At 61.0% G+C, this 56312-nt stretch carries 53 protein-coding genes and 7 pseudogenes (2 of these 60 running past the window's edge); 15 read left to right on the plus strand and 45 right to left on the minus strand.

Annotated elements, in window-relative coordinates; translation table 11 throughout:
- The 5 genes in view from OH764_RS25860 to OH764_RS25880 are tightly spaced (at most 58 nt apart) and all read right to left on the minus strand, a layout consistent with a single transcriptional unit that may run on beyond the window.
- Positions 1-119, minus strand: the 5' end (the start) of a protein-coding gene (locus OH764_RS25860) for an MFS transporter (protein ID WP_498849022.1). Its footprint begins 1207 nt before the window's first position; only the first 119 of its 1326 coding nucleotides appear in the window; the start codon lies at positions 117-119; the stop codon falls past the left edge of the window.
- Between the two features lie 58 nt (positions 120-177).
- Positions 178-1056 carry an alpha/beta fold hydrolase gene (locus tag OH764_RS25865; protein WP_498849023.1) on the minus strand — a complete coding sequence of 293 codons (879 nt, stop codon included), beginning with the start codon at positions 1054-1056 and terminating at the stop codon, positions 178-180.
- Between the two features lie 4 nt (positions 1057-1060).
- Positions 1061-2179 (minus strand): flavin reductase, encoded by a 1119-nt coding sequence (locus OH764_RS25870; RefSeq protein ID WP_498849024.1) that lies wholly within the window; start codon positions 2177-2179, stop codon positions 1061-1063.
- Positions 2180-2181: 2 nt separating this feature from the next.
- Positions 2182-3240, minus strand: a complete 1059-nt coding sequence (locus tag OH764_RS25875; RefSeq protein ID WP_498849025.1) for an LLM class flavin-dependent oxidoreductase — start codon at positions 3238-3240, stop codon at positions 2182-2184.
- A 26-nt stretch (positions 3241-3266) separates the two neighbouring features.
- Positions 3267-3626: a VOC family protein gene (locus tag OH764_RS25880; protein ID WP_498849026.1), complete on the minus strand. Its 360-nt coding sequence runs from the start codon at positions 3624-3626 to the stop codon at positions 3267-3269.
- A 298-nt stretch (positions 3627-3924) separates the two neighbouring features.
- On the opposite strand from OH764_RS25880, the gene OH764_RS25885 reads away from it, so the two are divergent.
- Positions 3925-4743 (plus strand): IclR family transcriptional regulator, encoded by an 819-nt coding sequence (locus tag OH764_RS25885; protein ID WP_498849027.1) that lies wholly within the window; start codon positions 3925-3927, stop codon positions 4741-4743.
- A 19-nt stretch (positions 4744-4762) separates the two neighbouring features.
- Here the strand turns inward: OH764_RS25885 and OH764_RS25890 are convergent, their stop codons facing one another.
- On the minus strand, positions 4763-5476 hold the full coding sequence (locus OH764_RS25890; protein ID WP_498849028.1) for a type 1 glutamine amidotransferase domain-containing protein: 714 nt from the start codon (positions 5474-5476) through the stop codon (positions 4763-4765).
- Positions 5477-5661: 185 nt separating this feature from the next.
- Here OH764_RS25890 and OH764_RS25895 point away from each other — a divergent pair, with 185 nt between their 5' ends.
- Positions 5662-6612, plus strand: coding sequence for a LysR family transcriptional regulator (locus OH764_RS25895; RefSeq protein ID WP_498849029.1), 951 nt, complete (start codon positions 5662-5664; stop codon positions 6610-6612).
- A 154-nt stretch (positions 6613-6766) separates the two neighbouring features.
- Here OH764_RS25895 and OH764_RS25900 read toward each other — a convergent pair whose 3' ends face one another.
- The 5 genes from OH764_RS25900 to OH764_RS25920 all read right to left on the minus strand — a co-directional run bounded on the left by OH764_RS25900 (position 6767) and on the right by OH764_RS25920 (position 12263).
- Positions 6767-7081: an EthD domain-containing protein gene (locus tag OH764_RS25900; protein ID WP_498849030.1), complete on the minus strand. Its 315-nt coding sequence runs from the start codon at positions 7079-7081 to the stop codon at positions 6767-6769.
- A gap of 61 nt (positions 7082-7142) precedes the next feature.
- Entirely contained in the window at positions 7143-7634 is a 492-nt protein-coding gene (locus OH764_RS25905) for a (2Fe-2S)-binding protein (protein ID WP_498849031.1), read from the minus strand.
- Positions 7631-8491, minus strand: coding sequence for an FAD binding domain-containing protein (locus OH764_RS25910; protein WP_498849032.1), 861 nt, complete (start codon positions 8489-8491; stop codon positions 7631-7633). Before OH764_RS25910 ends, OH764_RS25905 begins: the two co-directional genes overlap by 4 nt.
- Positions 8488-10875, minus strand: a complete 2388-nt coding sequence (locus tag OH764_RS25915; protein ID WP_498849033.1) for a xanthine dehydrogenase family protein molybdopterin-binding subunit — start codon at positions 10873-10875, stop codon at positions 8488-8490. Before OH764_RS25915 ends, OH764_RS25910 begins: the two co-directional genes overlap by 4 nt.
- A gap of 50 nt (positions 10876-10925) precedes the next feature.
- Complete coding sequence (locus OH764_RS25920) at positions 10926-12263, minus strand: MFS transporter (protein WP_498849034.1); 1338 nt, start codon at positions 12261-12263, stop codon at positions 10926-10928.
- 364 nt (positions 12264-12627) lie between these two features.
- Between OH764_RS25920 and OH764_RS25925 the strand changes: the two genes are divergently transcribed.
- From OH764_RS25925 to OH764_RS25935, 3 genes are all read left to right on the plus strand, one after another.
- Positions 12628-13392, plus strand: coding sequence for an enoyl-CoA hydratase/isomerase family protein (locus OH764_RS25925; protein WP_498849035.1), 765 nt, complete (start codon positions 12628-12630; stop codon positions 13390-13392).
- Between the two features lie 51 nt (positions 13393-13443).
- Positions 13444-14355 carry an SMP-30/gluconolactonase/LRE family protein gene (locus tag OH764_RS25930; RefSeq protein WP_498849036.1) on the plus strand — a complete coding sequence of 304 codons (912 nt, stop codon included), beginning with the start codon at positions 13444-13446 and terminating at the stop codon, positions 14353-14355.
- Between the two features lie 88 nt (positions 14356-14443).
- On the plus strand, positions 14444-15268 hold the full coding sequence (locus OH764_RS25935; protein ID WP_498849037.1) for a TetR/AcrR family transcriptional regulator: 825 nt from the start codon (positions 14444-14446) through the stop codon (positions 15266-15268).
- Positions 15269-15316: 48 nt separating this feature from the next.
- Here OH764_RS25935 and OH764_RS25940 read toward each other — a convergent pair whose 3' ends face one another.
- The gene (locus OH764_RS25940) at positions 15317-16123 is read right to left on the minus strand and encodes an IS5 family transposase (RefSeq protein ID WP_498849038.1); all 807 of its coding nucleotides are present in this window, start codon (positions 16121-16123) and stop codon (positions 15317-15319) included.
- An 83-nt stretch (positions 16124-16206) separates the two neighbouring features.
- Between OH764_RS25940 and OH764_RS25945 the strand changes: the two genes are divergently transcribed.
- Positions 16207-16650 carry a VOC family protein gene (locus OH764_RS25945; protein ID WP_498849039.1) on the plus strand — a complete coding sequence of 148 codons (444 nt, stop codon included), beginning with the start codon at positions 16207-16209 and terminating at the stop codon, positions 16648-16650.
- Positions 16651-16809: 159 nt separating this feature from the next.
- On the opposite strand, the gene OH764_RS25950 is transcribed toward OH764_RS25945, so the two are convergent.
- Positions 16810-17679 carry a LysR family transcriptional regulator gene (locus OH764_RS25950; RefSeq protein WP_498849040.1) on the minus strand — a complete coding sequence of 290 codons (870 nt, stop codon included), beginning with the start codon at positions 17677-17679 and terminating at the stop codon, positions 16810-16812.
- Between the two features lie 152 nt (positions 17680-17831).
- On the opposite strand from OH764_RS25950, the gene OH764_RS25955 reads away from it, so the two are divergent.
- Both OH764_RS25955 and OH764_RS25960 read left to right on the plus strand, forming a co-directional pair.
- Positions 17832-19250 (plus strand): MFS transporter, encoded by a 1419-nt coding sequence (locus tag OH764_RS25955; protein ID WP_498849041.1) that lies wholly within the window; start codon positions 17832-17834, stop codon positions 19248-19250.
- Between the two features lie 612 nt (positions 19251-19862).
- Entirely contained in the window at positions 19863-20141 is a 279-nt protein-coding gene (locus OH764_RS25960) for a hypothetical protein (protein ID WP_498849042.1), read from the plus strand.
- Between the two features lie 137 nt (positions 20142-20278).
- Here the strand turns inward: OH764_RS25960 and OH764_RS25965 are convergent, their stop codons facing one another.
- Both OH764_RS25965 and OH764_RS25970 read right to left on the minus strand, forming a co-directional pair.
- Positions 20279-20707 carry a DUF934 domain-containing protein gene (locus OH764_RS25965; RefSeq protein ID WP_498849043.1) on the minus strand — a complete coding sequence of 143 codons (429 nt, stop codon included), beginning with the start codon at positions 20705-20707 and terminating at the stop codon, positions 20279-20281.
- Positions 20704-22479 carry a nitrite/sulfite reductase gene (locus OH764_RS25970; protein WP_498849044.1) on the minus strand — a complete coding sequence of 592 codons (1776 nt, stop codon included), beginning with the start codon at positions 22477-22479 and terminating at the stop codon, positions 20704-20706. Before OH764_RS25970 ends, OH764_RS25965 begins: the two co-directional genes overlap by 4 nt.
- Before the next feature lie 258 nt (positions 22480-22737).
- On the opposite strand from OH764_RS25970, the gene OH764_RS25975 reads away from it, so the two are divergent.
- Positions 22738-24153, plus strand: coding sequence for an aminotransferase-like domain-containing protein (locus tag OH764_RS25975; protein ID WP_498851295.1), 1416 nt, complete (start codon positions 22738-22740; stop codon positions 24151-24153).
- Positions 24154-24197: 44 nt separating this feature from the next.
- On the opposite strand, the gene OH764_RS25980 is transcribed toward OH764_RS25975, so the two are convergent.
- The 4 genes from OH764_RS25980 to OH764_RS25995 all read right to left on the minus strand — a co-directional run bounded on the left by OH764_RS25980 (position 24198) and on the right by OH764_RS25995 (position 27945).
- Entirely contained in the window at positions 24198-24401 is a 204-nt protein-coding gene (locus OH764_RS25980) for a DUF2970 domain-containing protein (RefSeq protein WP_498849045.1), read from the minus strand.
- A 161-nt stretch (positions 24402-24562) separates the two neighbouring features.
- Positions 24563-24673 carry a MipA/OmpV family protein gene (locus tag OH764_RS25985; protein WP_498851296.1) on the minus strand — a complete coding sequence of 37 codons (111 nt, stop codon included), beginning with the start codon at positions 24671-24673 and terminating at the stop codon, positions 24563-24565.
- 633 nt (positions 24674-25306) lie between these two features.
- Positions 25307-26689, minus strand: coding sequence for an MFS transporter (locus tag OH764_RS25990; protein ID WP_498849046.1), 1383 nt, complete (start codon positions 26687-26689; stop codon positions 25307-25309).
- Positions 26690-26778: 89 nt separating this feature from the next.
- Positions 26779-27945, minus strand: a complete 1167-nt coding sequence (locus OH764_RS25995) for a M24 family metallopeptidase (protein WP_498849047.1) — start codon at positions 27943-27945, stop codon at positions 26779-26781.
- A gap of 181 nt (positions 27946-28126) precedes the next feature.
- Between OH764_RS25995 and OH764_RS26000 the strand changes: the two genes are divergently transcribed.
- Entirely contained in the window at positions 28127-29116 is a 990-nt protein-coding gene (locus tag OH764_RS26000) for a type 2 periplasmic-binding domain-containing protein (RefSeq protein ID WP_498849048.1), read from the plus strand.
- 16 nt (positions 29117-29132) lie between these two features.
- On the opposite strand, the gene iolB is transcribed toward OH764_RS26000, so the two are convergent.
- Genes iolB through uxuA form a run of 3 tightly spaced genes read right to left on the minus strand, consistent with a single transcriptional unit; the run spans position 29133 to position 32552 of the window.
- Entirely contained in the window at positions 29133-29963 is an 831-nt protein-coding gene (iolB, locus tag OH764_RS26005; RefSeq protein WP_498849049.1) for a 5-deoxy-glucuronate isomerase, read from the minus strand.
- Between the two features lie 26 nt (positions 29964-29989).
- Positions 29990-31513 (minus strand): mannitol dehydrogenase family protein, encoded by a 1524-nt coding sequence (locus OH764_RS26010; RefSeq protein WP_498849050.1) that lies wholly within the window; start codon positions 31511-31513, stop codon positions 29990-29992.
- Positions 31500-32552 carry a mannonate dehydratase gene (uxuA, locus tag OH764_RS26015; protein WP_498851297.1) on the minus strand — a complete coding sequence of 351 codons (1053 nt, stop codon included), beginning with the start codon at positions 32550-32552 and terminating at the stop codon, positions 31500-31502. The genes OH764_RS26010 and uxuA overlap by 14 nt, the downstream gene beginning before the upstream one ends.
- Positions 32553-33057: 505 nt before the next feature.
- Between uxuA and OH764_RS26020 the strand changes: the two are divergent.
- Positions 33058-33222: pseudogene (locus OH764_RS26020) on the plus strand (IS3 family transposase); the annotation flags it as partial.
- A gap of 143 nt (positions 33223-33365) precedes the next feature.
- Here the strand turns inward: OH764_RS26020 and scpA are convergent.
- The 10 genes and pseudogenes from scpA to OH764_RS26070 all read right to left on the minus strand — a co-directional run bounded on the left by scpA (position 33366) and on the right by OH764_RS26070 (position 43240).
- Positions 33366-35462: a methylmalonyl-CoA mutase gene (gene scpA / locus OH764_RS26025; RefSeq protein WP_498849051.1), complete on the minus strand. Its 2097-nt coding sequence runs from the start codon at positions 35460-35462 to the stop codon at positions 33366-33368.
- Positions 35462-36274, minus strand: a pseudogene (locus OH764_RS26030) (Pnap_2097 family protein); the annotation flags it as partial. The pseudogene OH764_RS26030 and the gene scpA, both read right to left, overlap by 1 nt.
- Positions 36275-36276: 2 nt before the next feature.
- The gene (locus tag OH764_RS26035; RefSeq protein WP_498849052.1) at positions 36277-37566 is read right to left on the minus strand and encodes an MSMEG_0569 family flavin-dependent oxidoreductase; all 1290 of its coding nucleotides are present in this window, start codon (positions 37564-37566) and stop codon (positions 36277-36279) included.
- Between the two features lie 20 nt (positions 37567-37586).
- Positions 37587-37871 carry an MSMEG_0570 family nitrogen starvation response protein gene (locus tag OH764_RS26040; RefSeq protein ID WP_498849053.1) on the minus strand — a complete coding sequence of 95 codons (285 nt, stop codon included), beginning with the start codon at positions 37869-37871 and terminating at the stop codon, positions 37587-37589.
- Between the two features lie 23 nt (positions 37872-37894).
- Positions 37895-39076 carry an MSMEG_0565 family glycosyltransferase gene (locus tag OH764_RS26045; RefSeq protein WP_498849054.1) on the minus strand — a complete coding sequence of 394 codons (1182 nt, stop codon included), beginning with the start codon at positions 39074-39076 and terminating at the stop codon, positions 37895-37897.
- Positions 39073-40059: a sll0787 family AIR synthase-like protein gene (locus OH764_RS26050; RefSeq protein ID WP_498849055.1), complete on the minus strand. Its 987-nt coding sequence runs from the start codon at positions 40057-40059 to the stop codon at positions 39073-39075. Before OH764_RS26050 ends, OH764_RS26045 begins: the two co-directional genes overlap by 4 nt.
- Positions 40056-40619, minus strand: coding sequence for a GNAT family N-acetyltransferase (locus tag OH764_RS26055; protein ID WP_498849056.1), 564 nt, complete (start codon positions 40617-40619; stop codon positions 40056-40058). The genes OH764_RS26050 and OH764_RS26055 overlap by 4 nt, the downstream gene beginning before the upstream one ends.
- Before the next feature lie 2 nt (positions 40620-40621).
- Positions 40622-41755, minus strand: coding sequence for an MSMEG_0568 family radical SAM protein (locus OH764_RS26060; protein WP_498849057.1), 1134 nt, complete (start codon positions 41753-41755; stop codon positions 40622-40624).
- Entirely contained in the window at positions 41724-42740 is a 1017-nt protein-coding gene (locus OH764_RS26065; RefSeq protein WP_498849058.1) for a Nit6803 family nitriliase, read from the minus strand. Before OH764_RS26065 ends, OH764_RS26060 begins: the two co-directional genes overlap by 32 nt.
- Before the next feature lie 17 nt (positions 42741-42757).
- A complete protein-coding gene (locus OH764_RS26070; RefSeq protein ID WP_012403844.1) occupies positions 42758-43240 on the minus strand; it encodes an MSMEG_0572/Sll0783 family nitrogen starvation response protein in 483 nt (160 codons plus the stop codon).
- 387 nt (positions 43241-43627) lie between these two features.
- On the opposite strand from OH764_RS26070, the gene OH764_RS26075 reads away from it, so the two are divergent.
- A complete protein-coding gene (locus OH764_RS26075; protein WP_498849059.1) occupies positions 43628-45019 on the plus strand; it encodes an aminotransferase-like domain-containing protein in 1392 nt (463 codons plus the stop codon).
- Positions 45020-45801: 782 nt separating this feature from the next.
- Here the strand turns inward: OH764_RS26075 and OH764_RS26080 are convergent.
- The 8 genes and pseudogenes from OH764_RS26080 to OH764_RS26115 all read right to left on the minus strand — a co-directional run bounded on the left by OH764_RS26080 (position 45802) and on the right by OH764_RS26115 (position 51652).
- Positions 45802-47727 carry a potassium transporter Kup gene (locus tag OH764_RS26080; protein ID WP_498849060.1) on the minus strand — a complete coding sequence of 642 codons (1926 nt, stop codon included), beginning with the start codon at positions 47725-47727 and terminating at the stop codon, positions 45802-45804.
- A 189-nt stretch (positions 47728-47916) separates the two neighbouring features.
- The gene (locus tag OH764_RS26085; RefSeq protein WP_498851345.1) at positions 47917-48099 is read right to left on the minus strand and encodes a hypothetical protein; all 183 of its coding nucleotides are present in this window, start codon (positions 48097-48099) and stop codon (positions 47917-47919) included.
- Positions 48075-48317, minus strand: a complete 243-nt coding sequence (locus OH764_RS26090; RefSeq protein WP_498851298.1) for an EAL domain-containing protein — start codon at positions 48315-48317, stop codon at positions 48075-48077. Before OH764_RS26090 ends, OH764_RS26085 begins: the two co-directional genes overlap by 25 nt.
- Positions 48297-48473: pseudogene (locus tag OH764_RS26095) on the minus strand (inorganic phosphate transporter); the annotation flags it as partial. The gene OH764_RS26090 and the pseudogene OH764_RS26095, both read right to left, overlap by 21 nt.
- A 64-nt stretch (positions 48474-48537) precedes the next feature.
- Positions 48538-49085: pseudogene (locus tag OH764_RS26100) on the minus strand (hopanoid biosynthesis associated radical SAM protein HpnJ); the annotation flags it as partial.
- Positions 49086-49131: 46 nt separating this feature from the next.
- On the minus strand, positions 49132-50127 hold the full coding sequence (locus tag OH764_RS26105) for a ferritin-like domain-containing protein (protein WP_498849061.1): 996 nt from the start codon (positions 50125-50127) through the stop codon (positions 49132-49134).
- A gap of 121 nt (positions 50128-50248) precedes the next feature.
- Positions 50249-50503: pseudogene (locus tag OH764_RS26110) on the minus strand (hypothetical protein); the annotation flags it as partial.
- A 699-nt stretch (positions 50504-51202) separates the two neighbouring features.
- Positions 51203-51652 carry an SET domain-containing protein gene (locus OH764_RS26115; RefSeq protein ID WP_498849062.1) on the minus strand — a complete coding sequence of 150 codons (450 nt, stop codon included), beginning with the start codon at positions 51650-51652 and terminating at the stop codon, positions 51203-51205.
- 115 nt (positions 51653-51767) lie between these two features.
- Between OH764_RS26115 and OH764_RS26120 the strand changes: the two genes are divergently transcribed.
- A complete protein-coding gene (locus OH764_RS26120) occupies positions 51768-51938 on the plus strand; it encodes a hypothetical protein (RefSeq protein ID WP_498849063.1) in 171 nt (56 codons plus the stop codon).
- A gap of 376 nt (positions 51939-52314) precedes the next feature.
- Here OH764_RS26120 and OH764_RS26125 read toward each other — a convergent pair whose 3' ends face one another.
- Together OH764_RS26125 and OH764_RS26130 are read right to left on the minus strand one after the other, a co-directional pair.
- Positions 52315-52527: a hypothetical protein gene (locus tag OH764_RS26125; protein ID WP_498849064.1), complete on the minus strand. Its 213-nt coding sequence runs from the start codon at positions 52525-52527 to the stop codon at positions 52315-52317.
- 255 nt (positions 52528-52782) lie between these two features.
- Entirely contained in the window at positions 52783-53736 is a 954-nt protein-coding gene (locus OH764_RS26130; protein WP_498847679.1) for an IS5 family transposase, read from the minus strand.
- A gap of 76 nt (positions 53737-53812) precedes the next feature.
- On the opposite strand from OH764_RS26130, the pseudogene OH764_RS26135 reads away from it, so the two are divergent.
- A pseudogene (locus OH764_RS26135) lies at positions 53813-54178 on the plus strand (PDDEXK nuclease domain-containing protein); the annotation flags it as partial.
- 254 nt (positions 54179-54432) lie between these two features.
- Positions 54433-55488 carry an LLM class flavin-dependent oxidoreductase gene (locus OH764_RS26140; RefSeq protein ID WP_498849065.1) on the plus strand — a complete coding sequence of 352 codons (1056 nt, stop codon included), beginning with the start codon at positions 54433-54435 and terminating at the stop codon, positions 55486-55488.
- 48 nt (positions 55489-55536) lie between these two features.
- Here the strand turns inward: OH764_RS26140 and OH764_RS26145 are convergent.
- From OH764_RS26145 to OH764_RS26155, 3 genes and pseudogenes are all read right to left on the minus strand, one after another.
- Positions 55537-55737, minus strand: a pseudogene (locus OH764_RS26145) (acyl-CoA dehydrogenase family protein); the annotation flags it as partial.
- Positions 55730-56251, minus strand: a complete 522-nt coding sequence (locus OH764_RS26150; RefSeq protein WP_498851299.1) for a PAS domain S-box protein — start codon at positions 56249-56251, stop codon at positions 55730-55732. The gene OH764_RS26150 and the pseudogene OH764_RS26145, both read right to left, overlap by 8 nt.
- Before the next feature lie 59 nt (positions 56252-56310).
- Positions 56311-56312, minus strand: a 2-nt sliver of a protein-coding gene (locus OH764_RS26155) for a hypothetical protein (RefSeq protein WP_498849066.1). The gene runs 169 nt beyond the window's last position; a 2-nt sliver of its 171-nt coding sequence is all that appears in the window; its start codon lies beyond the right edge, outside the window; the stop codon is cut by the window's right edge — 2 of its three bases fall inside, at positions 56311-56312.

The following is a 56312-nucleotide window of genomic DNA, read 5'->3' on the forward strand; positions in this document are numbered from 1 at the left end:
ATCGGCTGGATCAGTAAAGGCAATGCCGTGCGGTCGATAAAGGCGACCGCATTCACGATGCAAAGCATCGCTGCCATCCACCAGTGAGCGCGGGTCGGCGCGGTCGAATCGGTATGCACATCCGTCTCCATTGACGTTGTCTTGCTGACAATCCTGATGTCGGGTTGCTGGACGTTGTCAGTCGTCCATCGAATTCGTCCCTGCTGCGATGGAGTTGAAGCGCAGGGGCGCTTCGAGCTTGAGCATGTGTGCGCAGTCCTCGAACACATGGAGTCGGCTCCACGGCGCCGCTTCGCGCAACGGCAGCGCATGCAGGTGAACTGGAGCCAGCGTGTCGCGCGCACCGGCAAGCAGATCGATCGGACATTGAATCTGGCCGACTATGGACGGCGTATGCACGGAAAACAGCATCCGTACCGCCTGGCCCCAACCGCCGGGCGTGACTGCATCGCGAAGAACCGCCACCCGCTTTCGCACCTGCGGAGGTGCATCCGCTGGCAGAAGGCGAGCGACAACTGCCTCTCGTGATGCCTCGTCTGGCGTACTGCCCGACTCCAGCATGCGTGTGAGCGTTTCTTCTCTTACCGCGCCCGCCAACCGGCCGCGCGCCGTATTGGGTGCAGACAGGACGAGCCGCTCGAGCCGCTCGGGGTGACGGGCGGCGAACGCCATCGCAATTACGCTGCCCCACGAGCTGCCGACCAGCACGGCCATGCGTGCGCAATGCAACCGGTCGAGCACGCCTAGAAGCAGTTCAGCGTAATCATCGACGTGGGGCTCCCCCATTGCGAGCGGCGTACTCGCACCGAAGCCCGGGGCATTCCACGCAACCACGCGAAACCGCTGGGAGAGGCCCGCGAGTTGGGCGCGGTGGCCTGCTGAGCTCGAGCCGATGCCATGCAGGCACACGATCACCGGAGCGTGAGCCGGCCCGCTTGCGCGCAGTTCGACATAGCCGCGTCCCGTCGAATAACATTCGGAGTCCACCTCGATTCGCATCGCCGGCGGAAGATCGGCCTCGAGCAACGCTAGATCGGCAGAAGACAGGTTCGCCATTGCGTTAAACCTCGACCGGGTGCGCAGGCGCCGCCGATGCCGTCTGCGCGACATAGCCGAGCCGTCGCGACAGATCGGAGGCGGTCGACCGCAGTGCTTTCGCGAACGGACTGTCGAACTCGGATGCGAAACTCGACGCCTCTCCCACCGCCGTTATCGCGAGTACCGCAGAACCGTTCGCGTCGAGAACCGGCGCGCTCAGAGCGTGAATGATCGTGTGAGCCCCGTAGAACGCTCCGGGCGTACGCCGCGCGAGTCCGTGCACGCGCACGCTTTCCAGTTCGGCCGCCCACGCCTGCGGCGTTGCTGGCCAGTCGACGTCGCCTGCGGAGGCCGCGATCAGTTCGGCACCGACGAACCGGTTGGTCGCTTCCGCCGGCAGATAGGCGGCGAGCGCTACGCCCGTCGCCGTAGACATCACGGGAAGCGTGAGCCCGACCGGCAATTGCGGGCTGACCGGTTGCGACGACGGCTCCCACGCGACGATTGTCGGCCCATGATTGCCCCACACCGCGAGTGCGAGCGTCTGGTCGAAGTCTTTCGCGATCCGGGCCATGGCGCGCGAGCCGAGCCGCATTGCGTGCAACTGCGACTGCACTGTCGTCGAGATACCGGGCGGCGGCTTGCCGAAATCATGTGGATCGGCAACGAGGTATTGACCTCCGCCGAATACCAGAGGTTTGCGGCCGGTGCGGCGGAAAGCCTCGATTTCTCCGACAAAAATCACGTGATCGCCGCCCGGCAGTCGCGACACCACCTTGCATTCAAGCCATGCGCAGCAGTCTCGCAGCAGCGCCACTCCGCCCTCGCCGTTGTCCGTCTCCATGTTTGCAAACTTGTCGATGCCCGATGACGCGAAGCGATTCGACAGCTCGACCTGGTCTTCGGCAAGAATGTTGATCGCAAAGCGCGGCGCTTCGAGAAAGACAGGATGGCTCGGCGATTTCGTCGCCTGACTCCACAGCACCAACGGCGGATCGAGCGATACAGAGCTGAACGAATTCGCCGTCACGCCATAGCGTTTGCCCGCAGCATCGGCTGTCGTGACCACCGTGACACCCGTCACAAAGGAGCCGAGCACCTGGCGCAGTTCCTTCGCATCAAACCGGCTCGTATCGCTCATGGTCACACCCGCTGTGTTTCGTCGAGGACAGGATGAAAAGCTGCTCGGTCCAGGTCTTTCAGATGAGGCATCACGTGGCTGGAGAACAGCTCGACCGATTTCACGACGTCGCTGTGCGGCATGTCGCCGAATACGTAGCTGCCGATGAGGTAGTTCAGCCCGCCATCGACGATCTGGCTGGCGAGCTCCTTCGCGACGGTTTCCGGCGAGCCCACCACAGCGTGACGGCTCGCGAGAAGCGATTCGAAGTCGGGCGGCAGCTTCGCGTTGACCGGTTCGGTACCGTGCTTTCGCCACAGCCTGATGAAGTTGCTGAAGAAAGTCGGCCATGCTTTGCGACCAATATCGAGGGCGGCCTCGTCCGTGTCGGCAACGACGATGTAGCGGTTCACGCCGATCAGCGGCAACTCGTCCTGAGCGTCGTGCGTCTTGCTCCACTCTTCGCGATAACGGTCTGTCACTGCGCGGATCCGGTCTACAGGCCCGCCGCATACGATGTTGATGCCGCGCTGCGCGGGCCACACCGTCGAATCTGGTGACGCGAGGGCGTACCACATCGGCGGATGCGGAGATTGCAGCGGCTTCATCTCAACCGGAACGTCGTCGAATTGCCAGAACTGGCCTTGGAAATTGAGCCTGTCAGAAGTGAAGAATCGTTCGATGACGTCGAATGATTCCGCGTACATCTTCCCGGCATTCGCGGCGTCGATACCCATTGCCGCGAGCTCATGAGGAGAGGCGCCGCGGCCAATACCGAACTGGAACCGGCCCTCGCTAAGATGATCGAGCATGCAGATTTCTTCCGCGAGTCGCACCGGATGATGGATCGGCAGCAGATAAACCAGTGGGCAGAGCCGCAAGTTGCGGGTGCGCTGCGCGATAGCCGACATCAACACGTTCTGCGACGGCGTCGTGCTGAGCGGTGTCGCGTGGTGCTCGCTCGTGTGATAACAGTAGAAGCCGTTGGCGTCGAACAGTTCTGCAAGCTGCAGACGTTCTTGATACTGCCGGGCGAGCGGACGGCCGCTCCTGTCGTTTTGATCGAAAATACCGAATTTCATGAGGATTCCTTAGTGATGTCTGCCGATCAGGCGGACGGCTGACGCGAAAAAACCTGAAAGATCTGGTTTTCGACATCGAGAAAAACCTGCACCCTTCCGTGCGATCCCATATCGCGCTCAGAAACGAACTTGCCGCCCGCGGCTTCGACGCTCTGACGAACGCCTTCGAGGCTATCTGCCTCGAACACCACGACGGTGCCCGTCGCGCCTTGCGCCGCCTCTTCCGCCGAGCTCAGCGCGAAATTCGAGCCGCCGACGCCGAACTGCGACCACCTGGACTGGTCGCGAAACTTCAACGTCAGCCCCAAGGCGCGCTCGTAAAACGCCTGCGCCTTATCCATGTCCCGCACTACCGTGTAGACGCTCTGGATTTTCTGGATTGCCATGCCTGCTGCTCCTGTTTGGAAAACTCAGCGTTGTCGCGACTGCCTTACGAAGACGGTGACCGGTCGCGCTTCATGCTACAATGTTGAATGCGTGCTGCATTGTTGTATTATCCTCCGCATGAAGGGCATGTCAACGTGCGCCCGCAGCACGTCCGACCCGCGCAAAAATGGCGGCAAACGCGGCAAAGGGTTGCGGAGTAAGCGATTGAGGCCGCTGCGCGCGGCTTTGGCGGGCTACTGGCGTTCGGGTTAATCCTTAGTCGAGCGCGCGCCTTCACCTTGTAGGGATACGAAGAAAATGGAACAAAGAGATATTTCGGAATCCGTGGAAAAAAGCGAACGGCGCGGTATCCAGTCCGTGGAGATCGCTTTCCGTCTATTGATGGTGTTGCAGAAGACCCAACAGGCGCTGCCGCTCAAAGAAATTGCGACCCGCGCCGACATGACCGCGAGTGCGGCAAATAACTATCTTGTGAGCCTCGTGCGCACGGGTCTCGCGGCAGCGGACGAGAAACCGGGCTTCTACAGGCTCGGCCCAGCGGCGCTGATCCTCGGAATCAGCGCGACGCAGCAGATCGACGGTTTCGACGTGGTGCGCCAGGAATTGGCGAAGTTGCGCGACGCCACGCAATGCAGCGGGGCGATCACGATATGGACGACGGACGGTGTGTTAAGCCTTTTCAAGCTTGAAGGACAGCAGCGCGGCGCGTTCGAGTTGCGCACCGGCCTGATGTCGCTGCTTTCGACTGCGGCAGGCAAGGTGTTCGCCGCGAGCCTGCCGCTCGCCGTGACGCGACCATTTCTCGAACAGGAACTGGCCTCACGCAAAGCGGGCGGCGACGCGATCGAAACGTTCCACGCAGACGTGATGCATGAACTGCAGGCAAACGGCTACGCGACAATGCGGCGCTCGGATATTGCCGGTTACGCTTCGATTGCGGCGCCAGTCCTCAACTGGACCGGAGACGTCAAGTTCGTCATCAGCCTCGTCGGGGCTGACACCGTGCTGGACTTCGAGCCCGGTTCCGAGCATGTGGGCGCGCTGCTCGAGTCTGCGGCGCGGGCGACCGCCCTGCTTGGCGGTCAGCCTCGCCCGCAAAGCGGAGCGGCGAATTGATGTGGCTGAGCGCTCACGCTCAGACAGCGAGCGACGCAAGCCGGTGCACTACCGCTTCAGCAGCCGCGCCTGCCGAGGCCGGGTTCTGCCCAGTCACGAGGTTGCCGTCGATCACCACGTGACTGCTCCAGGGCGCACCAGCTTCGAAGAATGCGCCGGCAGCGCGCAGCCGATCTTCCAGCAACCAGGGCGCGTTGGCAGCAAGACCGACCTGTGTCTCTTCATCGTTGGTGAAAGCGGTCATTCTTCTGCCTTCAAATGCCCAGCCCTGAGCGTCACCCGCGGACAGGAAGCTGGCCTGCCCGTGGCAGACGGCGGCAACAATCTGTCGCTCGTTATGGAGCGCGGCGCGCAGTACCCTGCCTACGTCCGCATCGACTGCGAGGTCCTGCATTGGACCGTGTCCGCCCGGCACGAACACTGCGTCGAAGTCAGCAGCGTTTACGTCCTCCATGCGCAATGGCGCATCCAGGGCGTCGGCAAAGCGCTCGAGGTGAGCCGACAGTTCAGCGACTTTGTCGGTATCGCCGTGATTGGCCTGCGGCGAGAGGCTGAGCGCATCGACGATCGAAGGCCTGCCGGCAGGTGTTGCCAATGCGATGCGAGCGCCAGACCGCATGAAGATTTCATGCGGCGTGATGAACTCTTCGGCCCAGAAGCCGGTCGGGCGTTGCGTGCCGTCTTTCTGTGTCCAGGTTGTCGCGCCAGTCAGAATCATGAGGATGGAATGCATGTGCGTTGCTCGCCTTGAAGTAATGCCCTTAGAGCGGCCCGGCTCTCTTCCAGAAACGTCGGGCGATGGCCATCGGGCAGTGGATCGGATGTGTCGCCGCAAGTGTCGACCGCGTCGGCGATTGCGTAAATGAACGCACCGCGATTTCACAATTCCCGTCTCCGGAACTCCATGTATAGGAACGCATGAACCGATTTGAAGCGTTGCGAATATTCTGTGTGGCCGCCGAAAGCGCAAATTTTCGCGCGGCTGCCACACGCATGGGCATGTCGCCGCAGGTGATTACGCGCGCCATCCGGGAACTCGAATCGGAGCTTGGCGAACCGCTCTTTCACCGAAGCACACGTGGGGTGCGACTCACACACGTGGGCGAACAGCTCGCCTCGAAAAGCGCAGCAGCGATCGCGCGCGTCGACGAAATCTTTGCCCACGGCGCAGCCCGCGCGCCTCGCGAACTCGCCGGTATTGTGAGGATTGCCGCACCAACCGCACTCGGCCGGCGCGTCATCACGCCAGGGCTCGCGCCGCTCGTCGCGCGTCATCCTGGCCTTGTCGTGGACCTGCGCTTGTCGGAAGTGCTTGTCGATGTCGTCGACGAGCAGATCGACATCGGCGTGCGGATAGGACCGATGCGCGACAGCAACTATGTCGCGCGGGCGGTATCGGACGCGTCGCTCGTGATCGTCGGCTCACCCGAACTCGTGGCTCGAAACGGTGAGCCAGAAAACCGGATCGCGTTGGAGAAGGCTCCGCTGACCATGCTGATCGACCGCAATACTGGGCGCCCATGGCCGTGGTTGCTGAACGGCGTCGAATCTTTCGTGCCTGCGAATCCCGTATTCATCACCGACGATCCGGAAGCGGAATGCGAGGCCGTGCTGGCCGGCGTGGGTTTCGGACAGTTGCCCGGACATCTCGCCGCTCCGTTGTTGCGTGAAAAGCGGCTTGTGCCGGTTCTCGAAGCATTGCGCCCGGCGGCCACCGTCATGTACGTGTATCGGCCGTATCGAACACCTGTGCCGGCACGCGTGCGCCTGATTTTCGATGCATTGTGTCAACTACTCGAAAATTACGACGGGGCGCTGTTCGACTCAAGCACGGCCGCATCGCAGGGCCATAGGCTGCAGGCAAGCTGATGCCACCGCTTGAGCGATTCCACGCTTCCACCTCATGTCCCGCGCGCGCCAGGTTGCGAGCCAATGCGCGTGTCTGGCGTCGCCTGGACTGCCCAATGAGCCATTCGAGGAAAGAAGTGGGCGCTGCTTCTGAACTCGCTACGCAGGTGCCTCTTTATAGCGCCGTCGCACGCAGGCGGCGCGGCGCAATATCCGTGAAGCGTGTCACGTCGGCCATCACCGCGGGCGCTTCAGGCGACGTAAAGGCCGCATCGACCGATGCTTCGTCACGAAACCTGCATTCGCAAATCGCAAGCGTTCCGGACTGCTGCTCGGCCGGGAAAAATGCCGCGACCCCGACAAGGCCGTAGCGTGACCAGTGATGCATCACAAGGGGCAAATGACGGTCGACGTAATACGCGCGATCGAAGCGCGCACCGGTCTCGCCTTCGTAGGTGACGTAGATCGTGACGTTGGCATCTCTTGACATGCTGTTCTCCAGTGACTAAGGCGTGAAAGTCGGCATCGTTAGAAGGAGCGCGAGAACGCTGCTAGCCTTGGTTGTCGGCCGGCGCGCAGCTATTCTCGCCGTGCGCCGCGCGATGGATCGCATTGACGATGGTCTCGTAGCCGGTGCACCGGCACAGATTGCCGCTGATCGCGTGACGTATCTGTTCGTGACTCGGCGACGAGTTATGCCTCAGGAGATCCGCCGCCGCGATCAGCATGCCGCTCGTGCAGAATCCGCATTGAAATCCGTTCTCCGCAATGAACGCCTCCTGCAGCGCCTCGATTCCGCTGAGGCCTTCGATCGTCCGCACATCGTGTCCGGATATCGACGCCGCAAGCACAAGACAGGACTTCCGTACCTCGCCGTCGATCAAGACCGTGCACGCGCCGCAATCGCCGGTCAGGCATCCGATGCGCGTGCCTTTCGCATCGAGTGCATCGCGGATGAGCTCGACGAGCAACAGTCGCGAGTCCACTCGTTCAGAACGCGGCTCTCCATTGAGCGTGAGCCGCACCTCGATCGTTCCTTTCATGTCTTCGTTCCCGTGAGCAGGATGCGTAAATGCCGTTTCACGACGCCAGGCACAACGGCGCGCCGATAGTCCGCGTCCGCGAGTTCATCGCTCCAGCCTTCGCCGACAAGATCTCGCGCACTCATTGCCGCATGCTCGACAAACGCATCGGACGCGAGCAACACCTGTTCGTCGGTCGCGAAGCGGCGATACGCCGGTCGTCGGCCGGCCGCGCCGACGGCAAGCCGCACACTGATCTGCTCGCCCCGATGCAGGGAGCACGCAACGGTCACGATGGGCCACGAACTCGCGCTCGCCTTGTACTTCTGATATTCCCAGGCGACGAGCGTCGCGTCGCGTGGCACGCGTATGCCAATGAGAAACTCGTCTGCGCGGCGCGCGGTGCAAAAGGCGTCGATAAAAAACTCTCGCGCAGCAACATGACGCACGCCCTGTGACGAGCGCAACTCGAACTCTGCCTCGAGCGCCGCGAGACATCCCGGTGCGTCGGACGAAGGATTCGCGAAGCTTGCTGCCCCACCGAGCGTGCCCTGATTGACGATCGATGCACCACCGGTGACCTGCGCGGCCATCGCCGCAAGCAGCGGCGCATGGCGCGCCACCAGCGGTGAAGCGAGCAATTGCGCATAGGTCGTCATCGCGCCGATGTGAAGATGCGTATCGTCGAGCACGATTTCATCCAGACGGAGCGCACCGAGACTGATGACATGTCCGGGACACACGAGATTCGCCGACATCGACGGCACCAGCATCGTGCCGCCGCCGAGCACCGAGGCATCCTCGCGAAAGGCGGCTAGCAAGGCAGCCGCTTCGTCGAGGTCCCTCGGTTGGTGAAAATCGAAGTAATGGCCGATCACGCGCGTCGCTCCTCGAGGGACGCCATCACGCGCGCCGGCGTCGCTGGCACGTGCGTCAGGCGCGCGTCGTCACCGAGTGCATTCGCCACGGCATTGCTCACCGCCGACAGCGCACCGCCTAGCCCCGATTCGCCCGCGCCCTTCATGCCGAGCGGATGAAATGGGTTTAGCGTCACGCGATGCCCGACGCGAATAGGCGGAAGATCGTTAGCACGAGGCAATAGATAACTCTTGAAGCGATCGGTGATCATGCGCTGATGCTCGTCGAACTTGATGAGTTCCCAAAGCGCGACACCGATGCCCATCACGACCGCGCCCCGGAGCTGCGCTTCGACGAGTGCCGGATTGACCATCGCGCCGCAGTCGTGCACCACGGCATAGTCGAGCAGCCGGCTGTTGCCGGTCGCCATGTCGAGCTCGAGCGCCACGGCATGCACGGAATACGAGAACGTCGGGTACGTGGCGATGCGGCCTTGCGCATCCGGCTCCACGCGCACATTCTGCGGCGCGAAGCTGCGCGTCACTTCGAGCGGCAGCGTCACGCCGGCGGCCACGGTGAATGGCCGCAGATGCGCCCCGAGCGCGAGTTCGGCCACTGCGATCCTCGTCCCGTTCGACTCGCGCCACGCATGACCGTCGCGCAGTGAAATGTCTCCGGGCGCACCGCCGAGCAGGTTGGCGGCGCACTGAGAGAGCCGTGCGCGCAACTCCTGCGCGGCGAGATACGCGGCGGTCCCGCCGTACATCAGCGCACGGCTGCTCGCGTTGCCGGTGCCGAGCGGCGTCACGTCCGTGTCCCCTTCGATCACGCTGACCTGGTCCGCGCGCAGGCCGAGCTCACCGGCGACCATCTGCGCAATGCCGGTATCGCTGCCGCTGCCCGGAGACGTCACGCCCGTCAGCACCTGCACGTCGCCGGACGGCATCATGCGAACGGTAGACGTCTCGTATCCATTGGGGAAGTTACCGGGCCGGGCGCCGCCTTCCGGCGTCAGTTCGAACGCAATGCCAATACCGATGCGACGCTCGCTGGTACGCGCCGCGCTTGCGCGCTCCTGCCATTGCTCGTAATCGAACATCGTCAGCAACTGCTCAAGGCCGCCCGGATAGTCGCCGCTATCCACGTTCAGCCCGGACGGCAGCAAACGCGGCAAGGCTTCCCGTGCGACCAGATTGCGACGGCGCAATTCAACTGGATCCATACCAGTTTGCCGGGCCAGCCGATCGATTGCATGTTCCAGCACGAGGTTGCCGATCTCTTTGCCGTAACCGCGTATGGCTTGCCAGGGCGGTCGATTGGTGATCGCGAGGGAGCACTCGACGTCGCAGTGCTCAATCGTGTAGACGGTCGGAAACACGGCCGGCGTGACGAGCGCCATTGCCCAGCTATGCCCGGCGCCGATAATGCCGACGTCCACCATGATGCGGTCACGCCAGCCGATGAGCCTGCCTTGCTCATCCGCCGCGATCTCATAGCTGTGATGCTGTGAACGCGCACCGGCGAGCAGTGTTTCGCGCCGTTCCTCGACCCAGGCAACCGGGCGTTTCGTGATCCGGCTGAACAGCGCAACCAGCACTTCTTCGGGATGCCCAGCCATCTTGAGCCCGAACGTACCACCGATGCGCGGCGCGATCACGCGGACCTGCGACTCCTTCACGCGCAAGGCCGCTGCAATCAGCCAGCGGCTCGTATGAGGGTTCTGGAACGTGCCGGTCAACGTGTAGCGTTCGCCGCGCGCGTCCCACTGGGCGACGTAGCACAGCGTTTCCATTGGTGCACTGGTCGACGGGCCGACCGTCAGTTCCCCTCGTGCGATGTGCGCCGCGCGCTCGAATGCAGCATCGGCGTCCCCCGAACGAATGCGGTCACGCACGAACAGGTTCGTATCCCAGCCGGGCTGAACCACCGGCGCACCTTCGCGCAGGGCGTCGCGCGCGTCGGCGGTTGCCGGTTGCACTTCGTATTCGACGCGAATCGTCGCGAGCGCGGCTTGCGCGTCGTGCACCGACGTCGCCACGACCGCCGCCACCGGTTGGCCGAAATACGTCGCGTGCTCGAGTGCAAGGCAACGACTTTGTAAAGGCCCGCGTGCGCCTTGGGCGGGGAGATCCATGGCCGGCGGCATTGCATCGCTCATGCGCGCTGCGTCCTCTCCCGTGAGGCCCGCGACGACACCCGGCATGGCGAGCGCCCCCGACAGGTCGATCGAGACGATCGTCGCACACGCGTGAGCGCTGCGCAGGATGGCAAGATGGAGCGCGCCTTCGGGAATGAGATCGGCACTGTAATCGACGCGCCCCGAAACGAAGCGCGCTGCGTCCAGACGCGCCACGTTCTCCCCGAGCAGGCTGCCCGGCGACGCATCCTTGAAAGTCTGTTCCATGTTTGTCGCCCGACGGCCCGATTGCCCGGACCTCGCCGTTCGTTGGTTGCTCATCGGCTCGCCTGGCGTCCCACGCGTACGCAGAGCATCGCGCATGCGCCGAGCGCCAGCAGTGTCGTCATCAGAAAAAGTCCGCTGTTGAGTGTGCCGCTCAGCGTCTTGAGCCAGCCCATCGCGAACGGACTGGCGAAGCCGCCGAGCAGACCGAGGCTGTTGACGAATGCGATCGCCGGAGCAGCGGCCGGCGACCCGGCGAAATAGTCGGATGCGAGCGACCACAGCAGCGGAATCGTGACGAACACCGTGGTCGCTGCGATCGTCAGCAGCACGATGGTCGCAGTCAAATCATGCGCCAGAAGCGGTAGCAGTGAAAGTGCAGTCGCGCCTGCCAGGGCCGCCAGCGCGCCGTGCCAGCGACGTTCGAGAAGCCTGTCCGAGTTGCGGCAGATCAGCACCATGCCGATCGTGGCGATGCCGTACGGGATGGCCGAGAGCCAGCCAATGCGCTCCACACTCGTCGCGCCTGCGCTCTTCAGTACCGTCGGCACCCAGAAGCTCAACGCGTAAGTGCCGCAAATAAAGGTGAAATAGGCGAAGCTGATCACGTACACCTTCGGGTCGGCGATGACCTGCCGCAACTGCCCAGCGTGTTCCACGCCGGCTTCCTGGCCGTCGTCGCGCAATGCGTGGCGCAAGGTGTCGCGCTCCGGTTCGGTGAGCCATTTGGCTCGCTCGATGTCGTCCGAAAGCGTGAACCAGGTCACGATGCCGAGCAGCACCGCGGGCGCCGCTTCCACGATATAGAGCCACTGCCAGCCCGCCAGACCCGCAACGCCTGCGAGCCGCGACATCGCCCAGCCCGACACTGGGCCGCCGATCATCCCCGCGATCGGGAATCCGGTCATGAAGAGACCGAGAATCTGCCCGCGCCGGTTGCGCGGGAACCATTGACTCAGGAAATAGACGACGCCGGGAAAAAAGCCCGCCTCGAACACGCCAAGCAGAAAGCGCAGTACGTAGAACGCGGTCGGGCTCGATACGGTCGCCATTGCGCAGCCAGTGAAACCCCATAGGACCATGATGCGCGTGATGGTCTTACGTGCGCCGATGCGTTGCAGAAGCAGATTGCTCGGCACCTCGAACAGAAAGTAGCCGATGAAGAATATCCCCGCGCCTAGTCCGTACACGGCATCGCTGAAGCCGAGTGCGTCCTGCATCTGCAGCTTCGCAAAGCCGACGTTGATGCGGTCCAGATACGCGATCACATAGCACACGATCAGAAGCGGCACGAGTCGCATCGCGACCTTGAGATAAAGCGCGTGCTGCGTGTCTTCCGGGGCCGTTACCTGAGCGGGGGCGTGTACATCGAGAGCGATTTTGCGCGACATGATGACTCTCTCAATGAAGTGGAATGGAACGGCACGTGAATGACGGAAAGCGTTTCATGAGGCTGTCTCCTTGAGCCTGTCGGCGCGCAGATGGTCTGGCAGCGTCTGCTCTTTCTGAGGGGCGCGCCCGAAGGCGGCGGATCGTTCGCATCGAAAACTGATCGATCGAACAGTCAGCACAGTAGCCGACGAGCCAACTTCCGGTCAACCCGAAACACGGCTGATTTCGTCGGGGACTTTCCCTTGTTGACTGATCGATCAGTCAGGACTAGTATCGGCAGCTGAACACCTCGCCTCGCGAAGAGCCACACATTTGCGACAGGCGTCAGAGGGACTTTTTCAACCTTCATCAGAGGAAAGAGCCGTGAGCACCTTCAACGAGTACTCAGACAAATTCGAGACCATCCGCATGACACGTACCGATGGCGTACTGGAGATGCACTTCCACACGCACGGCGAGCCACTGGTGTGGAATCTGACAGCCCATCGCGAGTTCGAACAGGCTTTTCTCGATGTAGGACGCGATCGGGACAACGAGGTCGTGATCATGACCGGCACGGGCGATGCCTTCAGCGGTCCCGCCATCGCGCCTGGCATGCATCAGAACCGTAATTCGATGACGCCCACGGTCTACGATCCGATCTACTGGGAAGCGAAGCATCTGCTCATCAACCTGCTCAACATCGAGGCGCCGGTGATCAGCGTCATCAACGGCCCGGCCGTGCGGCATGCAGAGATCCCGCTGCTCGGAGACATCGTGCTCGCATCCGACACCGCGACGATCCAGGACACCGCACACTTCCAGGGAGGCATGGTGCCGGGCGACGGCATGCATCTGATCATGCCGCTGCTGATGGGTCGTGCGCGCGGCCATTACTTTCTTCTGACAGGTCAGAGTATTCCCGCAAGCGCGGCGCTTGAAATGGGATTAGTGAACGAAGTGCTGCCGTCGGCCGAGCTTTTGCCGCGTGCCCGCGAACTCGCCAGGCTGATGCTCAAGCAGCCGCGTCTCGTGCGACGCTATACACGCACCTGCCTGAACCAGGAATTGAAATCACGACTGCACGACGTGCTCGGATACGGACTCGCGCTGGAAGGCATCGCCCGCATGAGAGAAGTGGCCGCCTGAGCGGGACCCGATTCTTCCTATCTGCATCACTTCACAAATCAAGGAGGCAGCATGACTGTCAGCAGTATTACCAGACCGATCGATATGGTAGGTTCGGTCATCGATGTGGTCGATTCCACGCCCGACGTGCTCGGCGAGTCGATCATCTGGGATGAGAAAACGCAACTGCTCTGGTGGGTGGACGGGATCGGTCAATCGATCCATCGCCTCGACATTTCAAGCGGCGCCAAGAAGAGCTGGCCGATGCAGGAAGAGATCGGCAGCATCGGGCTGCGCGCCAATGGCGGCCTGATCGTAGGGATGCGCTCGGGTTTCTACTTCTTCTCGCCCGAAACCGGCGAGCTGACCGAAGTTGCGCGTCCCGATGCCGAGCGTCCGAAGAACCGTTTCAATGACGGCAAGTGCGACAGGCACGGCCGCTACTGGTCCGGCACCGTGGAAGCGGCCGCCTACACCCCTCGCGGACGTTTGTTCCGGCTGGATCCCGATCTGAAGCCGAAACTCATCATGGAAGGCATCACGTGCATCAACGGGCTCAGCTTTAGCCCGGATAACCGCCTTATGTACATGACCGACTCGTTCAGTTGCCAGATCGACGTGTTCGACTACGACTCCGTCGACGGCGCCATCTATAACCGCCGCAAGTTCGCCGAAGTTCCGCTCGGACGTGGCATCTGCGACGGCTCGACCGTCGATGCCGACGGGTGCTTCTGGAGCGCGAACATGGACGGCTGGTGCGTCACGCGCTACGACCCGCGCGGACGAATCGACATGGTCATCAATCTCCCGGTGCGGCGCGTGAGCAGTCTGTGCTTCGGCGGTCCCGATCTCGACACCCTCTTTATCACTACGGCGCGCCGGCGCATGAGCGAGAAGGAACTCGCGCAGCAACCGCTCGCGGGCAATGTGCTCGCAGTACGTCCCGGCGTGAAAGGGCTGCCCGAGCCGGAATTTCTTGGGTAACGGCGTGCGCTGCCCGGTATATCGCGTCGTATGACGATCGCGATATACTGACTGATCGATCGAATAGTACGGTGAGGGAGTCGTTTGGATGAAGACAGAACGCGAAAAGAAGGCGTCGGCACGCACGGGCAACAGTGCTCAGGAAACAGACCACGCGCCTGGTACCCGCCTCTCCGCGATCCTGAATGCGGCCGAACGGGTGTTCGGCGAGCACGGCTACGCCGGCGCGAGCATGCGAAACATCGCAGAGGAAGCGGGCGTCGCGCAGGCGCTCGTGCATTATCACTACGCGACCAAAGACAAGCTCTACGAGGCCGTGTTCGAGCGACGGTCGTCGGCGATCAATCAGTACCGCGGCAAGCTGCTCGACGCCCTGTTCGCGAACGAACGCACCGCGACCGTCGAAGACGTGCTGACGATTGCCTTCACCCCGCTATCGGAAATCTTTCATGGCGAGGATGCTGTGAACCTCGCGCTTTACGTGCAACTCGTTGCGTCCGTCAGTCTCGGCAGCGACGAGCGTTCACGTCGCATTCGCGAGACTTACTATGACCCGATCGCGGAGCGATTCATCGACGCCCTGCATACGGTCGTGCCTGGCATTGCACGCGAGCAGGCGGTGTGGGCGTATCTGTTTTCCGTAGGAGCGCGGCAGCAGGCCCACGCACTCAATGGCCGGGCGATGCGACTGGGCGCACGAGACCGCGCCAGGAAGTCGACGGCGCACTATTCCGACCTCGTGCGCTTTGCGGCGGCAGGCATACGTGAGTTGGTGCGCAACGAATCGGGCACGAACGCACGATCGAAGGAGCCCGAAGGCCGCGTCGCCAAGCCCTCGAGTGGTCGAACGAAGAAATCGCAAGCCGGCACCATCGCAAACACACCGACTCGTAGCGTGCGCGGTCGCGAGTGACGTGCTCTGGCGATTCAGCCGCCGGAGCGTTGGCTCGCTTAGACGGTGTTATGCACTTTTGTTAAGGGATGCGAAGTGAACAAGCATAAGCACGGAGAACACGACAAAGTGCAAGCCAGCCAAGGTTTCGGGCAGTCGCTCGTAATCCCTGGCCAATCGGCGGAAGCGGTTGAGCCAGCCAAAGCTGCGCTCGACGACCCAGCGACGTGGCAACAGTACAAAGCCTTTTTTCGCCTCCGACAGCTTGATGACCTGAAGCTCAATGCCCTCGTCGAGTGCCGCCTGCGCGGGCTCTTCGCCGGTGTACCCCTGATCTGCAAATGCTACCTTGACCGTCTGCCCCGTGACCTGCTGGACCTGCCGCGCCAGTTCTCCAACCTGTGCGCGCTCCTGTTCGTTGGCTGGCGTCACATGCACTGCGAGCAGTTGTCCCAAGGTATCAACCGCGATGTGCACCTTGCTGCCTTTCTTGCGTTTGTACCCGTCATAGCCTGCACGCGGTCCGCTCTCGCACGTCGATTGCAGCGTCCGGCCATCAAGGATCACTGCACTGGGCTGACCTCGACGATCCTGCGCCACCCGGATGATCGAGCGCAGGTCATGGACCATGGCTTCGAAACAGCCCGCCTGAATCCAGCGTTGCGTCTGCTGATAGACCGTCTCCCACGGCGGAAAGTCATTGGGCAGCAGACGCCACGGCGCACCCGCGCGGACAATCCAGCGCAAAGCGTTGAACATTTCGCGCAATTCGTATCTGCGTTGTGGTGCGTCTTTGCTCATCAAGGTCAGGTACGGAGCAGCGAAGTACCACTCTTCATCCGACACATCCGTTGGATAGGGTCTGCGTTTTTTCATCCGGCCAGGATACCAGGTCTGGCCGAAAGTTCATAACACCGTCTAAGAGGCTCGCTCGCGGCGCCACCTGTGGAGAAATATGAATGACTGACCTGAGCAAATCGGAGTTGCCGACGCAGCAGTTGATTGAATTCGATAACGTCGCTGTCTCGGTGACTGACATCAATCGATCCGCAGACTGGTACGGGCGCCTCTTCGGGTTTCGTCGAGGATACTCGACCTACATCGAACCACTCGAGGCCGACTTCCAGATACTCGAAAGAGACGACATGCGGATCGAACTTCTTTCGCGTGCAACGACTGTTCGCAATCCCGACGCGAAGATTGTGCCGGGGCCGCACATCGACCGGACCGGGGCGAAGGCGGTCGTTTTTCGTACATCGAGCCTCGAAGCCGTCACGTCGCACCTCGAGAATGAAGGCGCAGTCTTCGAATGGAAACTCAAGCCTCTCTCTGCGGACGGCTTGCGGTCGACGATGGTTCGAGACCCCGACGGTACGATCATCAACATCCTGCAGTACCCGTAGTATTCACCTACGAGCCCATTGGCCCAACCTGACGAGCAGCGCGCCTGAAGCGTCGGCACTGCGTCGCCGGCTGGTGAAAGTCCAGCGCAAGTCCTGTTCCGGTTCGGCGCCGATCACACCTTCCAATCGTTCGACTCGGCCCCGGAAGACATCAGGTACTCACCGTGCTGCAGTCATGGAATCCGATAGCATCGTGTCGGCGATATCCAGCATCGCGCGCAACCGATCCATGTGTCGCAGGTCCTGATGATAGCCAACCCACAAATCCCGCATGGGAGGTTCATCGGGCGTGTCGATGCGATGCAATCCGGAGATCGCATCGCCAAGTGGCCTTGGCAGCACCGCGATACCTACCCCTCTCAGGCACATCTGTGCCTGGACCGTTCGATTTGTGCTTGTGAAGGCTCGTCGTGAAAGCGGAAACCTCTCCAGTACCCAACTGACGTCGGGAAAGTGCGATTGCGCGGTATTCATGAGAATGAGCCCCACAGATGCCGGATCGTCCTGCAACGCCTGTGCGGTTGCCGCCGATGCATAGAGACCGTATGAAATTCGCATCAGACGGCGCTGAACAATATCCGGCTCGCTGAACGGCACGATGCGAAACGCTACGTCCGCCTCACGACGGGAGAGATCGAGTAGTCGATAGCTCGCAATCACTTCCGGCACGACAGCGGGATGACGACGCGTCAACTCGGCCAGGACGGGAGCCAGTACATAGCCGGCAAACCAGTCCGCCGATGAGATCCTTAAGATGCCTTCGAGGCGCTGGTTGTTGCCGCTCAGACGCCTTTCCATGGACAGCGCGGCATCCTCCATGGATTCCGCCAGCGCGAGCACGGCGTCCCCGGCGTCCGTGAGCACGAGTCCGTCCTTTGTCCGACGAAAAAGCGGCTGCTTCGCTTCGTCCTCGAGCACCTTGATTCGTCGACCGACCGTCGGATGGCTCACATCTAGCATCCGCGCGGACTCGCCGAAGGACCCGCTGCGAGCTACTGCCAAGAAGACGCGAACGTCGTTCCAATCCATGCCCGATCTCCGTACAAAATTGCACGGCAAATATACATGGACGTAAGTATTCGAACAATGCTGTTCGGAGCACTATACGGCTCGATACACGGATGTCCCCGCGAACCGACTGTGCGCCGATCCCAAGCCAGTCTGATCTGGAACCTCAAAATATGAATACCGAAGCCCGGCATGTTGTTACCACTGGGACAGCAGCCTCTGACTCCCGCCGCTGGCTCGCCTTGGCCGTGCTGTTGACTGGCACTCTCCTGCCACCTTTGGACTTCTTCATCGTCAACGTGGCGCTACCTACCATACGTACAGGCCTGCAAGCATCTTCAGATGTCTCTCAGCTGGTGATCTCGGTGTACGCCGCGGCCTATGCCGTCACCCTGATCCTGGGCGGTCGCCTCGGCGATCTTTATGGCCGGAAGCGCGTATTCATCGCTGGCATGCTTGGCTTTGGGGTCGCTTCGGCGTGGTGCGGCCTGGCACCGTCATCGGACATGCTTGTCGTCGGTCGGCTGCTGCAAGGGATCTCCGCAGCGATCATGGCACCGCAATCATTGGCCTCGATACACGCCATCTTCCCGGAAAGAGAAAAGAATCGCGCGTTGAGTCTATACGGCGCTACGTTCGGCCTGGCCTCTGTGGGCGGTCAGCTGCTGGGGGGAATGCTAGTTTCCGCCAGTCCGTGGGGACTGGGGTGGCGCAGCGTATTTTTGATCAACCTGCCGATCATCATCGTTGCCGTTCCAGCTGCAACGATGCTGCTGCGTGAAAGCCGAGCCGAGCGTTCGCCTCGCCTGGACGTGCCAGGGGCGTTGCTGCTCGCGGTTGGCTTGCTGGCGCTCGTGGTTCCGCTCATCGAAGGGCAAGAACACCACTGGCCGTGGTGGTGCATAGCGCCGCTGGTCCTGAGCATGCCATTGCTATGGGCCTTCTGGCAGTATGAAAAAGCACAGGAGCGCGCCGGCAGAACTCCTCTGGTTCTGCCCTCGCTTCTAGCCGTGCGCAAGTTGCGACAAAGCTTGGCGTCAACGTTCTTCTTCTACGCGCTCGCCGCGTTCTTCCTGGTGTTCGCCGTGTATGAACAGGCCAGCCTGCGCCACGATGCGTTGACGGCCGGCCTGGCCATCGTGCCGCTCGGCATCGGGTTCTTCCTCGGTCCACTGTGCAGCCCGTACATCGCCCGGCGTATGGGCACGCGCACTGCCGCGTTTGGCATGGTTCTGGAGGTGCTCGGTCTGATCATGGTCGCAGCGCTGGCTTTCGCCGGTGCGTCGTCGTGGCTTGCGTTGCCGTTGTTTTTGATTGGCGCCGGGCAAGGTATCGCCCTTCCCGCGCTGGTGCGCTTGAACGTAGACCATGTGGAAACACGTTGGGCGGGGCTGGCCTCGGGCCTGGTAAGCGCTACCTTGCAGATCAGCGCTGCAGTAAGCGTCGCCTTGTTCGGCGGTGTATTCATCGCGATCGCGCCTGATGGTGCAAGCGCTCAGGACGTGCAACTTGGCTTTGCGGTGGCTTCATTGGCCATAGGCGCGTCACTGACACTGGCAGCCGGACTAAGTTGGCGACTCCAGCAATCATGAAGAATCAAGCTTCCTTTGCGTGGTAGATGAATGCGTCCGTGAGGACACCACGTCGTGGTCACTTCTGGATTGCGGCTGATCGGATCGAGCATGATGGCCTGACGTATCAGCATGGCCCGATGTACGTGGAAAGGGAGCCGCCCCAAGATGTGACGCGGTCATACCGATTTTTCGCGCTCATGACCGGTGCAGCACGTGGCATCGGCACGGCCATCGCACTGAAGCTGGCATCGCTTTCGTCAACTCGGTGGGCAACCTCGGCGGATTCATCGGGCCGTCCGCGATCGGTTATTCGAAAGACGCGACGGGCAGCTTTGACGGCGGCCTGCTCCTGGACTCCGTGGCGCTAATTTTCGGCGCAGCCGTCGTCATTGCGGTGACGCTCACGCGAACTAGCAGCGAGCTAAGGGGAATGGATGCATACGATAGCAATCCTGAAAGGCCGAGACAACTTCGAGGACGCTGCAATTCGAGTTTTTGCCAGAGCAATCGGTGCAGGCACTCTCACTCCCATGGCAGCTACTGATTTCATGTCCCAGTAAGAGGACATCAGAATGCAGTACGCGCTCTCAGTGGGTGAACCTATAATACTGAGCAGCACGGAGAGATGCCATGGACCGAGCGGAGTATGAAGGTGCAATCAGTCGGCTGGTTGCAGCGGCAGAACTGGTAGTGTCTGGTGCATCGGACGAGCAGAGACTGGATGCGCTCGCGATGCTGGCCTTCTTTCGACTTCGGCGCACACGCATTGCGGAGCACGGCGCGCCACAAATTTCGAACCAGGACCTCTTCAGGGAAACCGCGACCGCAGCACTCACGATGGCGGGCCGCAACGAGTTGCTCGCGGCATCCGCGCTTCTGGCCCAAGCGCAGACGCTTATTGAGGCCTAGCTAGTCTTGAGCCGGTTGTTAAAGCCGAGGCGGCTCGTCCTCCTCCGTCTGAGCGTCGAAATATCGCCTTGCTTTTTCTTCCAACTTTTCCCAGTGTGCTGAGGCCTCGTCGGCGCGGCAGTGGTTTTACGACATCTTCAATCGGACGTGGAACCAGGTTTAAGCGCTGGGCCTGCGGCAAGAGGCAGAGAGTCTACGGTGAGGTCGCGTTGATAGAAGCCGGAAAATTGCTCCAGGTGGCGGGCCGCCTCCGTCGGGTTGAGTCCGTCGTTGAGCACCGCGCTGGAGAAGCCGGTTCGCGCCATCTGCAGTAGTTGGTCGACCTGGACGTCACCCGTTGCCCGCAAATCTCCGGTGAAGCGTAGCCTCCGGCGCAAGAGATACGCCTGGCTATATGCTCGGCCGTCGGTGAAATGCGGGAAATGCAGTTCAATTCGCTCCACGCCGGCGAGCTCGCCTGCTAGCGTCATGGGGTCCGCATCGTTGGGCAGCTTTAGAACGCTCGGTTGGCCGGCGTCTAGAGCCGCGCGCCTGTCGATGACTTGAAAGCGAGGAATATTGTTCACGCCAGCACCTCATCTTTGTTTCGAGCGCCATTAGCCGCCGCCTTGAAGGGGTCAAGGCCGACGCGACGCAACGTCTCGATGAAGCGTTCGTACCGCCCCTGTTCTTGGTGTTCCCGAAGGTCGCGATATGTGCCGAGGATGGCCTCGATTGCATCAGGAACTTCGGTAGCGGAAAAAGACGGACCAATTACCTTGCCCGGCTGCGCGTTGCCGCTGGCCTGGCTCCCGTCGGCCCCACCCAAGGTAATCTGGTACCACTCCTTCCCATCCTTGTCGACGCCCAGCACGCCGATATGCCCGCTATGGTGATGGCCGCAGGAGTTAATGCATCCGCTGATATGGACATCGATGTCACCGATGTCGTCGAGTTCGTCGATGTCTTGATACCGTTCGGCGAGGGCCTGCGCGACAGGAATCGAACGCGCATTGGCCAGCGCGCAAAAGTCTCCTCCCGGGCACGCGATGATGTCTGTCATCAAACCGATGTTTGTGCTGGCAAGACCGAGTGCGCTCGCAGCCTCCCACAGCGCGAATAGCTTGGACGCGGGCACCCAGGGCAGAACGATATTCTGGGTGTGGGTGACCCGCGCCTCACCACCGGAGAAACGGTCTGCCAAGTCTGCCAGGCGCTCCAACTGGTCCGCCGAAGCGTCTCCTGGCGCGTGGCCCAGCCGTTTGAACGACAGCGTCACGATGCGCAGCGCCGGTTCCCTATGCGGCGCCACGTTCCGCCGCATCCAGCGCGCAAAACGGTCCGAGACGGCGGGTGCATCTGCTTGCGAACTCCCGGCAGCCGCGGCGACTGTCTCGGGCGGCACAAATGCGGCGGTCACACGGTCGAGTTCTGCTTGTGTGATGGTGTGCGGAGCGCCGTCAAGTTCAACGATTTGCCGGAACTCCCGCTCGACGTCGGCGATGTAGCGCTGTCCTTCTGCCTTTACCAGAATCTTGATGCGCGCCTTGTACTTGTTGTCGCGCCTGCCGTAGCGGTTATACACCCGCACGACCGCTTCAATGTAGTTCATGATTTGGTTCCATGGCAGGAACTCCCGCAGCACCGTCGCAATCATTGGCGTTCGGCCCATACCGCCGCCGACCGAAACGCGGAATCCCAGGTCGCCCGAGCTGTTTCGCACGAGTCGGAGACCTACGTCGTGCCAGTCGGTCGCCGCTCGGTCTTCGGTGGCGCCGGTGACTGCAATCTTGAACTTTCGCGGCAGATAGGCAAATTCAGGGTGCAGTGTCGTCCACTGCCGCATCAGTTCAGCGAAAGGCCGTGGGTCGGCAATTTCGTCAACGGCCACGCCAGCACGCTCGTCGCATGAAATGTTTCGGATACAGTTTCCGCTCGTCTGAATGCCGTGCATGTCGACAGACGCCAGCAGGTCCATGACATCGGCAGCTTTGGCCAACGGAATCCAGTTGAATTGCACGTTCGTCCGGGTGGTGAAGTGCGCGGTATTCGTTGGCAGCTGCGTCGAACCGAGCTTCGCCTGAGCCACCATGGCGCTGCGGTACACAGATTCGGTCGGGGTATCGTATTCGCGTGCGATGCGCGCGAGAACGCGCAATTGCGCGCTCGACAACTCACCATAAGGAACCGCCACACGCAGCATCGGGGCGTGCCGCTGCACGTACCATCCGTTCTGAAGTCTAAGCGGGCGAAAATCGTCTTCGCTCAGTTGCCCGCTTTGCCACCGCTTTAGCTGGTCGCGAAACTGTGCTGCACGGCTTTTGACGAAGGCTTTGTCGAACTTGGTATATCGATACATGGGTGATGAGCATCTCCAGTCACGTCCTTCCAAACGCGCGCTTGGCGCGCACCAGGCAAACAGCGACGGTAGATGCGTCAAGACCAACCCGGAAGGAGCAGTTGCCGACGATTTCTGCGTAGCAGTGGGCCGTGGCAGACCCGGCGACCTGAGACGCGTTCATTCCGGGGTAGCATGCAGCCTGAGAGACGACTCGTGGCTCCTCGTGTCAAGCCGTGCTGCGGGCTCGGCTTGGATAATGCGCACCAAGGTCCAACAATGACTCGGTTTGAAACCATTGCTAACAACCTGGCAGAACAAATCCGCGCGGGCCAAATTCCGGTGGGCGCCCGGCTTCCGTCATTGCGACAAATCATCTCGCAATATGGCGTCAGTCAGACGACGGTCTTCCGAGCCTACTATCTGCTCGAGCAATGGGGTTTAGTCCGCGCGGAGGAGCGTGCCGGCTACTTCGTGACGCCTGGCGCGGAAGTTCACGCTGAGGTTCCCAAGCAGAAGCAAGACGACGCGCCAAAGAAAGTCGACATCAGCGACCTTGTGTTCTCGGTCCTGGAATCGACGCAGCATCCCGATATTGTGCCGTTGGGCTCGGCCTTTCCTTCGCCAACGCTGTTTCCGTCATCGCGGCTGTTGAAATCGCTCGTCGCCGGAACGCGCTCGCTCAGTCCCTGGAGCACGGTTGAAGACCTTCCTGGCAGCGACCGTCTTCGCCAACAAATCAGATTGCGATACGTGGGAATTGGACTCGCAGTCGCATCCAAAGAAATCGTCGTGACCAACGGCGCCTTGGAAGCATTGAACCTGTGTCTGATGGCAGTCACGCGGCCAGGCGACGCCGTGGCCGTAGAGTCGCCGGGGTTCTATGCCGCCTTGCAAGCAATCGAGCGTTTGGACCTGAGAGCAGTCGAGATTCCCGTGAACCCCATCTCGGGCCTAGACCTGGATGCACTGCGACGCGCGCTCGAGCAGCACCCCATCCGGGCTTGCTGGTTCATGCCCAACTTCCAGAATCCGACGGGAACCTCCTTGTCGATTGAAAAGAAGCGGGCTCTGGTTGAGATGCTGCGTGAAAAGCAGATTCCGCTCATCGAGGACGACGTTTATCAGGAGCTCCATTTCAGCCGCGACCGCCCCGTGCCAGCAAAGGCATTCGATACTGAAGGACTCGTCATGCATTGCAGCTCGTTCTCGAAGACGCTCGCACCCGGTTACCGGGTTGGATGGGCCACAGCGGGCCGATTTGCCGACAAAGTTCGGCGACTCAAGCTAATGACAACACTCTGTGCGAGTATCCCCGCCCAGGCTGGCATAGCCGACTACCTGGAGAACGGCGGCTACGACAGGCATCTGCGCTCGCTACGCTCATCGCTTCAAACGCAACTTGGACAGATGGAGGCCGCGCTGCGCCGATGGCTGCCCGACGCGGTCAAGTGGACGCGCCCACACGGAGGCTACATGCTGTGGCTGCAACTCCCACAGTCTGTCAAGGCGATGGAGCTTCACGCGCTGGCGAGCGAACGCGGCGTCAGCATTGCGCCAGGCCCAATGTTCTCAGCGACACACGCTTTTCAGAACTGTGTACGGCTCAATTTCGGGCACCCTTGGGATGCCCGCTTCGAGAATGCAGTTCGCGCACTTGCCGAGATTCTCGACTCACCCATAGTTCGCGCCTGACGACGTCGCGAAGCACAGATTCGCGCTGCGACACATGTCCGCAGTCAAAAGCCCTGCGCTGAACTTGTTCCATTGACAATCAGCTCGACTGCACCAAGGATGAGCAACCCAATCATTAGAGCCAGCGCCACTGCGACAAAGGGTAGCAGCACCATGTTGACATTGGCCAAATCGGCCTCATGGTTTGCACGCTTGCGCACGCCGAAGAAACTGGCCAAAACCATGCCGACCATACGTGTCAGTTCCACGAACTTTCTCCTCAAAACATAAGTCACGCACGCATATTGGAGAACGGCGAGGGGCCGCGGAAGTAGCAGATATCGCGTGATGCAGGTAAGCAGCCTCGATTTCTTCGTTACGGGAAATGGCCGCCGCCCCGCTCGTGACCTGCTCCAGGTCGCCGTCCGGATTAAACGCCGGTAGCTCCGCTTCGCGCCGAGTCCGCCGGCGTGACGCCGTAATAGGTTTGATTGAAGCCTCGGCTGACCCACGTCGCACCCCCGCCAGCGCCGACGAACACGCGCGGCGTCGCCGTTTTTGCTTTCGGTATCAATAGGCTCGCACGGTAGCCAAAGAGAGCAACGCGTCAATCCGGTCAGTCGGCCACGACTACTTCGTCACCGACGTCACTAAGCACCTGTTCCACAAGATGCACCCGATAATCAGCAAACGCACCATCCCGTATCCGGGCAAGAGTCTGCCGTCGCAATGAATCGGCGCCCTGACTCACGTCCGCCCGGGCATTACTTGCCTCCAATGACTTTGTGAGCGCTTGCCCTCAATTGCCCGTCGATTCGACGAAGCGTCTCACTTGCGTGCCCGGACCTTTGCTGCTAGCGCCTCTTTGACGCCCGCTTTCGGTGTCGCGCGCTTGACAGGCTGACGAGGTTTCGCGGCAAGAACGCGACTTCGGCTGGGGAAGTCCTTTTCGTCGTCCACGACGACCGCAATGAATCCGTTATCCGTAGGAGGTTCGCCAGACGGACCGCAAACGGACATGAAGATCGGATCGCGGGGGGGTCGTATGCATACGGTCAGTATTGGCATCGTGTTCGTCCTCAGCCAACGCTTGAACCGCTGCCTTGCGCGAGTCCCGCTGCGGCCCCGCAATCGGCGAGGCCATACACGACGCCGCAGCGGGGTCGATTTGCGCTCAGTGCGACAGAGGACTCGGCGAGTGCGAGTGCACATGTGCACTCGTAGCGGCCGCTTCATCTTCCGGCTCCGCCGACAGATCCCGCCTGAAAGTCTCGGCGAGGAAAAACGCACACACCATGCTCAGCAAGCCCGTCGCCGCGATATAGATCGAAATCGGCAGCGTCTGGCCATACGTGGCAAACAGATAAGTGGCGATCAATGGCGTCGGCCCTGACGTGATGATGCCGGCGATCTGATACGGCAGCGACGCACCCGTATAGCGCACCCGCGTACCGAACAGCTCCGCAAACCACGTGGATTGCACGCCGTACACAGACGCCTGGCTTAACGCGATACCGCAGACGTACGCCACGAGAATCAAAGTCGGATTGCGCGTCTCGAGCAACGGAAAGAATGCGAATCCGTAGATCGCTACGAACACCGCCCCGAACATGAAGACGGTTCGGCGTCCGATCAGATCCGACAGTTTGCCGAACAATGGCAGCGTGATCAGCGCGAAAGCGCAGCCGAGAATGATGGCGTTCAGAAGCAGTCCGCGCGGCAGGCCGAGTCGCGTGGTGCCATAGACCAGCACGAACACGTTGATCACGTTGAAGGTGATGTCGACCGCGAAACGCGTGCCGATCGTCAGCACGAGATCTTTCGGATGCCGGCGCAGCAATTCGATCAGCGGCGCCTTCACGACCTGCTTGCTCGCCTTGATCTGTTCGAATACGGGCGACTCCATGACGCGTAGCCGGATGAACAGGCCGATCGCGATCAGCGCGACGCTCAGCAGGAACGGCAGGCGCCATCCCCATGAATAGAACGCGTCCGACGGCAGACTCGACACGGCTTTGAACACCGCGGTCGAAAGCATCAGCCCGAGCGGCACGCCCAATTGGGGGAACGCGCCGAAGAAGCCGCGCTTGCTGGCCGGCGCCGTTTCGACCACCATCAGCACCGCGCCGCCCCATTCACCACCGACGCCGAGACCTTGCAGGAAGCGCATCGCCACCAGCAGGATCGGCGCCCAGACGCCGATCGAATCGTAAGTCGGCAAGAGACCGATCACAAAAGTGCCGACGCCCATGATCGTCAGCGTCGCGACGAGCGTCGTCTTTCGTCCGATGCGATCGCCAAAGTGCCCGAAAAATACGGCGCCGAACGGCCGCGCTAGATAGCCGACCGCAAAACTGCCGAACGCCGCGATGGTGCCGACCACCGGATCGAACGAGGGGAAGAACAGCTTGGCGAATACCAGCGCCGAAGCGGTGGCGTAGAGAAAAAAGTCGTACCACTCGATCGCGGTCCCGACCACTGAAGCGACCAACACGCGGTTGACGGCCGAACGGCTGATAACCGGCGCGTTGCCGGGTGAAACGGGCGATGTATTCATGTCTCCTCCCTTCTCTGGGAATCTATGTTTTCAAGCCGCTGCGTTCAGCGGCGCGGGTCCGCCGGCACGTAACGATAAATTCGATTTGCTCACCAGTGCAGCTCCATCGGGAACTGGTCGAGCGTTTCGACGCCGCCCGAGGTCAGCCGCACGATACGTTCGGTGCGCAAACCGCCGACGTTCGGCACCGTGATCGTCGCCTTCAACGTAAACACCATGTTTTCCTGCAGCACGGTCTTATTGCCCGGCCCGATCCACGGCGCTTCTTCCTCCGGGTCCATGCCGGTGCCGTGACCAGTGCCATGGCCGCGCGCTTCGCTCGAGTATTGCTCGTAGTTCGATTTCACCAGCGCCTGCTGGATCACCGCATTCAGTTCCATGGCCGCCATGCCCGGACGCGCGGCGGCCAGCCCTGCTTCGACCGCGCGCGCCGCTGCCGCGACGATCGCCATCTTCTCGGGATTCGCCGGACCGTAGGTGAAACCGCGTCCGCCATCGGCCACGTACCCACGATAGCGCGCACCGATGTCGGTCATGATCAGGTCGCCCGGTTGCAGGATGCGGTCGGTGGGGCGCGCCAGGTTATACGCCGAGCGCGGCCCCGACTGCACCATCGAATCGAACGCGGTCCGGTCAGCTCCGCCCGCGAGCATCGCGCGGTCGGCGATCAGAGCGAGTTCACGCTCGGTGTAGGGACGGCCGTCGGCGAGCGCATCGCGAATCGCGGCCATCGCCGAATCGGTCAAGGCGGCGGCTTTGCGCATCAGTGCGACTTCGGCGTCGCTCTTGATCGCCTTGATTTCGGCTAGCACCATCGTCGGCTCGAGCTTCAATTCGCCCAGACCGGCGTTCAGGCGCTTCAACAGATCCGCAGGGATATAGGCGGCGCCGGCGAGGCCGACCGTGCCGCTGTGATGCCGTGCCGAAAATGCCTGCACCTGTTGCGTGACTTCACGCAGGCTGCGCACCTCGAAGGCGGTCACGCTCGTCGCGTAGTCGAAGCACTGATCCGACACGAACAGGACCGGGTCGCCGTCCACGGGCAGCAGCAGGATCGCGTTGGCGATGTCCGATACGCCGTCGAGAGGACGGAACTCGGTGAAGTACCCGATGTTCGCGCCACGCCAACAATCGCCGAAGGCGAGCAGGCCGACGAGGCCCGCCTTGTCGAGTGCGCTGCGGACCTTGGCGACGCGGCCGAGGAACTCGTCCGTGGTGATGCCTTCCGGCGGGATGTCTGTGGTACGGATGTTCATTGCTTCCTCATCTCCTGTGCGGGTGCATGCGCGGCTGCTGGATGAAGCCGGTCTCCATGTCCTGAAAGATCTGCGCCGGCCTGGAATGCCGAGCGTCTTGTACATAGTAGAATCGACAGATATGCTTTTAAAATGAAAAATAACTCATAATCTATATCGATAAGGAATATCTGGAGATGGCATGGTGACCTCTGTTACTCATCCGGAGACCGGCGTCGCGACGAGCCGCTTCGACCCGTCGCGCCTGAAGACGCGTCAACTGGCCCTGATCGTTCAGCTCGACAATCATCGCTCGGTGCTGCGCGCAGCGGACGCCGCGCACATGACGCAGCCTGGAGCGACCAAGTTGCTGCGCGAACTCGAAGAGACGATGGGTGTGGCGCTCTTCGAACGGCATCCGCGCGGTGTCGAGCCGACCTGGTACGGCCAGGTGTTGATCCGCCATGCACGCAACGTGCTGGCGGAGTTGCAGCATGCATACGACGAAGTGTCCGCGCTCAAAGCAGGCCTGACCGGGCAGGCGATGATCGGCACCGAGGTCACGGCGGCCACCAACCTCGTGCCGCAAGCGGTTGCGCTGCTCAAGAAGCGCTTTCCGCAGATTCGCGTCAGCATCGAGATGGAGTTCAGTGAGGTGTTGGTGCAGCGTCTGCAGGAAGGCAAGCTGGATATGATCGTCGCGCGAATCCGCAATCCGGACGATCTGGTGGAACTGCACTATGCCCCGCTCGCAGAAGCACAGCACGCTCTGTTCGCACGCGTTGGCCATCCGCTAGTCAAGCACAAGACATTGAGCTGGAACGAACTGGCGCCGCAAACATGGATCTTGCCGCCGAAAGGCAACGTGATGCGCAATCAGCTCACGCAACTTTTTCTTGAACGGCATCTCGCGTTGCCGACGGACGTGGTCGAGAGTTCGTCGCTGCCCGTCATCACGAGTCTGCTGCAGATCAGCGATATGATCGCGCCGCTTGCGCGCGAGCCGGTGCGGCCGTATTGCATTGCAGGCGCGCTCGAACCACTACCGTTCGAACTCGATCTGAAGCTCGGACCGGCGGGCATCGTCACACGCCGCGGCGAAAGGCTCTCACCGGGCGCGCGGGCGATGCTGCAAGCGCTGCGCGAGGCCGCTGGATTTGACACCCAAGACCCCGACGCAGAACGCGACTGACTCACCCCGACGGGACTCAGCGCACGCCGTCCGCCGCGACGCTTGCGCCGGACTGTAGTAACCATTCATGCGCCGGCTCGTTATGTACGTGCCAGGTGCGACGCGGACCGGCCATCACATTCAGATAGTAGAGGTCATAGCCGTGCGCGGCGGCAACCGGGTGATAGCCGCGCGGCACTAGCACGACATGCTTGTCGTACGCCGCAAGCGTTTCGTCGAGACTGCGGTCGTCGGTATAGACGCGCTGAATTGCGAAGCCCTGCGGCGGCGAGACGCGATGGTAATAGGTTTCCTCGAGATAGGTCTGCTGCTCGCCATCGTCCGTATCGTGCCGATGCGGCGGGTAGCTCGACCAGTTGCCCGCGGGCGTCACCGATTCCACCACCAGCAAGCTCTCCGCCAGTTCGGTTTCGGGCAGGATGTGGCGCACGTGGCGCAGGTTAGCGCCAGCGCCGCGGGTTTCCTGCTTGACCTCGTCAGGTGCAATGAAGCGCGGCGGCAGACCGCCCTTCGCGGGCGCGGAGCAGACTCCGAGTTCGACGTCGTCCGTCGCCATGATCGTGTAGCACGTATGCGGCGGCACATACATGGACCACGGCGCACCATCGAACGGTGACATCCGTGCGCCGATCTCGCGGCTCGCGAGGCCTTCGCAGCCGGCTATTGCGCGCCCCTTGACGAGCACGACTACGACTTCGCGATCGCCCGTCTCCCGAGTCACTGTCGCGCCGGGCATCAGCTCGAAAACATCGAAGCCGACGTATTTCCAGCCGGCACTCGCCGGCGTGATATGGATGATCTGGCCGTCTTCCGCATGCTTTGACGGTCTGACTAGCAGGTCGCTCATGTCTTCCCTCCGGTTATTCAGGCTTCCTACTCAGTAGGAGGTGGCGGTCGGCGCAGCTGCGTGCATGACCGTGAAACGGTACAAGCGTCCAGGGCTTTGACGACGCCTTCTGCACGAATCGCCGCCAGATGGCCTGCGACCTGCGCGACGAAGCGCGGATGTGCGCGCAGATCGCATCCAAAGATCGATTCGATTTCAAACAGTGTTTGTACCGCGTCGATGGCATCCGCGTGCAAGGTCAGGCGAACCGCCTCGGCCAGCGTGTCGCCGAGCGGGTCAGCGATGACGTAGGTGCGGCCTGTCTCGTCCTGACCGCCGAGGTACGCGATCCAACCGGCCAACGCAAATGCCAGACATTCGGTCGGCGCGCCGCTTTTCAGGTTGGCGCGCACGCTTTCCAGCCAGCGCTGTGGCAGTTTCTGCGAGCCGTCGGTTGCGATCTGTTGCAAGCGGTGATCGAGCGCGGTATTGCGAAAACGCGTGAACAGATCAGCGCGATACCTAGCCAAAGCGGGTCGCGACAGCGTCGGCTCCACTTCGTCGCGCAACATGCTTTCGACAAAGTTCAACAGGGCCGGCGCGCCGATCGCCTGATCGACGGTCTCATAGCCGATCAGCGAGCCAAGGTACGCGAGTGCCGAATGCGCGCCGTTCAGCATCCGCAATTTGGCCTGCTCATAGGGACGCGCGTCGCGCACGAGCGTCGCGCCTGCGCGCTCCCAAGCCGGCCGTGGCCCCGCGAAGCGGTCTTCGATTACCCATTGCGAGAAGGGCTCGGTCATCACCGGCCATGCGTCGTAGGCACCGAGTTCCTTCGCTACGCGCGTGCGATCGGCGTCGGTGGTGAGCGGAACGATCCGATCTACCATCGTGTTGGGAAACGCGCCCTCTCGCTCGATCCAGTCGGCTAGCGCAGGATCTGCTTCACGCGCGAACGCCAGCGTCAACGCGCGCATCGTGTCGCCGTTGGACGGCAGGTTGTCGCATGACATCACGGTAAGCGGGCGCAGACCGGCTGCGCGTCGCAACGCCAGCCCGCGCACGACGAAGCCGATCGCACTTCGCGGCGCGGTGCCCTCGCGGAGATCATGGTCAATGTCGGGATGATCGAACTCCAATGCGCCGCTGGCCGGATTGCGGCAATAGCCTTTCTCGGTGATTGTCAGGCTGACGATATGGCAGCGCGGATCGGTCATCGCATCTAGTACGGCGGCAGGCGACTGCGGCGCGACCAGCGAAGCGATCAGTGCACCCACCACTTGGAACGAATCCGCGGTGCCGTCGCGCACATCCACGGTATAAAGATGATCCTGCGCAATTAGCGCCTCCGAAGTGTCCGCTCGTCGCAACGACACGCCGACGATGCCCCAGCGGTGATCGCCAGCGCGCAACGTGTGTTCCGTGTAGACGGCCTGGTGCGCGCGATGAAAAGCCCCGAGGCCCAGATGGACGATGCCCGGTGCAAGGCTCGCACGATCGTAGGTGGGAACGACGATTCCGCGAGCGGCGGGCGCTGCGAGCGAAGCCACGGAGGCATTACTCAGCCGCATGATCGGTCGGATGTTTGGCGAGGCCTTCCCAAATACCGTTCAGGTAGACGGCACCCAGCGCGCGATCGAACAGCCCATAGCCAGCGCGGCCCGTCTCGCCCCAGATCATTCGCCCATGGTCCGGCCGTGCGTAGCCTTCAAAGCCGGTTTCGAAGTAGGCTTTGACTATTTCCGCCATGTCGAGCGAGCCATCTGCCGACCGATGCGAGGTCTCGTGAAAGTCGCCCGCGGCATTCGTTTGCACGTTACGCAGGTGGGCAAAATGAATCCGGCCACGTGCACCGAACTCCCGCACCAGAGCCGGAATATCGTTCTGCAGGTCCGCGCCCAGCGACCCCGAACAGAGCGTCAGGCCGTTGGCGGGGTCGTCGACGATAGCCAGCACGCGCTGCAGGTCCGCGCGATTCTTCACGATGCGCGGCAGCCCGAAAATCGGCCGCGGCGGATCGTCGGGATGGATCGCCATCTTGATGCCGGCTTCTTTGGCCACCGGAATGATCGCGCGCAGGAAGTAGTCGAGATTGGCCCACAGACCGGCTTCGTCAAGCGCTTCGTAGTCGCGCAGCAGGGCTTGCAATTGCTCGGGCCGATAGCTCGCGTCCCAGCCGGGTAACTGGATACCCTGGCTGACGTCGAGCTCGCGGATCGCTTGCGTGTCGAACGCGAGCGTCGTCGATCCGTCGGGCAGGGGCATTTCCAGCGAGGTGCGGGTCCAGTCGAAAACGGGCATGAAGTTGTAGCAGACCACCTTCACACCGCAAGCGCCGAGGTTACGCAGCGTCTGGCCGTAATTGGCGATGAACGCGTCGCGCGTCGGCTTGCCGAGCTTGATGTCCTCGTGCACCGGCACGCTTTCGATAACATCCAGTGTCAGCCCATGAGCCTCTATCTTCTCCTTCAGCGACCGGATCGTGTCGACCGGCCACACATCGCCCACTGGCACATCATAGACAGCCGAGACGACCCCTACCATGCCTGGGATCTGACGGATATACGCGAGCGGAACCGGGTCCGCGTCGCCATACCAACGGAACGTCATTTTCAAGATCGAGTCTCCTTTGGGTACGCTCGCCGCGCCTTCGACGCAGGCAGTGCATCATTGTGTGGTCGGCGTGGCCTTTCGTATTGCCCAAGGCGGCGAAGCGCCGTTTGGACGCTTTGCGCCTGTTCGGGTCATGTATGGGGCGCAGCCAGGAGTTCGCATACTAGCGGCAATTGACATGCCTTTATAATGAAAAATTGCAAGTTAGCTATACGATTATGGAATACATGGAGCTACAAAGATTGTCGCCTGCTGTCAGAGACAGCGGCGAAACTCATTCAGTTTGCTGAGTGCGCCTCGCGCATGTCACACGTACCTTCCTCAGATCGACCAGCATAGCTGGACAGCGCAGTTTGGCTTACCTGGCGACTTCCAGACGAAGATCGTCCACATGAGCTTTGTCTCGATGGCAGGCGACTACGGTCTCCCGGATTGTTGATTTGCACCGAATCCTGACCCACCGCGTGTGCGGACAAAATCTTTGACTGCCTGAAGGTAGTCCGTGTACTCGCACGAAGACCGCATTCGAGCAGTTCAGCTTTATGTGAAGTTGGGCAAGCGCATCAGGGCGACCATCAGGCAGCTGGGTTACCCGACAAAGAATTCGCTGAAGGCGTGGCATCGCGAATACGAACAGTGCCATGATTTGCGAACCGGCTATGTTCGTGGCATGGCAAAATGTGGGCCCTCCTTCAATAATGCATCACGTCGTGCGGGTCGCACACAAACTGACGTTTTTTATGCCCGTGGACGGAGAGCCCGGGTACTCCACGGAAACACGGCGCAATGCTCGCGAACAGGGAGAGGTCATCATTCAAGCGAGACATGATTGTCGTCGACGCGTGTCCTATCCCCCACCGATAGTGCGATCGTAGCTAACGACGATATGATGCAATGAATGGATGTGCCAGGCGCGAAACTAGCGACGACACCCGAAGATTGCAGCGTCCGTTGACTTTCGGCTCCGATAATACCGCCGACGACAATTGGTATCCGTAGACTACGTGCGCGTATGCGTTTATGTAATTCAGAAATCAACTGATCATGCGCGCCCGCAAGTGACGATACGCCAATAATGTCAACGCGCTCGCTTTCAGCCATCGCCAGCACATCGCAGGGCGAAGCGAACATCCCTGCTCCCGTGAAGACTTCAAAGCCCGCGTCACTTAACGCGGCCGCGACGATCCGCGCCCCACGGTCATGTCCGTCCTGACCGAGTTTCGCAATGAGCATGCGTGGGGCGCGGCCGAGACGCCTAGTCGCATCGGCCACGGCTCGGCGAGAATCTTGCCATTCCGGATCATCCGCAACCGTTGCGCCGTAGAAGTCACGAGAGATCGGTAAATCGACCCGATACCTAGGCCAAATAACCTCCAGCGCCTGAGTGCACTCACCAACGGTCGCACGCGCACGCACGCATGCCATCGTTAGCTCAAGAAGATTTCTACTTCCACATCGCGCGGCTTGAGTTAATGCCTCAAGCGTCTCGCGCGCTCGTTCCGGGTCGCGGTTAGCCTTAATGCCAGCAAGCCTTCGGGCCTGTATCGCTTGCACCTGCCGGCCGTCAACTGTTTGGTGCACTGCAAGGTCTTCCTCATCTCTCGCCAGGAACCTGTTGACGCCGACGACCGTACGTTCTCCCGTTTCGATTTGTGCTTGTGCTTCCAAAGCGCTCCTGTGGATCTTGTCTCGGACCCAACCCGAACTAACGACTTCGACCACGCCGCCACGCGCGTCGATTTCGTCCACTACAGCACGCGCCCGCCGAGACATATCTGCTGTAAGAGCTTCCATCATGTAAGAACCGGCCCATGGATCGACCACACCCGACACACCCGTTTCATGCTGCAGTATCAGTTGTGTGTCGCGAGCTAGCCTGGCTGATTGCGTACGTGGCAGCGAAAGAGCCTCATCGTATCCGTTGGTATGCAGAGACTGCGTGCCGCCGAACACGGCTGCTAGCGCCTCCACTGTCGTGCGCACAACATTATTCATTGGCTTCTGTGCGGTCAACGACCATCCGGAGGTCTGACAGTGCATTCGAAGCCCGCGTGCCCTATCCGACGTCGCTCCGCTCTTCGAAGCAATCTCCGACCAGAGAATTCGCGCGGCTCGGAGCTTTGCCACCTCAACGTAAAAGTCCATTCCTACGCCGAAGAAGAAGCTCACGCGCTCACAGGCGTCGTTGGCATGCATCCCCCGGCCAATAAGTGTCTCTATGTACTTACGGGCATTAGCCATCGTCAATGCGAGTTCAAGCACCGCGTCTGCTCCCGCCTCTTGAAAGTGGTATCCGGACACGGAGAGCGCGTTAAATCTGGGCACGTTCTCGGCGAGATACTCGACGACGTCAGCGGCGATTTGCAATGACGGTTCAGGCGCAAAGATGCCCGTGTTCCGGACCATGAACTCTTTCAAAATATCATTCTGGATTGTTCCCCGCAGTTTCGATGCATGTACGCCGCGTTCCTCCGCCGCGACGATGAAAGCAGCAAGCACCGGGAGGACCGCTCCATTCATCGTCATCGACACCGACACTTCGTCGAGCGCGATCCCTTCGAAGAGCCGTATCATGTCCTCGACGGTATCGATCGCGACTCCGGTCATGCCGACATCCGCGCTCACAGCAGGGTCGTCCGAATCGTAGCCACGTTGAGTAGGCAGATCAAATGCGACGGAGAGGCCCTGTGCGCCCTCGGTCAGTGCTGTGCGAAATGCGAGGTTCGTATCAGCAGCATGCGCGTAGCCGGCATACTGACGTATGGTCCAAGGCTTTTCTGTGTACATCGATGCGAACGGACCTCGCACGAACGGCGCTTCGCCCGGCATGCTGTCCAGATGCTCGATGCCGTTGAGATCCGCGCGCGTATAGACTGACTTGAGCGGCACGGCATGACGCTTGCCCATCGGCGTTTCCAGCGTTTTTCTGTCATAACATCGGCGATCTTCATGCCGTCGCTTTTGCGGCGCACTTCTGTCCAGTGCCGGATGCCTTGTCCGTTCTGTGCCTGACCGACCATCAGCACGCTCAACGTGTCGCCCACATCGACGTTGCCGTAGTAGAACAGCGAGCGGTTTGTCACGAGAGGCGGCTCCTCGGAACGGCGCCACTGCCATTCGGCACGGTCGACAAAGGCTTGAAAGCTCGCGAAGTACAGAAAGTCGGCACCGTTGAAATCACCATTGGGACACGGCAGAAACTCGATCGGCTCAACCGAGGCAGGTGCGAGGTCGGGCAACGCGGCGCGGTCGGCGGCACGCAGGCGCTTGCTCATCTGCATCATCTGCGCTGCGCGCTCCGGCATCGGCGCGACTTCGCCTGGCAATGCCGCCAGTGCTGCGCGCGCCACAGTGCGATTGCTGCGCGCCTCGCCGCGTGTGACGAAGGCCGACGACATCGACAGCTCCACGATTTCATTGCCGCCCCGCACCACCCGATGCGTGCTGAAGTGGCGCACAGGTCCCGTTCTGCACAGCGTGCTGTGAATATCGAACACGTCGTTCTCAGTGATCGCATCGAGACCGCAAGTCTCCAGGCGGATCGCCGTGAAGGCCGCGTAGGAACGGCCGCCGTTGTCGTCGTAGAAGTCGGGTTGCGCCCGGCCCGCATGTTCGGCGAGCGCTTCCCAATGGCGATGCCCGCATTCCTTCAGCAGCCAGTTTTCGGACAGCCCTGTATAACTCAGTTGCGGCATGCCCGCGCGATAGCGTTGGACCATGCTCACGCCGCGAGGCTCGCGGACATGCCGATCGTCGAGCGGATCGCACCGACGACATGCTGGGCATCGCGCGCGATTCCGGAGAAACGGCCCGATCCCCATGTATGCAGCCACGGCAGGCCGATGAAATACAAGCCCGGTTGGGGCGTGATGCCGCGATTGTGTGCGGGATAACCGCGACCATTGAATATGGGTACATCAATCCAGCTGAAGTCGGGCGTAAAGCCAATGCACCAGATGATCGACGCGATACCGCTTTGCGCGAGATCGAGCGACGTGCGTTCACCTTGTGGGCTCCACACCGGCTCATAGGGAGCACCTTGCGGAGCGTCGATACCCTGCTTGTCTATAAATGCGTCGATGCTCGCGTTGATGCGGTTGTATGTGTCGTCGGCGCTATCCAGATTACTGGTCAGGTTCGGCGCGAAGTGCAGGCGGCCATCGCGCAGGTCGTCGAGCCTGCCGTACAGTTCCATGCCTTCCAGCGCAAAGCGCCGTAGATCGATATCGCGACCGCCATCGCGCCCCGTCACATAGTGATTCGTGTTGTCGCGTACGCCTTCGCGCAATGGATGCTGATCGACGGGCATGTCGTAGTAGCGCATGTCCGCGAGCCAGTCCACCACGTCGCGGCCGCGATAAAAGCGGGCACAGCGCGGCGCTTCGCCGACGGCGAGATACACCTTTCGGCCAGCAAGATGCAGGTCTTCGGCGATCTGCGCACCCGACTGCCCTGATCCCACCACCAGCACCGCACCTTCCGGCAATGCCTCTGGATTGCGATAGTGCGACGACTGCATCTGCAGGACCCCTGCAGGCAGACGCTCCGCCATACGTGGCACGATGGGCGTGTGATAGCCGCCCGACGCGACCACGACCTGATCGGCCGTGAAGTCGCCGTTCGACGTCGACACGAAGTAGCCGCCCGACAGCAGATGCCCCACCTTGCGCACCTCCGTATGTTCGAGCACGGGTGCATCGACCATCGCGATGAAGCCATCCAGATACGCGATGATCTCGTCCTTCTTCATGAAGCCGTGCGGGTCGTCGCCGCGATACGGATGACCCGGCAGCGCGCATTGCCAGTTCGGCGTGACAAGGCAGAACGCGTCCCAGCGCTGCGAGCGCCAAGTATGCGTGACGGTATTCTTTTCGATGACGAGGTGATCGATGCCCGCCTCTTTCAGGTAATAGCTGATCGACAAGCCCGCCTGCCCGCCGCCCACCACAATCACAGTGTGGTGCGGGACATCGTTCAGCGCATCAGATGCAATGGTCTTTTCGTTCGACATGGTTCGTTCCTGCATACGGTTCAAATGAGTTCGACGACCTTGACTTCGGCGTGCGGGTCGGCGGCGAAGCGTTGCGCGATTTCTTCGATCTGCGCGAGCTGATCCATCGCCGCTGAACACGCAAAGCCGTATTTCTCGCGTACCCGCTCGGAGCCGATGTGCAACGCTTCGCGCGCTTTTCCGACGAAATCGTCGAGCGCATAGCGTTGCCCTGCGACAAAGAGCTCACCGACCACCGTCGAAGGCGAATAACAATTGGCCTCGGTGCCGTCCGGCCACTGGACCTTGAAGTGCATGATTGGCATCACAAATCCTTTGAATGGAAAATTCAGGCGTTGAGCGCTTGCGGCGCACGCTGCAGGTGGTGCTCATACAGCGCGATATGGCGGCGCGCACCGTCGCGCCAGCTAAAGCGGTTGAGCAAATCGGGCACCGCATGGTCGAAGTCGATGCCACCCTCGCCCTCCAATGCGCGGCGCAACGCGCGGGCGATGCTCGGGACGTCATCGGGTTGCGCCCAGCAGCAGACGCGTTCGTTCAGATAGTCGGTGAATGGCTCGATCTTCGATACGACAACCGGCGTGCCCGCTGCGAGCGCTTCAAGCGTGACGAGTCCGAAGCCTTCGCACACCGACACCATCGACACCACATCGGCGCGGCGCATGAGTGCGGGAATGTCGTTGTCGTCGAGCGGGCCGGTGACCACGATCGATTCTCGTGGTCCGATGTGCAGATCGAGTTCCGCCGCACGCGCGATGAAGCGGCGCGTATAGGCATCGTGATCGAGCAGGCTCGCGCCGCCCGCAATCACCAGTTGCGCGTCGGCGTGGGATTGCCTGAGCAACGCAAACGCTTCGAGCAGTTGCAGGGTGTTCTTGCGCGCTTCGATGCCGCCCACGGCCAGTACCACCGGTTTTCCGTCGACGCCAAGACGCGCACAGATGTTCGCGTCGCTCACTGCATCCGAGGCGCGAAAGCGCTCAATATCGACGCCGTTGCTGACCGTCGATGCCTCGATGCCGAAGTCGTCGCGCATCTTTCGCGTCCATGTGTCGCTCACACAGAACAACGCATCGGCGTTCGCGTATGCTCGCTGCTGCCAGGCGCTCAAGCGCGTGTCTTTGAAGACATCGAGGTGATGCACCGTGCGCACGAAGCCGCGAATGGTGCCCGCTTCGCGCAGTTCAGCCAGCGCGTTTCCGCTGATGCTGTCCTGTGCATGCAGGATGTCGAAGCCCGGCACCAGTCGTTCGAGTAAAGCGGTCTTGAGTGCATCGATCCGGGTTTGGACCATCGTCACCGTGTCGATACCATGTGCAGCGACCGGCGCCAGCACGACACGGCAACGCGAGGCGCGAAACATCGGCGCACCGTCGACGGAAGGCGCAAAGATCGTCACGTCCTGTCCCGCTTCGTGCAGCGCACGGCCGAGTTCGAGCGTATGCACGACGCCGCCGCGCGGATTGACGGAGTGTGTGAATAGGGCAATGCGCAGTGCCGCGTCGTTCATGCTTGAGCTCCCGCAGGCACGCCGATGAAAGCGCTGTCGTGGAAGCTCCATAGCAAGGCCGATTCATTTTGCTGCGTGAGCACGACTTCGCGCGACGCACCCACACGGCCGATCGTCGCGCATGCCAGTCCACGTTGTGCGAAGCGCGCCAGTACGTCATCGACATGTTGATCGCGGACCGACAGCACGAAACCGTAACTCGGAAACGCATTCAGCCAGCGCTCGAGATCGACATGCGCCGGACGCGGTATCGCGTCCAGATCGATGCGCGCGCCTACACCCGAACATTCGAACAGCATCAGCGCGGTACCCAGCACGCCTGCCATGCTGATGTCCTTCGCCGCATCGCACAGACCGCTTTCCGCGAGTTGAGGCAGCAGTTCCAGATCGTCGCGCAGGCGTTGCGCGGGCGCACCCACCGATGCATTCCAGAACGGATACGGGTCTTCGAAACGGCCGCGCAAATCGACGGCAATCACGAGGCTGTCGCCGGGACGCGCATTGAAACTCGACAGCAGCGAACTGGCGCGGCCGAGTATCGACACCGCCAGTTGCGCTTGCGCGCTGCGTGCATTGCTATGTCCGCCGACAATCGGCACGCCGTACGCATTCGATGCCGCCGCGATGCCTGCCAGAATCTGCGCGGCGGATTCGAGTCCGTCGCTCCACAGCGCGTCGACCACGGCGAGCGGCCGCCCGCCCATCGCGTACACGTCGCTGACGTTGACCATCACGCTGCTGTAGCCCGCGAACCACGGCATCGACTCGACGAAATCACTGACCAACCCTTCGATGGCGAAGAGCAGATAGCCGTCGCCATCGGGGAGCGCCGCACAGTCGTCGCCGACTGCGACCGCTTGCGCAAGATCACGCGTGCCATTCGGCAGGCGCGACGCGAGCGACGCGACCACGCCTGCAATATCCGTCTTGTGGCGAAAGCCCCGGCTTTCGCGCAATCGCTCGACCAGTGCGTGCAGACTCATGAGCGGCCTCGCGACGATGTGACGAATCCACTTTCCGGCGTAAAACACGGCGGATAGTGCGCAAGGTCCGCTTCCATCAGATGATGCGGCCGCCCGAACAGCGTTTCCTCCGCGACAGTCTGCCAGTGCAGCCGCCGGAACAGTGGCGCATTCTGACTTTGCACATGCGCGAGGAACGTATCGCATCCCAGCGCATGAGCGCTGCTCACGGCAAGACGTATCAGCGTCGATCCGAGCTTGCCATGCGAGCGGAATGCGGCATGCACGGCGAGGCGCGAGCCGAGCCATGTGCGCGGCTGCGTTTCATGAATGCGCACCGTGCCGACCACCTGTTCGGGCATGCCCGCAATGCAGCTGAGCGCCACCAGTAGCTTCGCGTCGCGGTCGATCTCGTCGCGGTCGTCTCCCGCGAAGATGCCCTGCTCGACGCAGAACACCGCGCGCCGCAACGCATACGCCTCGTTGCTTTCCCACGGCAGCGTCGCCCACTTCACGCGGTACTCGGCCGGCGTGAAGGCGAGCGGCAAGGCATCCAGTTCGTCGATGGTTTCGCAGAACATGATCACACCTCGTACGATGCCAGCGACGAACACGCACCACATTTTCCGCAACCGGCCTTGATGTCCGCCGAACGCATTTGCGCGTCGCGCAGCATCGCGCCGAGCGGTTCGAGGATCGACTTCATGAACGCATGGGAAGGCGCGGGATGATCTTCGAGCGGCGTGCCGCTGATCGGCACGAACGGCACCACGAACGGATACACGCCCATGTCGATCAGTTCGCGCGAGATCGACAGGATCGCTTCCGCTGTGTCGCCGAGACCCGCGAGAATGTAGGTGCTGACCTGCCCCTTGCCGAACACGCCTACGGCCGCCTTAAAGGCTTCCATGTAGCGCGAGATGGGCACGCTCGCCTTGCCGGGCATCACGCGCGCGCGCACGTCGGGTGTCACGACTTCGAGATGCATGCCGAGTGTGTCGATGCCGCTCGCCTTCATGCACTCGAACCATGCATCGTCGTCGGGCGGCTCACATTGCGCCTGAATCGGCAGTTCGACGGCCGCCTTGATCGCAAACGCGCTTTCGCAGAGGATTTGCGCACCGCGATCTGGCGTCGGCGGCGTGCCGGTGGTCAGCACCATGTGCTTCACGCCGTCCAGCAACACGGCGGCGCGCGCCACTTCCGCGAGTTGCTCCGGCGTCTTGCGCGCAATCGTGCGGCCCGCCGCGAGAGACTGACCGATCGCGCAGAACTTGCACGTCTTCTTGCGGCTCTCGTAGCGGATGCAGGTTTGCAACACCGTTGTGGCGAGCACATCGGTGCTGTGCAGTGTTGCAATGTGCGAGTACGGCACGCCGTCGAGTGTTTGCAGTTGCGTGAAGCGCGGCGCTTTTGGAAAGCTGATGCTGGCGATCGGGATCGTCCCGCGCAGCAACGCGCTCGCGCCCGACTCGTCCGGCGTCCCTGCGACGAACGGCGAATTCCATGCGGAGCTGGTGTGCACAGGCACCATGATGGTCACGCCGTCCACAATCACGGCCTTGTGATCCGATGGGCCCGCGCCGCCGCGCCGGCTTGCGGCGCCCGCGTTCGGATCGACGAGACGCAGCCCCGCCGATTGCAACTCGGTGCGCAACTCCGTCATTTGACGCTGCGTGCGCGGCTCAGCCGGCGACAGACTCATGCTGGCATTCATCGTGACCTCCATTCGTTGTTTCCGGCGCTACGTCCGCGCGTTCGAACGACATCGACATCGGCGCAACGGGCATCGCAGGACGATCGTTGATCGCAAGACTCAGCAGTTCGGGCCGCGCGTAATGGCCAACGGAGTCCATCATCCGTTTGCGCTTCATGATCAGCGACATGTCGAGATCCGCGACAACCATGCCTTCGCCTTCGCGCAGCGGCTCAACGAGATGCTGGCCTTCGGGCGACACGATCGCCGTCATGCAGCCGCCGCGCAGGGCCTTTTGCAGCTTCGGGTCGGTCGTCACGGATTCGATCTGCGCCTCGCTGAGCCAGCCCGTCGAGTTGACGACGAAGCAGCCCGATTCGAGCGCGTGATGGCGGATCGTGACTTCGATTTGCTCGGCAAAGATCGGACCGACGAGCGAGCCCGGAAACTGGCTGCAATGAATCTCTTCATGCTGCGTCATCAGTGCGTAGCGCGCGAGCGGGTTGTAATGCTCCCAGCACGCCAGCGCACCGACGCGCGCGATGCCCGTATGCGCGACCTTGAGACCCGCCGCGTCGCCTTGCCCCCAGATCATCCGTTCATGGAAGGTCGGCGTGATCTTGCGCCGCTTGAGCGCGAGGCGTCCGTCGACGTCGAACACGAGCTGCGTGTTGTACAGGCTGCCGTGATCACGCTCGTTCACTCCAAGCACGACTACCATCCCATGACGGCGAGCGCGCTCGCCCACCGCTTGGGTAACAGGGCTTGGCACAGCGACCGCCTGCTCATAAAGCCGCATATGTTCGGCACCTGATGCGACCGGCGGACGCACGAACGAAAAATACGGGTAGTACGGCACAAATGTTTCGGGAAAGACGATCAGCTGCACGCCTTTCGACGCGGCTTCATCAATGGCGGAGCAGACCCGGTCGAGCGTGCCGCCAGGACGCTCGAAATCCGGCGCAATCTGCACCGCCGCTGCTCGGATGACTCGCTGGTCAGACATGATGGGCACCTGTGCGCTCAGACAGTCCACGTATGGATGATCAGCGCGTTCTCCTTGCGATGAAGCAGTTGTAGGTCGAGCACGTCCAGCGGATTGATCGGCCGGATGCCTTCGATCAAGGACGCTTCGCCATGACCGTAAAGGGCCTGCAACGCAAAGCGGCATGCGTAGACCTTGCCGCCCTCTTCCATGAACTTGACCAGCTGCTTGTTGAAATTCAAATGACCGGGAAAGGCTTCGTCGCCAAGCGTCGGAAAGCCACGCTGCAGGCCAAGCGTGACGCCAGGTCCATAGAGCAGCACCGACGTATCGAAGCCTTTGCGCTGCAGGCGCGTGGCCTGCAGCAGATTCACGAAGCCGATCGAACCTTCGAATGCGACGGTATGAAACGTGACGAGCGCTTTCTCGCCAGGTTCGGCCTTGACGTCAGGGAAGACCTTCTCTTCGTAATCGACCAGATAATCGCCTTTCTGATGCAGAGGTTTGTTGACGGCAGGCATTTGACTCTCCAATAAGTCGCGTAATTGATCGGATTGCCTTAACGGGAAATCACCCGATTGGCGAATCACTTAACGCAACACGTATGCCAATTTCCGGCCCAGTTCATGCAATCAACTTCCAATCAATCAAACCGCGAGAGTTCGCTCGACCCGAAAAATTCTTCGCGAGCCTTTGCCAGCAGGGTTTTTCTGGTATCAGGGAAGATCTGGGCAGAGCGGTCTCGCACAATCACGCAGCGTCTTTCGCGTGTGTATGGTGCGTAACAGCCCGCAAGCGTGCATTCATCCAATCAATGCGATCAACGGATCGAAAGATTGCGAACACATTTATTTTTTTCGGAATCCGCGTGTTACTTTTAAATCACGCATTCGCACCGGGATTTCAGCATGGACAGTCTCACGCATCACTGGCTCAAGCGCTTGATCGAAAGTCGCAAACCGGCGTACCTCGTGATACCGGATTTGATTGAAGAGGATCTCGCGAGCGGACGTCTACGACCAAGGGACCGCTTGCCCGGCCTACGCGATCTGGCAGGGGCCTTGCAATTGAACTACACGACAGTGGCGCGGGCCTATGCAGAGGCGCGCAAGCGCGGCCTGCTCGATGCGCGAGCGGGCAGCGGAACCTTCGTGCGCGGACGGACGCAGACGCTGCCCCTGGCGGGCGGCAGTAGCGTCGAGATGTCGATGAACATGCCGCCCGAGCCGCCCGAGCTTGCGGCGCGACTGAGAGAGTCGTCTGCCCAGCTGCTAGCGCAGACGGATCCTTATTACCTGCTGCGCTACCAGGATTTCGGCGGCACGCCCGACGACCGCGCAGCAGGTCGCGCGTGGCTCAAGGAACGCTTGCCCGACTGCCAGGACGATACCGTGCTCGTATGTCCCGGCATTCATAGCGCACTCGTCGCCCTCGTCTCGCAACTCGCAAGGCCGGGCGATACCATTTGTCTCGACACGCTCGCCTATCCCGGCATCAAAGCCATCGCGTCGCAACTTGGCGTGCGCCTTCAGCCGTTGCCACGCGATGAAGAAGGTCCTTTGCCGCACGCATTCGAAGCACTCTGCAAGACCGAAAAGCCCGGCGCGTTCTATTGCAATCCGACCTTGCAGAATCCAAGCACACTGACGCTGTCAACGCAGCGACGCGAAGCGCTGGCTGATGTCGCGCTCCGCTACAGCGTCCCCATCATCGAAGACGACGCGTACGGCTGGCTGCCCACGAACGCGCCGGTCGCACTGGCATCTCTTGCGCCTGAGCTGACGTGGTACGTGACGGGCTTCTCGAAGACGTTCGGCGCAGGGCTGCGCGTCGCGTATCTGCGCGCCCCGACGTCGAGACAGACGCAGCGTGTGGCGGGTGCACTGCGTGCGACCACAGTGATGCCGAGTCCGTTCACCGTGCTCCTGGCGACGCAGTGGGTCAATGACGGCACTGCCCACGAAATGCTTGAGGCAATCCGCAAGGAAGCGAATGTCCGACAGACGATCGCGTCGCAGGAACTCGCGGACTGGAAGTACGATTCACAGCCAGACGGCTTTCATTTGTGGCTACCCATTCCCGCGCAGTGTGATTGGAGCGCGTCCGAGCTTGCGTTGCAGTTGCGCAATCAAGGCGTAGGAGCTGTTGCAGGTGCGGCCTTTTCGACGGACGGCAATCCACCTAACACGATCCGCCTGTGTTTGGGCGGCCCACAGGACAGAAACGATTGCCGCGAAGCGTTGCAGCGAGTCGCGGAGATGCTGAACGACCCGCATCATCTTCATGTCCCTGTGATGTGAACGGATTTTTAACTCCGTTGCGGACGAATACTGTTTCCACCATTGGAATGCTTTCGAGCGACCGGCGGTCGCCTCGTGATTTCGATTAGCTGATTACCGTCAAAGCAATCATCTTTCGAGCTTTGGAACGAACGCTCGTGCAACGGCCTGAGCTTGGACCGCAGCTGCGGTCTGCACTCTCATCGAAACCGAGTTGACGCATCAAACGGACGGTCCCGTTAAGGTTGATAGGCGATATGACGACCGCTGCCTCGGGACCTATTGGCTCCAAGCATCTACCAGCATTTCAGGACTGGTATCCAGCCGGTCGTGGAACAGATCCCATGCCGAGGAAAATACCTGCTCAAGCGCTGTTCGACGGGCGATCGACCCAAGGCGGGCGACTCTCGCTTCAATGTCCGACCCACTGAGATAGCCCTGCTGCCGTTGTGCCGGAAATCAAAGTTTCACGAGTACTTTCAAGCGTGCTCACTACCTCGTCCTTTCCCCATGGGGTTTCCGGTAGCGCAGCAACGAACTTAGCGATCAGCTGAATGTTGTGCCGCTTTCGCGGTGCTCTCGCCACGCCATCTGGTCAGCGGCCACCGGTGCAACCTACGGGAGTCCCGATCTTTCATCCTGTTTCGCTTCACGGGGGCGACGCGCTCATCACCGAATCGAGCACGGCTATCATTTTGCGCTCGCAAAAGTAGTTGGCGTGCGGGCGCCGAAGTCGCGGTGGACGGCCGCATGTCCGGATGTTCGGCGGCTGGTGTAACAACCATCGCATGTATTTGATTTGGCTAAATCTCGACCCGCGCGCCGACTTCAATCACAGGGTTGGCCGGCAGCTTGAAGAAGGCGGCGACATTGCCGACGTTATGCAGCATCACCGCGAATAGCCGTTCGCGCCATAGCGCCATTCCACGACCGGGCTTCGGCACGAGCGCGGCGCGGCTCAGGAACCACGACGTTTCCGACGGCTCGAACGCGAGCCCTGCTGGCTTGCACGTTGCGAGCGTCTGCGGCAGATCGACTTCGTCCTTGAACCCGTAGGCAATCGTCACCTGATAGCAGCCCGGGCATAGCGGCTGGACCGTCACACGCTCGCCGTCGGGCACCCACGGCACCTCCTTCGTGACCACTGTCAGGAATACCACGCGTTCGTGCAGAACCCGGTTGTGGAGCAGGTTGTTGACGAGCGCATGCGGCACCGCCTCCGGGTGCGGCGTCAGGAAAATCGCGGTGCCGCCCACACGCACCGGCGAGCGCTCAAGCAGCGACGTCAGGTAGGGTTTGAGGGGCGTCTTGCCCGCGCGCACGCGTGCTTCGGCCAGCATCATTTCCCAGCCGCGGCCCCAGGTCGCCATGATCGTGAACACCACTGCGCCGGTCACGAGCGGGAACCAGCCACCCTCGACAATCTTCAGCAGGTTAGCGGAAAAAAACATCGCGTCGATCACGAAGAAGAACGCGGTTGCGAATACGCACAGCAGCCAGTTGTAATGCCATGCGTACCGGACGACGAAGAAAGTCAGGAACGTCGTGATCAGCATCGTGCCGGTGACCGCGATGCCGTATGCGGAGCCGAGCGCTGTCGACGAGCCGAAGCCGAGCACCGCGGCGATCACCGCGGCGAGCAGTGTCCAGTTAATGCCGGGTACGTAGATCTGGCCGATTTCCTCCTCCGACGTGTGGACGATGTTCATCCGTGGTAAAAAGGAGAGCTGCATCGCCTGCTTCGTCATCGAGTAAGTGCCCGAAATCACGGCCTGCGACGCGATGACCGTCGAGATCGTCGCGAGCATGATCATCGGAAAGATCGCCCATTGCGGGAAAAGCCGGTAAAACGGGTTCGACAGCGCGCCGGGATTGACGATCAGCAGCGCTCCCTGACCGAAGTAATTGAGTACGAGCGAAGGGAACACGATGCCGAACCAGGTGACGCGAATCGGCCGCTTGCCGAAATGGCCCATGTCAGCGTATAGCGCTTCGGCGCCCGTCAGCGACAGCACGACGGCGCCGAGCGCGATGAACGCAAGCCAGCGATGATGCAGGCAAAAGCCGAGCCCTCGCAGCGGATTGAGTGCAACCAGAATGACCGGCGCCGCGGCGATATTGACGAGCCCCGCGATGCCGATCACAACGAACCACGCTACCATCACCGGCCCGAACACCGCGCCAATGCCGCTCGTGCCGTGCTTCTGCATGACGAAGAGTGTGATGAGCGCTGCCAGCGTGACCGGAATCACATACATCTTCAGCCCCGGGGCCGCGACCTCGAGGCCTTCGACGGCGCTCAGCACGGAGATCGCCGGCGTGATCACGCTGTCGCCGAAAAAGAGCGCAGCACCCATCACCCCGATGATGAGGAGCGCGCGGCGCAGCCGCGGGCGTGCCGCGACCGACGAAGCGGCGAGCGCGAGCAGCGCCATAATGCCACCTTCACCGTGGTTGTTCGCGCGCAGGATCAGCACCACGTATTTGAGCGAGACGACCACCATCAACGACCAGAAGATCAACGAAACGATGCCGACGATATTGAACGCGCTCAGCGGCAGCCCGTTGCCTGGAGCGAACACTGTCGACAGTGTGTAGAGCGGGCTCGTGCCGATGTCGCCGTAGACGACGCCGAGCGCGGCAAGAGCAAGCGCCGGCAGAGCCTTCCTGTGCGGACAAGGCTCACCGACCCGGTCGCTGTCGGGCGCGGCGGATACGGAATGTCCCATGTCTCCCTCCTGGTTCGGTGGCGCGCCAACGCAACGGCCGCACGAGCCGCCGTGCCGCTGCGCGCCGTCGTTCGTTTCTTTATCGGGGCGCGATCACGACACCGCCTGGGTTGCCGGTCGATCGCGGCTTTAGGCACTGCGTTACAGAAAGTATAGGAACTGCCAACAAAAACGCCCCGCACGCGGGTCTCACGGTTCAACACTCACAGCTTGCGCAGCGGCGGGATAGACAGCCCCGTATGGAATAGTGACGTTGGGGCGGCAGAGATATCCATTGTTTAAATGGCACTCCGCTGCCAGCAGCGCGGCGTCCTGGGATTCGGTCTCGACGCCTTCAACAATGACTTCTAAGCCGTAGTGCCTGTCGGCCAAGACGATGTCCGCGAAGTGCCGGCGCCACTTGTGTCAACGTGGCTCACGAACTGCAGGTCAATATTCAGAAGATCAAACTGTAAGCCGCCCAGCAGATCCAGGTTGCTGTGCTGGGTGCCAAAATCGTCGATCGCGAACCTTACTCCCTTAGCCTTCGGCGCGGTGAAGACGGCTGCCGTGCGCGCGCTCTGGCCGCGCAACGAATGAGTGTAGATCACAGCGGCAACCGCGTTTGCGGTGTCGTGAAAGCCGTTAACGAACTGGGAGCCAAGCGCGATTGCCAGAGCGAAACCAGCCAGAATGTAGGGAAATGCCGAGCTCTCCTGGACTGGCTCGAGGACAATGACCACACGGATGCCGACAGACGCAACGCCGACCAACGATCAACTAGCCAAACGAATCGCTTTCCAACGAAATCGTGTTTGCGAATAACATGCCTCATGCCTTATGGTCGTGGAGAAATCTAAAGAACTGCACGCCCTCTTGCAGTCGCCGTTTCATCATCTCCCAACTCACCAGCATCTCACGGACTATCTCCCAGATCTTCGACGGCCTGAAATAAAAGCGCTTGTAGAATTCTTCCACTCCGAGAAAGATCTCCTCGCGAGACAGGTGCGGATCACCGATAGTCGAGGCTTTGGGTACCCGCGGAATTGACGAGCGTGATGACCCTGCTCTCTTCCAGCCAGCCATTCTCTAGAGCCTGCTCATGAAGAACCGTTCCCGGATAGGGCGCAGCAAGTGACACCTGGATCGTGTGAGGGTTGATCTCTTGCATATTGGATCGTCTTCTGTATTGTCTGTCTTGTTTCCCCAGAAAGCCCAAGAATGAATGTGCCGTGGATCTTGATACCGAGCTTGCGGCGATCGTCACTAAAGCGCCTTGCCATATCAGTGCGCAACTCTTTCTTGACGTTCCGAAGGATCTGATCGTCGCCAGACTCATAGCCCACGAACAAGAGACGCAGCCCATTCTCCTTCATCACGTGACAAATGATGCGACAAGGTAAGCGCCTTGGCTTCGGCAACATGTCAACCGGTCTCTTCTGAACGCATAAAACGCAGCGCGAAAGCAACGATCCTGGGGATCGTTTCGGGACGCAGTAATCGTCTGTCATAGCCAGAAAAGCGCCGTTCGTTTTCCGTGAGACACAGCGTCATGAGTTCGCGCACACTCACCTTCACGGGTGATAAAGATTCCGCGCCGTTTACCGTGAAGTTATTATCCTGCTTGTGCTCCTTGCCGTCGGCATCGAAGGTTTGGGCAAGCCGCATTCGTTCCCAGCCGAGAAACGCCCATACCGCCGCCACCTTCAACTCGAAGCGAATGCGCCGCCACCAGGACAGCTTCGCCCGATGCCATGCCGCCCAGTTTGCAAAGAGCAGGATATGCCGACACTCCTCTTGCATTACCGGTTCGAACGTCTCAACCAGTTCAGGCGGGAACAGCCCTGAACGCCGGGCGACTTCGAACAGACCGAACGCGAAGAAGCTGTCGATACACTCGCTGTAGCCTGTGACCAGGTAAGCCCATTCGGGATCCTTTGGATAAACATACGGTGCTTCGCTCGCAAGTGGAATGCCATACGCAGCGACCATTCGCGAAAGCACTTCCTTATGACGGTTCTCCTCCCACGCATTTAGCGCGAGTGCGTCGCGTACGTCGGGCTCGCTGATGGTGCCTGCGTATGCAGCCATGCGCAGCCGAGCCCTACCCTCCGTCTGCACTGCGATGTCCCAGATGGGGAGCGAAACAATCCTCTCCAGCGCATCAGGTCCGAGCGCCGGCCAGTCGAGGACCGATGGCCGGTACGGGCTGAATGTCTCACGAAACATCCTGCACATCTCGCTGCGATGCACATCGGACCCCGGCTTCAGCATACCCGTAGCGGTGCTTGTCCACTGCCTGACCTGCCGGTCTGCTGCTTCGATGGCCGCTTGATCGGGCTTGCGCTGCGGCAGTACAGGTGAGCGGAAGCCTTCAATCAGCTGTTCGACAGCGAATCCGTCGAGGGGAGGTTCGTTCATTTGGAAGCGCCCAGGTGGATGCAGCACTGCAAAAGGATGAGATCCGTCGCCGATGACGGAACCTCGCGTCTGCGCTTATCACTTCAATTCAACCACGAATGGCAATTTCATGTTCACGCGATCATTTGCCATTTGCGCTGCCGGGCTTCAAGGTTGGTGAGCGCCGAAAGCAAAACGAACGTTCAGCCAGTTCCCAGACAACGAGTCCCGGCACAAAGAACGGCAGATCCCGAACGCGCCGGCCGCCCGCCAGCGCGAGGCAGGTGGGCGCATCGAGACCTAGCAAGCCTCCGATCTCAACGAAGCTGCCTTCCTGCAAGCCAATGTTACCCGGTACGAAAAAGGCAAAACTACTCAACAGCTCGGTTAAGCGTTCGCGCAGCGCGTTCAAACGGGCGTGCATGTTGGACCGTGGCGAAGAGCAAGAGGACCGGCATGATGCCCGCAAGATGATGACGACAGAAGTCAAAGGCAAAGCCGACGCGGATCGTCTCGCGCGCGTTCTGGTCAACCGGAGCGCCGCTTCCGTTGCGGACACCTGTTAGGTCACGAAAGTATCAATCCGTGCCATCGACAGACTGCTCCCAGGTGAAAAGGACATCGTATTGGCCAGTGCGTATCATCAGGCCGTAGTCGCAGCGGGAGGCGAGTTTCCAAGACTCAGCCCAGCAGCACCGGCATCATCACCGCCACCGGCAGCCGCAATTGACAGGTCTCCGCACGGCGAAAGGGAACCACGATAATGGAAGGGAGCTGGCGAGATATTCCTCGCGCTCGCGCGCACGGTGTAGCAAGGAAAACGACCGGTGAATGAAGCCGGTCGAAAACTGACGGCCGGTATGGGCCTCGTTGCATCGGCACTTCTGGCAGGCTCCATGGTTCGCGGTCTACTTACACTGGATGGCTTGGGCCTGCCGGTGCCGGTCGCCGGCACCGCCGGCGCGATCGTGTGGTAGCAATAGCGTCGAACGCGCGGGCGTATACGGTCGGGGCCGAGGCGCTCGCCCGCACAAAGACATAGGGGAGGACGCGCTCGTTAGCCTGACCCGACAGACGGTCGGTCTGCCGACCTTCGCTAGGTGGAGCGTCCCGTGGAGGCAAGCATCGTCCCGCGGCATCGACGGTGACCGCAGCGGCAATCATATTGCGCGCGTATGGCAGCAGACAGCCGGCCCTCTACTGAGAGCCCATACGTGATGAAAAGCTCCTCGCCCGGCTTGATATCCGAAACCGCGTGGATGTGTACTCTTCCACCGGACTCGACGGCCTCGCAATTGGCGACGCAGGCGTGATTGAGCCAACGCGCGCTATTGCCACCAAGCGAACCGTCGATGACCCGCCCATCGGATAGCCCAAATAGGAACGTGTGCCCCTCCTTGCCGAATCGGCGATGGCGAGAGATAGCCTGTTTCCAGCTCATGACCGTGCCGGCATACTCAAGGATGAGTTCGCCCGCGCTGATCGGTCGCAGCGCAAAGACGCCGCGACCGTGAACGCCCGAGCGGCGGACAGCAATTCTTTTCATCAGTACCCGTTGCAGTGAATGTCGAACGCGCGCTCGTTAGCGTGACCCGGAGCAGACTTGACAGCAACTCGCGCCTGGTAGAATCGTCCATCATACTCAACGAGAATTCAACCAGATGGAACGCTACAAGGATCTGCTTGCGCAGAAGGAGCAGCTGGAGAAGCTGATCGCCGAAGCGCACTTCGGGAACCGATCTGAAAGAGGGGCGGTTGAATCAGGGGTGGTATCCGTCTTGACAGCAGACCCATTTCGCGCGTCATCCGACCGTATGTTCCAGATCCGTTAAGTGATGCCGAGCCAGGTGCACATGCACGGTGGCGCCTGAAAGACTATCGAGCAATTGGAGTGCTTCTATGCACCGATCCAGTCCGCAACCACGGTCCGACTATGCGGCCGGTGAGTGGCAGCAGCTGGCCGAACTGAGTCCGACGACGACGGGCTCTGATCGACCCTGAGTGGCCATACGTGATGGTGATGGCGCAACGGCTGCTCACAACGAGACACCGGGCATTGGCGAATCGTTGCTCAGTGAGCGTTGGAGACACCAGGGGCGGTGGTGACACGATTGGCCAGCGCAGCGCTTTTGTCGCGCCGTCGCAAACGTCACTTAGTCAGGCTCGGTGTGTGTCTTTGTCGGCCTATCCTCCTATTGCCGCGTCACGTCATTTGAGGGCGGCAAGAGCCATCTCGATGAGTTGCTGCTGTCGTGCAGTGGCATCGCTGCTCTGTTTGCGCAAAATCATAAAAAGAGAAAGTGGATCAGGCGCATTTAAAGCGATCCGATGGATCGTGCATCCGGTTTCCGTGGACAATGGCAGCGTTAAAAAGCTGGGAACAATGGCCCAAGCTCCATTTCTTAGCATCGGCGCGAGCATGTGTGCTTTCTCGACCCAATTTACATGCCGCGAAAGCCCGCGCCGAACACGCCATAGATCGAACTGAGGCGACCATGGCAGATGAATTTCTCTAGATGGATCTAGGGAAGGTCTGCACAACATGTTTTCATGTGCGCCGATCTTTTTTCACGTTGGGCGTATCGGCCGCAGAGTCTGCCAGCAGGTTGATCGTGCGGCTTTTGAAGCATGATGACCTTCGTTTGCCGAGACTCACGGCCTGATGCGCCGGGCGTTTCACGCTTTGTTTAAAGCCTTGCGCGCCATCCAGAGGTTGCCCAGCGCAAACAGTGTCGTGATCTGCGCGGTGTTCTTCACCAATCCTCGGTAGCGGGTCTTCGTGTAACCAAACTGCTGCTTGAGCACGCGAAACGGATGTTCAACCTTGGCGCGCACGCCAGCCTTCAGGCGCTCAATCTGGTTGTATATCGCGTCCAGACGATTGGTCAGGTCCAGTTGTCGACGCTTGCCCGGTCGCATCGCGACATGCCAGCGTACCGGGTTCGCCTGACATCGCTTTTCTATACCCTGATATCCGGCGTCAGCGTACACATCCTTTTCCTGGCCGTGCAACAACGCTTCGGCCGCATTGATGTCGTGCACGTTGGCTGCCGTACCAATGACGGTGTGGACCAGCCCCGACTCTGCGTCCACGCCGATGTGCGCTTTCATCCCGAAGTACCATTGATTCCCTTTCTTCGTCTGATGCATCTCCGGGTCCCGTTTGCCAGAGCCGTTCTTTGTCGAACTCGGTGCGCTAATCAAGGTCGCATCGACCGCTGACCCTGCCTTCAACATCAAGCCTTTTTCACTCAGGATCTCATTGACCAGGGCGAGCATCTGCGCGGCCAGTCCGTGCGTTTCGAGAAGGTGGCGGAACCGCAGAATCGTGCTTTCGTCTGGCAAACGCGTCATACCTTCGTCCAGCCCCGCAAACTCACGGTACAGCGGCACGTCATAAAGCGCCTCTTCCATCGCCGGGTCCGAAAGCCCAAACCACTGCTGCATGAAGTGAATCTGCAGCATCGTCGCAACCGGAAACGGCGGCCTTCCAGTCTTACCCTTCGGATAGTGCGGTTCGATCAACGCAATCAACCTCGACCATGGCACAACGCGCCTCATCTCATCGAGAAATTCCCGCTTGCGCGTGCGTTTCGTTGAAAGATCCAGGCCAAGACCGAGCTGTGTCATCGAGGAACTCCTTTAATTCCCGTTCTTCCAGGATAGGACAACCAGACTTCGACGCCAGGACTTTTGCAGACCATCCTTAAATGTGGGAGGCGATGATTTTTTTATTGACCTGCTGTTTTATCACCTGAAGTTGCGATGCTACGTCGTGATTGAACTGAAGGCGGGGGAATTCAGGCCGGAGCATCTGGGGCAGTTGGGTTTTTATCTGACCGCTGTGGACAGGCAGGTAAAGGGAGAGCATGACAACCGCAGCATTGGCCTACTCCTTTGCAAGGGTAAGAACAGGCTGGTGGCCGAGTACGCGCTGAGCGACAAAAGTCAGCCAATGGGGATTGCCGAGTTCAAGTTGCTGCAGGACCTTCCCGCCGAATTACAGGCAAGTCTGCCGAGTATCGAACAGATCGAGCGCGAGTTGGGCGGCATGGATAAAGATGAGCCGTGATGCAGCCGCGCATTCACGGATCGTTGGCAACGTTCGAACGTAAGCGTGGCACCAGCGAGGTCTTGACCGGAGTTCGTTTCGGGCTGCTGTGCGCAGCTGAGCGGCAACTCGACACGGCATGAAGACGCTCCGTAGCGGAGTCTGCGCACCTAAATGCCGATGCGGCAATTGCATATCGCTAGAACTTCGAATGCCATCAACGGGGCCGCGTTAGCATTGACAGTTTCCTCACTCTGCCTCAGGAGTCACAGGCGATGTCCAACCCTCCCCGCTTCGGCGTTTGGGCGCTCGTACATGGAAGCCGTGCAGCGCTGCAGGATCCTGCGGAACCGTACGACGCTTCGTGGGCGCACAACAAGGCACTTGTGCTCGAAGCCGAGCGGCTCGGCTACGACTCCGTGCTCGTCGCGCAGCACACCGTCAATCCGCATGACCCTTCGCTCGATCAGCTCGGAGCGTGGACCGCGTCGGCCGCATTGGCGGCGCTGACGTCGCGCATCGAGATCATCGCCGCAATCAAGCCGTATCTTTACCATCCGGTCGTGCTCGCGAAAATGGCGCAGCAGATTGAACACATCAGCGGGGGACGTTTCGCGATCAACCTCGTCAACGCCTGGAATCGTCCGGAACTCGAACGCGCCGGCATTGGCTTTGCCGAACACGACGAGCGCTATGCGTACGGCCGCGAATGGATCGCCGTCGTGGACGCACTGCTGCGCGGCCAAGCCGTCACTCATCGCGGAGACAACTTTCGCATCGACGACTATCAGTTGCGTCCGGCCGATCCGTTCCGAGCACGGCCGCGCATCTATGTCGGCGGCGAGTCGGAGCCGGCGCGCTCGCTCGTGGCGGCTCATGGCGATGTGTGGTTCATCAACGGGCAACCGCACGACGACGTAGCGGGTCTTATCGCGGATGTCTCCTCGCGCGCGCGGCCTCCTGGACACGATGCGCTGCGCTTCGGCCTGTCGGCTTTCCTGATCGCTCGCGGCACGCAGGCCGCCGCCGAAGCGCACCTCGATCACCTGTTCGCCCTTGCAGACCTCGACAAGCCGCTCCGCGAGCGGCAAAAGGCGAACATCGATCCGAATGCAGTCATGCACCAGACGTTCGCGCGCTCACCTCGGGTGGGTTCGAACGGTGGCACGGCTGCGGGCCTCGTCGGCGACTACGACACGGTCGCTCGACGCGTCGTCGACTTCCACCGCGCCGGCATCGAACTATTCATGCTGCAGTTCCAGCCATTCGAGGCGGACATGGCCGCGTTCGCCGAGGAAGTCATGCCGCGGGTGCGCCGTCTGCTTGGCTGAGCGCGCGGGTCTTCGCATTTGAATCGCAAGCGAAGACCTCGCGGGCGCCTAAAAGAACGCGCCGTTGGGCGGCAACTGGCCGCTCAGCATATGCTGTCCGAGCAGACTTTCCTTGTATAGCCGGGGGTTGTGCGACGCAATCACCTTGATGTTTCGCCAATGCCGGTCGAGTGCGCCGAAACGCGAGACGACCGAGCCCGAGCCGAGATCGAGCAGCCAGCTTGCTATTTGCGGAGCAAGGTCATCGAGCCTCGTCCCGGGCGTAGAAGCGTGAAAGCGTCCGTCCCATGACATCAGCCTCAGCGAAGCCAGTAAGTCGCTCGACAGAAGAATTCCAGGTTTCGATGCGACCGCCCGAGTCCAGTGTGACAAACGCGAAGTCGTTGACACTTGTGTAGATTCCGGCGAGCCAGGCCTCGGTCTGCCTGGCCCGGCGCTCGGCAGCGACCTGTCGCGAGATATCCGATAAGACGGTCATTAACAGGTTCGTGGCCACCTTGATGATGGAGCAGCCGAGGACCACCGGTCCATCTTTGGCTTGTGTCACGAACACTCGATGGTTCTCGCAGACGGGACCACGCTCCGCCTGAAAACTGCTCACCAGATTGCGAAGCTCCGGTGCGACGGACGCGAGGCTATCAAAGATGTTTTCAATGCTTCCGTCTTTCACCAGAGGCATCAAAAGCTGTGCCGCGAGCGGGTTCATCATGTCAACAACGCCGTCTGCATCACTGCGGACAATGCCGACTGGCGAGAGATACATGAAAGAAAGCAGGGTCTCATACTCCGACTCGAGCTCAGTTCGTTCGAGGTGGTCCGCGCTC

Origin of the sequence: Burkholderia sp. M6-3, from assembly GCF_050858985.1 — a bacterium.
Taxonomy (GTDB): Bacteria; Pseudomonadota; Gammaproteobacteria; order Burkholderiales; family Burkholderiaceae; genus Paraburkholderia; species Paraburkholderia caledonica.

What these genes read in the sequence shown, in the direction of transcription:
- OH764_RS26150 (WP_498851299.1), bottom strand. Translation starts at nt 56,251, where the DNA reads ATGTATCTCTCGCCAGTCGGCATTGTCCGCAGTGATGCAGACGGCGTT.
- OH764_RS26065 (WP_498849058.1), bottom strand. Translation starts at nt 42,740, where the DNA reads ATGTCTGACCAGCGAGTCATCCGAGCAGCGGCGGTGCAGATTGCGCCG.
- OH764_RS25955 (WP_498849041.1), top strand. Translation starts at nt 17,832, where the DNA reads ATGAATACCGAAGCCCGGCATGTTGTTACCACTGGGACAGCAGCCTCT.
- OH764_RS25880 (WP_498849026.1), bottom strand. Translation starts at nt 3,626, where the DNA reads ATGGCAATCCAGAAAATCCAGAGCGTCTACACGGTAGTGCGGGACATG.
- OH764_RS26075 (WP_498849059.1), top strand. Translation starts at nt 43,628, where the DNA reads ATGGACAGTCTCACGCATCACTGGCTCAAGCGCTTGATCGAAAGTCGC.
- OH764_RS25870 (WP_498849024.1), bottom strand. Translation starts at nt 2,179, where the DNA reads ATGAGCGATACGAGCCGGTTTGATGCGAAGGAACTGCGCCAGGTGCTC.
- OH764_RS25915 (WP_498849033.1), bottom strand. Translation starts at nt 10,875, where the DNA reads ATGGAACAGACTTTCAAGGATGCGTCGCCGGGCAGCCTGCTCGGGGAG.
- OH764_RS26040 (WP_498849053.1), bottom strand. Translation starts at nt 37,871, where the DNA reads ATGCCAATCATGCACTTCAAGGTCCAGTGGCCGGACGGCACCGAGGCC.
- OH764_RS25970 (WP_498849044.1), bottom strand. Translation starts at nt 22,479, where the DNA reads ATGTATCGATATACCAAGTTCGACAAAGCCTTCGTCAAAAGCCGTGCA.
- OH764_RS26120 (WP_498849063.1), top strand. Translation starts at nt 51,768, where the DNA reads ATGGAACGCTACAAGGATCTGCTTGCGCAGAAGGAGCAGCTGGAGAAG.
- OH764_RS26115 (WP_498849062.1), bottom strand. Translation starts at nt 51,652, where the DNA reads ATGAAAAGAATTGCTGTCCGCCGCTCGGGCGTTCACGGTCGCGGCGTC.
- OH764_RS26010 (WP_498849050.1), bottom strand. Translation starts at nt 31,513, where the DNA reads ATGCGGCTGAGTAATGCCTCCGTGGCTTCGCTCGCAGCGCCCGCCGCT.
- OH764_RS25865 (WP_498849023.1), bottom strand. Translation starts at nt 1,056, where the DNA reads ATGGCGAACCTGTCTTCTGCCGATCTAGCGTTGCTCGAGGCCGATCTT.
- OH764_RS26060 (WP_498849057.1), bottom strand. Translation starts at nt 41,755, where the DNA reads ATGAATGCCAGCATGAGTCTGTCGCCGGCTGAGCCGCGCACGCAGCGT.
- OH764_RS25940 (WP_498849038.1), bottom strand. Translation starts at nt 16,123, where the DNA reads ATGAAAAAACGCAGACCCTATCCAACGGATGTGTCGGATGAAGAGTGG.
- OH764_RS25885 (WP_498849027.1), top strand. Translation starts at nt 3,925, where the DNA reads ATGGAACAAAGAGATATTTCGGAATCCGTGGAAAAAAGCGAACGGCGC.
- OH764_RS26045 (WP_498849054.1), bottom strand. Translation starts at nt 39,076, where the DNA reads ATGAACGACGCGGCACTGCGCATTGCCCTATTCACACACTCCGTCAAT.
- OH764_RS25945 (WP_498849039.1), top strand. Translation starts at nt 16,207, where the DNA reads ATGACTGACCTGAGCAAATCGGAGTTGCCGACGCAGCAGTTGATTGAA.
- OH764_RS25995 (WP_498849047.1), bottom strand. Translation starts at nt 27,945, where the DNA reads ATGAACATCCGTACCACAGACATCCCGCCGGAAGGCATCACCACGGAC.
- OH764_RS26055 (WP_498849056.1), bottom strand. Translation starts at nt 40,619, where the DNA reads ATGTTCTGCGAAACCATCGACGAACTGGATGCCTTGCCGCTCGCCTTC.
- OH764_RS26050 (WP_498849055.1), bottom strand. Translation starts at nt 40,059, where the DNA reads ATGAGTCTGCACGCACTGGTCGAGCGATTGCGCGAAAGCCGGGGCTTT.
- OH764_RS25900 (WP_498849030.1), bottom strand. Translation starts at nt 7,081, where the DNA reads ATGTCAAGAGATGCCAACGTCACGATCTACGTCACCTACGAAGGCGAG.
- OH764_RS26140 (WP_498849065.1), top strand. Translation starts at nt 54,433, where the DNA reads ATGTCCAACCCTCCCCGCTTCGGCGTTTGGGCGCTCGTACATGGAAGC.
- scpA (WP_498849051.1), bottom strand. Translation starts at nt 35,462, where the DNA reads ATGGGCAAGCGTCATGCCGTGCCGCTCAAGTCAGTCTATACGCGCGCG.
- OH764_RS26125 (WP_498849064.1), bottom strand. Translation starts at nt 52,527, where the DNA reads ATGCTCGCGCCGATGCTAAGAAATGGAGCTTGGGCCATTGTTCCCAGC.
- OH764_RS26080 (WP_498849060.1), bottom strand. Translation starts at nt 47,727, where the DNA reads ATGGGACATTCCGTATCCGCCGCGCCCGACAGCGACCGGGTCGGTGAG.
- OH764_RS25895 (WP_498849029.1), top strand. Translation starts at nt 5,662, where the DNA reads ATGAACCGATTTGAAGCGTTGCGAATATTCTGTGTGGCCGCCGAAAGC.
- OH764_RS26035 (WP_498849052.1), bottom strand. Translation starts at nt 37,566, where the DNA reads ATGTCGAACGAAAAGACCATTGCATCTGATGCGCTGAACGATGTCCCG.
- OH764_RS25905 (WP_498849031.1), bottom strand. Translation starts at nt 7,634, where the DNA reads ATGAAAGGAACGATCGAGGTGCGGCTCACGCTCAATGGAGAGCCGCGT.
- OH764_RS26000 (WP_498849048.1), top strand. Translation starts at nt 28,127, where the DNA reads ATGGTGACCTCTGTTACTCATCCGGAGACCGGCGTCGCGACGAGCCGC.
- OH764_RS25920 (WP_498849034.1), bottom strand. Translation starts at nt 12,263, where the DNA reads ATGTCGCGCAAAATCGCTCTCGATGTACACGCCCCCGCTCAGGTAACG.
- OH764_RS25935 (WP_498849037.1), top strand. Translation starts at nt 14,444, where the DNA reads ATGAAGACAGAACGCGAAAAGAAGGCGTCGGCACGCACGGGCAACAGT.
- OH764_RS25875 (WP_498849025.1), bottom strand. Translation starts at nt 3,240, where the DNA reads ATGAAATTCGGTATTTTCGATCAAAACGACAGGAGCGGCCGTCCGCTC.
- OH764_RS25950 (WP_498849040.1), bottom strand. Translation starts at nt 17,679, where the DNA reads ATGGATTGGAACGACGTTCGCGTCTTCTTGGCAGTAGCTCGCAGCGGG.
- OH764_RS25890 (WP_498849028.1), bottom strand. Translation starts at nt 5,476, where the DNA reads ATGCATTCCATCCTCATGATTCTGACTGGCGCGACAACCTGGACACAG.
- OH764_RS25960 (WP_498849042.1), top strand. Translation starts at nt 19,863, where the DNA reads ATGGACCGAGCGGAGTATGAAGGTGCAATCAGTCGGCTGGTTGCAGCG.
- OH764_RS25990 (WP_498849046.1), bottom strand. Translation starts at nt 26,689, where the DNA reads ATGAATACATCGCCCGTTTCACCCGGCAACGCGCCGGTTATCAGCCGT.
- OH764_RS25975 (WP_498851295.1), top strand. Translation starts at nt 22,738, where the DNA reads ATGACTCGGTTTGAAACCATTGCTAACAACCTGGCAGAACAAATCCGC.
- OH764_RS25930 (WP_498849036.1), top strand. Translation starts at nt 13,444, where the DNA reads ATGACTGTCAGCAGTATTACCAGACCGATCGATATGGTAGGTTCGGTC.
- OH764_RS26070 (WP_012403844.1), bottom strand. Translation starts at nt 43,240, where the DNA reads ATGCCTGCCGTCAACAAACCTCTGCATCAGAAAGGCGATTATCTGGTC.
- uxuA (WP_498851297.1), bottom strand. Translation starts at nt 32,552, where the DNA reads ATGACGTTCCGTTGGTATGGCGACGCGGACCCGGTTCCGCTCGCGTAT.
- OH764_RS26105 (WP_498849061.1), bottom strand. Translation starts at nt 50,127, where the DNA reads ATGAACGAACCTCCCCTCGACGGATTCGCTGTCGAACAGCTGATTGAA.
- OH764_RS26130 (WP_498847679.1), bottom strand. Translation starts at nt 53,736, where the DNA reads ATGACACAGCTCGGTCTTGGCCTGGATCTTTCAACGAAACGCACGCGC.
- iolB (WP_498849049.1), bottom strand. Translation starts at nt 29,963, where the DNA reads ATGAGCGACCTGCTAGTCAGACCGTCAAAGCATGCGGAAGACGGCCAG.